Origin of the sequence: Xanthobacter autotrophicus (assembly GCF_029991245.1) — a bacterium.
In the GTDB taxonomy this organism is placed as follows: Bacteria; Pseudomonadota; Alphaproteobacteria; order Rhizobiales; family Xanthobacteraceae; genus Xanthobacter; species Xanthobacter autotrophicus_C.
Genome location: NZ_JAIVFO010000007.1, coordinates 1 through 57671, shown reverse-complemented (window position 1 = coordinate 57671; position 57671 = coordinate 1). Strand labels below are relative to the sequence as shown.

Sequence of the window (57671 nt, the reverse complement as noted above, 5' to 3'; positions counted from 1 at the left end):
ATGCCGGCATCCGCCTCGGCCACACCTATCCGCGCCCCCTGGTGGACCATGGCGCCGCGCGGGAGCGGGCGCTGCGCGCCTTCGAATCCACACGGAAATGATGGGACTTGTCATGTTGATACGGCGGGGCACGTTGAGTAACCTGCCACCACATTCATTGAAGGCTTTGCTCCGCACATGATCCGTAACGGCCTTGTGGACTCCATCGGCAACACTCCCCTCATCCGTCTGAAGCGCGCTTCCGAAGAGACCGGCTGCGAGATTCTCGGCAAGGCCGAGTTCCTCAATCCCGGCCAGTCGGTGAAGGACCGCGCGGCGCTGGGCATCATCAAGGACGCGGTGGCGCGCGGGGCGCTCAAACCCGGCGGCGTCATCGTGGAAGGCACCGCCGGCAATACCGGCATCGGCCTCGCGCTGGTGGCCGCCCCGCTCGGCTTCCGCACCGTCATCGTCATTCCCGAGACCCAGTCCCAGGAAAAGAAGGACATGCTGAAGCTCGCCGGCGCCACTTTGGTGGAGGTGCCCGCGGTGGCCTATGCCAATCCCAACAATTACGTGAAGGTCTCCGGCCGCCTCGCCGAGGCGCTGGCCAAGACCGAGCCCAACGGCGCCATCTGGGCCAACCAGTTCGACAACGTGGCCAACCGCCAGGCCCATCTGGAGACCACCGGCCCCGAGATCTGGGAGCAGACCGGCGGCAAGGTGGACGGCTTCATCTGCGCGGTGGGCACGGGCGGCACGCTGGCCGGCATCGCCATGGCGCTGAAGGCGCGCAACCCGGCCGTCCGCATCGGCCTCGCCGATCCCATGGGGGCGGCGCTCTATTCCTATTACACGACGGGCGAACTGAAGGCGGAGGGCTCCTCCATCACCGAGGGCATCGGCCAGGGGCGCATCACCGCCAACCTCGTGGACGCGCCCATTGACACCGCCTTTCAGATCCCGGACGAGGAAGCCCTGCCCGTGGTGTTCGACCTGCTGCAGCACGAGGGCCTGTGCCTCGGCGGCTCCTCGGGGGTGAACGTGGCCGGGGCCATCCGCCTCGCGAAGGAGATGGGGCCGGGCCACACCATCGTGACCATCCTGTGCGACTACGGCACCCGCTACCAGTCCAAGCTGTTCAACCCCGAGTTCCTGCGCTCCAAGAACCTGCCGGTGCCGGAATGGCTGGAGCGCAAGAGCGAGGTGCCGAACGTGCTGGTCTGAGCCGGCGCGTTCCGCTAAACGGCCGGGGCGCCGCAGCCCCGGCCCAAAAGCATGCGAGAGACACGACCATGACCGACAGCCCGGCCATCGACACGCCCGCGAGCCCCTTTGTTTCCACCCAATGGCTTGCCGCCAATCTCGATGCGCCGGACCTGGTGGTGGTGGACGCCTCATGGCACATGCCCAATTCCGGCCGCAGCGGGGCCAAGGAACATCTGGAACGGCACATTCCCGGCGCGGTGCATTTCGACATCGACGCCATCGCCGACCACTCCACCCCCCTGCCCCACATGCTGCCCGATGCCCACGCCTTCGCCGTGGCGGTGGGGGGGCTGGGCATCGGCGACGGGCTGCGCATCGTGGTCTATGATTCGGTGGGCCTGTTCTCGGCGCCCCGCGTGTGGTGGACCTTCCGGGCCTTCGGCGCGCATGACGTGAAGATCCTCGACGGCGGCCTGCCCAAATGGCTGGCCGAGGAGCGCCCGGTGGACGACGGGGCGGTGCGCCGGCTGCCGGCCGTCTTCAGCCCACACTTCGACCATTCCCTCGTCGCCGACATGGAGCGGGTGGACGCGGCCCTGAAGAGCGGCAGCGCCCAGGTGCTCGACGCCCGGCAGGACACCCGCTTCCGCGGCGAAGCCCCTGAACCTCGGGAGGGCCTGCCCTCCGGCCACATGCCCGGCAGCTTCAACTTGCCCCACGGCCGCCTGGTGAAGGACGGACGCCTGGTATCGCCGGACGAGATCCGCACGGTGGTGGAGGCCACGGGGCTCGATCTGTCGCGCCCGGTCATCACCTCGTGCGGCTCGGGCGTGTCGGCGGCCATCCTGTGGGTGGCGCTGGAGCTGATCGGCAAGACGCCGCTCGCCCTTTATGACGGCTCGTGGACCGAGTGGGGCGCCAGCGGCAAGGAGATCGCGGTCGGCTGACGGCGCGGCGGAGACGGGCACGTCTCCCCAAGTCATGTACGTCTCCGCCTCCTGAGCCGGTTCGCGATCTCCGGCAACACCGCTCGCCGGGATTTCCAGATGGTTCGAGCTTGAGCTAGGCTTGCGGCAGATCCTTCGCCGGGAGGGTCTGGCCGAGGGGGGCTTGCTTGCGTCGCCGCATCTGGATCGTCGTCCTCTTCGCCTTGGCCGCGGTGCTGCTGGCACGGCTCTTCGTGGTCACCCGCGATCTGCCGGAGACCGTCACGGCCGCCCATTTCGAAACCCTGCGCGCCGACCATCCGCGCATGCGCGCCTTCCTCCACCGCATGCCCAAGGGCGGCGACCTGCACACCCATCTGTCGGGCGCAGTCTATGCCGAGCGGTTTCTGGCCTGGGGGGTGAGCGACCGCCTGTGCTTCCGCCGCGCCGACATGACCCTCCTGCCCCGCCCGGACGCCGCCGCGCCGGACCAGCCGTGCGGGCCGGACCCGGCCGTGGTCCCGCTGGCGGATGCCGTGTCCGGCCCGCAGGGGCAGACCACCTACGATCTCATCCTCAATGCGCTCTCCACCCGCTGGTTCCTGCCGACCCTGGCGGTGCCTTCGGGCCATGACCAGTTCTTCGCCACCTTCAGCAAGTTCAACGCCGCCACCGGCGGGTCGGACTGGGACCAGACCGCCCGCCGCATGGCGGAGATGGTGGTGGACCAGCTGAAGCAGTACGACGCCTCGAAGGTCCAGTATGTGGAGTTCATGGTCACCTTCTTCGAGGGCGCCGACCGCGAGCGCATGACCCAGGCCATCGGCGAGGCGGGGGAGCCCGCGGCCATGCTGGCGGCGCTCCAGCGCAGCGGCCTTGACGCAGCGGTGGCCGCCAAGGCGCGGCAGGTGGCCGCCATCGTCGCGCACATCGAGGCCCTGCGCGCCTGCGCGGGCGATGCCACCCGTCCCGGCTGCGGTGTCACCTTCCGCTTCATCGCGCAGGTGAACCGCAACAGCGCGCCGGCGGCGGTCTTCGCCCAGACGGCGCTGGCGGCGGGCCTTGTGCGGGCAGCGCCCGGCATGGTGGTGGGCCTGAATTATGTGGGGCCGGAAGACTATCGGGTGTCCCTGCGCGATTATCGCACCCACATGAAATGGATCGGCTTCCTGGCCGGCGCGGACGTGCCGGTGGCGCTCCATGCCGGCGAGCTGTGGCTGGGGCTGGTGCCGCCGGCCGACCTCGACTTCCACATCCGGGAAGCGGTGGAGGTCGCCGGCGCCCGCCGCATCGGCCACGGCACGGCGGTGGGCTTCGAGCGCGACATGGACGGCCTGCTGGCGCAGATGCGCCGGCGCGGCGTCACCATCGAGATCGCCCTCACCTCCAGCGACGTGATTCTCGGCGTGCGCGGCAAGGAACACCCCATCGTCACCTACCTCAACGCCGGCGTGCCGGTGACGCTCGCCACCGACGACGCGGGCGTGTCGCGCATCGACCTCACCAACGAGTATTTCCGCGCCGCGCGCGACCACGGGCTGGACTACGCCCGGTTGAAGGCCATCGCCCACACCGCCCTCGCCCATTCCTTCCTCACCGAAGCGGAGAAGGACCGCGAGCGCGCCCGCCTCGACCGGGCGTTCGCCGATTTCGAACAGGGCGTGAGGGAGGAGCAGCCGGCTTTGGCGCAGTTCGCGGCGGTGCTGCGGGGCCTGATCCCCCTGCCCTTTCCCCTGCCGCGCTGACGCCCACAGATCAGGTGCGGTAGCCTTCCTCCGCCAGCACCTGCCTCACCACCGGCCGCGCCCGCACCCGCTGGTAGTGGGCGGAAACGCGCGGCGGCAGCGGAATGCCGGTCTTCTCCGCCCAGAACTCGTTGTAGAACAATGCCGCATCGGCAATGGAGAAGTTTGGGCCAACGGCATAGCCCTCGTCCGGCAGGCGCTTGTCCAAAATGCCGAACGCCTGCTCGACGATCTCCCGGCCGTGGGAGGTCACGTCGTCCTTCAGCTGCTGTCCGGGCTTCGCTCCGCCCGACGAAATGTAGCGTTCGGACGTGAAGATGCGCGTGAAGCCTTCGCCATGCAGCTGGATCAGCGCGAATTCCAGCAGATCGACGGCCTGCGCCGCCAGCGCGGGATCATCAGGCAGAAGCTTGGCGCGCGGGTAGGTTTGCGCCAGCCATAGCGCGATGGACTTGAAATCGGTCAGCGCGCTGCCATCGTCGAGCACCAGCGTGGGGATCGTGCCCCTGGGATTGATCTTCAGATATTCTGGCCGCAGGTGATCCCCCGCCGGGATGTTGACGACCCAGACCTCGAACGGCAGTTCCAGCGTTTCGAGCAGGATGTGGATGCCGGTCGAACACGAACCCGGCGTCATGTAGAATTTCAGTGCCATGGCGCGCGCCAAGCAAGAATGCCGCCATGAATGCTTCCCGACACCGTGCCGGATCAATCGAGGGCCGGAACCGGCCCGCGTGGTGACCGGAATCGCTATTTGGCCGTTGATTTCGGTCAAGGCTCATCAGCCGGCTAAGCTACAGAATTGAAAAAAGGCATCCGTTTCCGGCGCAAAGGCCTGACACGCCGTTGCAGCACGACCTTGGGGGAGAGAAAAGGCATGGCAATCAACGATGAACTCACCCTCAAGGCCATCGACGACGAAGGCGCGTCTGCGCTGATCCCCCCCGCCGTTGAATCGAGCCTCGCCGACGAACGACGCGAAGCAGCACAGGAAGCGGAATTGTCGGCCGTGGCGGCCATCGCCAGCGCGAGCCCCGAAGGCGGCGGACTGAACGCCGGGATCGAGGCCATTATTGCCGGTGCAGCACCCGACGACGCCCTGCGCCTGCGCAAATCGCTGGGATTGCCGAAGCCCGCCGGGCACACCCGGGTGACCAGCGACGAACTGGCCGATGACTGGCGCCTGGGCGGCTACCCGTTCAAGTACAAGATGCTGCGGAGCGACTACGAACGCGACAAATTCATTCTCCAGACCGAGCTTTTGAAGCTCCAGTCCTGGGTGAAGGACGCCCAGCAGCGCGTCATCATCCTGTTCGAGGGGCGCGATGCCGCCGGCAAGGGCGGGGCGATCAAGCGCTTCATGGAGCATCTCAATCCCCGCGGCGCGCGGGTGGTCGCCCTGGAGAAGCCGAGCGATGTCGAGCGCGGTCAATGGTATTTCCAGCGCTATGTGGAGCACCTGCCCACGCGAGGCGAGATCGTGCTGTTTGACCGCAGCTGGTACAATCGCGCGGGTGTCGAGCGTGTCATGGGCTTCTGCTCGGACGATGAATACCGTGAATTCCTGCGCCAGGCGCCGGATTTCGAGCGCAACCTGGTGCGCAGCGGCATTCACCTGATCAAGTTCTGGTTCTCCGTGAGCCGCGATGAACAGAGGCGCCGCTTCAAGGAACGCAAGGTTCACCCGCTCAAGCAGTGGAAGCTCTCCCCGGTGGATCTGGCCTCCCTCGACAAATGGGAGGACTACACCCGCGCCAAGGAAGCCATGTTCTTTCACACCGACACGGCGGATTCGCCCTGGACGGTCATCAAGTCCGATGACAAGAAGCGCGCGCGCCTCAACGCCATGCGCTACGTGCTGCATTCGCTGCCCTACAAGGACAAGGCCCCGGCGCGGATCGGCATCGTCGACAATTTGCTGGTGGGACGCGCCAACACCATCCATGAGCGCGGCGAATTCAACTATACCTAGTCCCGGCAGCTTGGCCGGAGGCAGACCTCACATTGGCCCATGGTCTTCGACCGAGGCCCAGAAGGCACGCTCAAGCGCCGCGCGGGCTTGGCCAAAGGCCCCTGAGCCCGGCTCAGGGTTCAATGGTATCAGCTCCTGCGCCCGCGAAGCGCCCGGCCGACCTTCTGCCCCACCTCGCGCAGTTCGGTGATGCCGAGCGCCCACGCCGCCACGGCATAGACCCCGATGCCGGCAAGGCACAGCACCGCCCCGCGGACCAGAATGGCGATCACGCCGTTGCCCGGCAGGATCGCCACAAGGCCCGTGCGCAGCACAAGGCCAATGCCGATCGCGACCACGGTCGCGAGGCTGAGCCGCCAGACCCCGGAGAGCATGCCGGGCGCGGTCGAAAGCGACCCGCCCCGCGCCGCCGCCTCCGTCTCGAAGCGCCGGCGCTGCAGCCAGCCGAGCAGGAAGACATAGGCGAGGATCGCGGTGGAACTGGCCGCCGCCAGTCCTTCCGCGCCGAAGCGCTCGCGCAGCACCACGTAAAGCGGGATCATGGCGAAGGTCACTGCCGTGCCCACCAGGGTCGGCAGCCATGTGGAGCCGAGCGCATAGAAGCCACGGCTGATCACGCTCTGCGCGGCCCAGCCGCCGATGCCGATGGTGAGCAACGCAAGGATCCGCGATGTCTCCAAAGCATCCGCCGCAGTGAAGCGCGATCCGAACATCCCCCAGATCAGATAGACCGCCTCATAGCCCGCAACGATCAGGCACACGCCCGCCGCCAGGATGGCCACCAGCATCAGCCGGATGGCGCGCGACAGCACGCCATAGGCCTCCACCACGTCCCCCGCCGCGACCAGGCGGCTGATGGTGGGATAGGAAGCCACGCCCAGCGCCATGCCGAAGATGCCGATGGGCACCTTCATGAGCGTGCGGCCGTATTGCAGCTGCGCCAGGGCGCCGGCGGCGAGGAAGGAGGCCTGGTTCTTGATGATCCATTCGTCCACCACGACGATGGAGAAGCCGATCATGATCGGCAGCGACAAAAGCAGGTAGCGGTGCAGGTCGGCGCTGCGCAGCGACAGCGCCACATGCCAGCGCATATGCGTTCTGAGGCAGCCGAACAGGGGCAGGGCGAAGGGCCCGAGGATCGAGCCGGCGAGGACGCCCCAGGCGAACCCTTCCGCACCCAGATCCGGATAATAGGCGCCGACGAGGCCGCCCAGGATGATGCAGGCCGAATAGATAAGCGGCGCCAGCGCCGGCAGGGCATGGCGGTCCTGCGCCATCAGCGCGGCCGAGAGCAGGCCGCCCAGGATGTGGAAGAACTGCGCCGGCAAAATGATGCGCATGAGGCGCACCAGCTCGTCGATCTCCGCCGCCTCGGTGAAGCCCGGCGCCACGAGGGTGGCGAGCGGCCGGGCGAAGACCATCATCAGCGCGATGCCCAGCGAGCCGACCACGACAATGAAATTGGCGATGACGCTGAAGGCTTCCCAGCCGCGCTTCGTATCGCCCGCCTCAAGATATTTGACGAAGATCGGGATGAAGACGATGGACAGCGCGCCGGCGGCCAGGAGGTAGTTGAGAAAGTCCGGCAGGGTGAAGGACGCGAAATAGAGGTCCGCCTGCCGGCTCGCCCCCAGCGTGCGGCCGATGATCTGCTCCCGCACCAGACCGAGGATGCGGCTGAGGAAGATCGAGGCACCCCAGATCGCCGATGCGATGCCGATGGTGCGCGCCTGGCTCGATCGCTTGCTCGGTTCCTTGCTCGATCCGTTGGGCGGCATCTCGCTCCCGTTCAAGTCCTGCTCCTTCTGCGTCGCGACGGACGAACACGCCCTTCTCCCCATCCTTGGGCGGCTTCGCAAGCCCCGCCGCGGATAACGCGCTCCCTTTCTTTGCGTCCAGCGCGATTGACGCGAACCGATGCGATCGGAACGCGCTTCAGGCGCGATGCAACCATCAGGTGATATGCGCGCGGGATGGGGCGGCCGGATGGCCCGCAGCTGTGCGGCGCGCTGTTGCAGAATGGCAACCGGCCGCGGCGTTCGACGCGCTCCCGAATGAACCGCGCGGATTTGGCGCGCATTATGCGTGGGGCGGCTCCGACCCGGAATTTTGGTCGGGTTTCCAACGTCGAACCCTACAAGGAGCTACTCTTGCCCTCATTGCAGGAAACCCGAACCGTCGTGACATTGGCGCCCGCGAAGCCTGTCGGATTGGCCGATCTCGGCATGCCATTGGTCGACAGCACCGTGGTCAAGAAGGGGCGCGTGCATGAGTATCTGCAACTTCTGACGGACGGCAAGATCGGCCGTCGCTTCCAGGACATTCGCGTCGTCGCACTCAAGACGGTCGAGGCCGAGGTCCCTTCCGCCAAAGTGTTCGTCCAGTTCGAGGTCTTCGGCGACAACACGGCGGCGCCGACAAACGGGGTCGGTTTCGAAGCCGTTCTCCTTGCGGGCGAGCAGCAACTGGCCACCCTGTCATCGAGCAGCCTGTTCCTGCCCTACGCCAATTTCTGGTATCCGAACCGCTTCGTGTTCGAGGTGTCGATCGCGGACTTCGATCAGGCCGACCGGCTGGACTTCATCGCGAAGCCCGAGGAGGTTCGCGCTCTCTAGATCACGCGCTGATCAGCTTGCATGGCAAGCTGATCAGCCACCGCGTTCTCTTTCTTGGCGTTCAAAGGGCGTTTCTCCGGAAAGCAGGCGACGGTGAACCCGGCTGTCACCGGTCCGAAGGGACGGACGGATACCCGGCACGCACGTCTGCAGGATCTTGAAGCCTTCGGCGCGCCGGGTCTTGCGCCCGCCATGGTCTCGTAGAGATCTGGCGCTTGAAAGCGGCAGGCTGGCCAGAGCCAATAGCGAGCGAAGTCATATGAGCTATCCCCTCGTCAAACGCGTGCCGCATCGGATGCTCGGCGAAATGCTGCGGATGATGTTGAGCGAGCAGGTGTATTTCGACCTGACCCTGGAAGAGGGCCGGACACTCTCGCGCGCCTTCACCGCCGTGGCCCATGACTGGCGGCGCACCGATTTCATTTATCTGAGCCCGGTCGGAAGCGATGTTGAATTCTCGGCCGCAGTCACGCAGGACGGCCTTGATGTGGAAGCGGCGGATGGACGCCGCCATCTGAATTGGGACGATGTGACGGAACTGGCCGAGCGGTTGGCCGTGGAGTGAGACCGCGACCTGATATTTCCCCTGCCGCCTGGAAGACGCACGGACAAGACGGCGCGCAGAACAGAAGACGTTAAGATAAGAAGACGTGCAGACAAGCTTCAAAGGCGCAGTGCTTTGGCCTGTACTATCGAGACACGCAGGCTGCGACACAATACCAGCGGCCCCGGTCTCCGACCGATGCCAAGTGGGCGACGCTCAAAGTAGGTGACGCTCAAACGCCGCGCAGGCCGGACCAAAGGCCCATGAGTCCAGCTCATGAGCCTTTGGTCCGATGGTAAATGCGATTTCAGGGGATGCCGCCGTACCCTACCGCGCCCTCGTCCTGATCCCCTCCCCCGTCCGAGCCCGTGACGCTCCTGGTGACGCTCCTGGTGGCGCCGGATGACCTACGAGCCGACTAAGCATTGCAAGCCTGTGGTGCAAATATTCGCGTTCGGCGTCATCTCAACACGCGCGCACAGATCCATGAATCCCATGGTCATCTGAGATCATCGGCCTGTGGCAGGCGTTAGAAAGCACAGACCCCACCGACAGACCAGAGGTAACAATGTACATCACAGTCTTGAATTGCATCCTGACGCTGCATCAAAGTCGCGTGCTCCTCTGAGGCGAAGGACGCTTCGGCTAAAATTCAAAAATGAGCGCTTGCCTCCCCTGAAACTTTCTGCAACATTATATTTCAATTAAAACAATAACATAATATCAAGAATATAAAACACAGCATCTGATCAGATTCAATGTAGCGGCTGACTTACTTGTTCCGCTGATCGATTATGTTGTGTTTTCGGTGCGCCATGAACGAAATTTCCGCCTATGAACAATGGATTGCGGAAGGCGGACCCGGCCGGGCCGGACTTGCGCCGGACTTGTTCGCGAAATTCTCGGCCCTTCTGGCCATCCTGAAGAACGAACTCTACATATTGCGGGCCGCGCTTCTTCCCACTGCTCTCCAGCCATGGAAGCACGTCGACACGACGCCTCCCCCGGGGGGCAATCTGATGCATGTGCTGCTTGTCGATCTCGCACATAAGTTGAGCGTCGCGCGCGATACGACCAATAGATGTCTGACGGTCTCTTTGCAGGCGTCCGTTGAAGCGACAGACTTGGGCGGGAGGGTTCAGCGCGCCATCGAGGACGATCTGCGCAGCGTTGAAAAAGCAAACCAGCAGATTGAACTGCTGGGCGCACTGCGGATCGGACACGAGGCCGTACTCCGCGCAGCAAGGCAACAGCTGCAAGGCAGCGAAGGCTTCAAGAACGGGTTTCTGACGGCTCTTTCCCTCGGCATCCACAACCCGGTCAAGGCCAATATGGACGCCGCAAACCTGGCGATCGCGCGGATCAATACGGAAGCCGCCATCGCCAACGCCACCGCAATGGCGGCGCGCGCGCATCAGTCGGAAGTGGTCGCGTCGCACCAGATTCTGCAGCGCATCAACGCCCTCCATAGCTTTCTCGTCGACCGCCACAATGATCTCCACGAGGGCGTCGACTTGATCGAAAGCGCGTTACCCCAGATTGCCCGGGCCGACGAAACCACCCGGGAAGCCGTTCGCCAGATCTATTGCACACGGGCGCGACCTGCCATGCAGCGCCTTGAGCTATGGGCCAAAAATCCGCAATGAGGCGACAGACACCGAAAGGCTGAAGGCGATGCCCGACCCATCCGAGGACGTGCCGGCGGACGGCAACGACGGCCATGCCGAACTGGAGGCCCTGGTTTCGCCGAAGGTCGACGAGAAGGGAAACCCGGTGCTCAGCCCGCTGAAACAGGGTTGGCACTATCTGCAAGTCTATCTGAACTATGGCGTGCGGTTGCCGACAGATGATGCCGAACTGCGCATCGTATTGGCAAACGCCAGTCTCGCTGAGATGCCTTATTACGCCAGCATGAAATCCGGTCTGTCCCTGATCAAGACGGCCTGCAAGGAATTCATGACCGATGGCCTGCCGGACATGCTGGGCGTGGGCAACGACCTGAAGCGCTTCGCGGAGAATGCGGTCAAGGGCGAAGGCGACCTCATGGGTGTCGTCGAGCAACTGGTGAAGGACGGCGACCTGGATTCCGCCGCCGAGCTGATCAAGGCCATGCGCGATGATGCCCAAGCGGCCGTCGCCCGCACCCTGCGCGTGGAGAAGAGCCTCGGCAAATTCTCCGGCGACCTCGGCGACGCGGCGGGCAAGCTCGAGGTGGCCCAGGGGGAGATCGAGAGCGACCACAGTCTGCAGTCCGCGACCATCGCCGCCCTTCAGGGCGACGAGAAAACGGCTGGCTCGCTGGCCCAGCTGCAAAAGGCCAAAGCGGAACTCGAGGATCAATACGACCACGAGGTGGCTGTGGCCGCGACGACGCCCACTTATGCCTGGGTCGGTCCGCCCATCGGCCTGATCGCCGCGGTTGTCGTGGCCGGCGTCTATGGCGACCGCGCCACCAAGACCCTTCGGGAAGTCGAGCAGCGCAGGAAGGACATCGCCGATAAGAGCTTGGAGCTCGACAAGGCGCTGCGTGTGCGCGACGTAAGCCGCCTCGCCGAACGCACCGTCGCCAATGCCTCCCGCTACACGGCGCTGGCCATCAGCCATGTGCAGGTGGTCAAGACCGCCTGGAACGGGCTCGGATCCGACCTCCAGTCGATTGCCGGCTTTCTCAAGGCATCGGTGCGCACCGGCGCGGCTGCAAACAACAGTCCCTTGATTTCCGATCGGGCCCTGACGGTTCTCCTGAACAATGTCGAGAAGAAATGGGCGGAGCTCTACCCCAATCTGGTCATTCTTACCCAGGCGCCCTATATCAAGATCGACCCGAACCCCTCGACCATGGCTGACCAGGCCAAGGCCATGGACGCAGCAATGACCAAGAAAATCTAGGCGAGGGGAAGACGGTCATGGCCGAGCAGACGGACGAGCGAACAGACGCGCAGACCTGGACACGCACGGCACGTCCCTGGTCCACGCTCTATGCGGACGCCGCCCTCAAGCGGCTCGGTCTGCCGGCGTTTACGGTGGTGGAGCCCGGTGCCGGCATCTACCGGCACCCGCTGCTGGTCTGGAGCGCGGTTCGCAAGGCCGCCCGAAAGGCCGCGGACGCCCCCTACCTGATGGTCTGCTGCGACGTGCTTGTCCTCGACGAGGACATGATCGTGGACCGGCCCGCCTTCATCATCGCCCGCCGGATCGAAACCGGTCCGCGCGCCGGTGTGATCATCGACAGGATCGCGCAGCCCGATCCCAGTCTCCTCCTCATGACCCAGCAGATCGTCGAGGCGGCAAGCGGCAAGGCATCGGCCCTTTCGATCACCCTCGTCGTCACGAATGCCGAGGGCACGCCCCTCGAGATCGGCTATGATCTCACGCCCGCCGCGAACGCGGAATTCTGCAAGGCCATCGTGCTGGAACCCGGCGAATCCGTGTTCAGGGGCCTGCATCCGGGGGATGCGGGCCTTGGCATCATCGGGCTGGGCGAACAGCCGGCGCTGCTGCTGGAAACCCAGTTCCAGCTCGCGAGCCTGCGCTTCGCCGAGGATCCCGAGCATGCGCGCCAGCTGCTATTCTGGATCGTCGAACTCCTGTCCGGCAACCCAAGTCTGGCCGAACTCGCACTGCAGGCCCGCGCGCTCTACGACACGGTGTCACTTCTTTCCGGTGAGGCAAAGAACGGCGTGCTGGTTCCGGCGCTCGACCACGCCGTCTATGCGGACCAGGCGGACCAGTGCCTCAAGCTGCTGACGGGTCGCGACCAGCGCCTTGCCGACATGAGACAGGCGACCCGATCGGACCGGCAGTGGCTCGACGACGCGCGGGCGATGCTTGCCGACCGCACCAACGAACTCGATCTCAACGACAGGCTCGTGGCACAGGCCCGCCGCACCCGTGATCAGGCCGAGGAAGCCCGCTCCGATGTTTTGGGCCAGTTGCTCGATACACGCCTGACGCTGGAGCAGGCAAAGACGACCTTCGACATGGAGATCGAACGCTGGAAGCGGGCGCAGATGCAGGCGGCGGCCGTCGATCTCGTGACCAATTCGCTGTCCCTTCTCTCCAAGGTACCGGCGATCGTGGTCGGTGCCGGCGATGTGAGTGCGATCGGCCAGGTGTTCGTCGGCGACGTCACGCAGATCGCCGGGCAGGCCGGAAAGATGCTCGGTGCCGACCAGAGCGTAACCAAGCTGGTGAAGGGCCAGACGTTCTCGTCCTGGGCGGGCAAGATCGAATCGGCCCGCGGTCCGTTTGCCAGACTTTCGAAGTCGAACAAGATTGACCAGAACGCCAAGCAGCTCTCCTCCTGGGCGCAAGGCAAGGCCGACTCTTTCCTGCCCAAGGGCAAGCCGCTGCCGGCGAGGAACCAGGCCGCTGCCAATCCGCAACCTGCCGCTGCGCCCGACCGCGACAAGGCCGATGGCATGCGTGACAAGGTCGAAAGCGCGGCCGGCGATGCCAAGGGCATCTTCGACGCCGCCATGCGCCTGAAGGAAGTCGGCGAGGCCGCGGAGGCCATGGAGCAGAGCAGCGCCGAACTCCTCGGCCTCGCCGAAGGCTCCATCGGCGACAGCCTCTCGACCGTCGAGCCTGCCGGCATCGACATGGCGACCGGGGGAGCGCAGCTGTGGCAGAACCTCGCCATCGACGTCGAGAACATGTTCGAGAATCTGGCCGGCGGTGACGTGAAGTCGATTCCCGGCGCGACCGAGTACCGCCTGGCCTTCCGCAAGCTGTTCGTCGCCGGACAGGCCATGAGCGTGGCGCGGCTGGCCCTCGCCAAAGCCAACACCGACCTTGCGGTGGCGCTCCTGCGCAAGCGCTCGGCCGCCAAAGCGCTCGACACCATGGAGCAGAGGGTCGGAAAGCTCGGCGCGCAGGTGGCCGAGGACGAAACCGTTCAGAACACGCTGTTCGAGCGCGTCGTCGAAGCCAAGCGGGGCGTGTTCCTGGCGATGGAGGCCTATCGCCGGGCCTTCTGCTATTTCTCGCTCGTTCCGCTGGAGTCCTTGCCGGCCCTGCCGAGAATTACCGATACCGTCGACGAGTTCAGCAACAAGGTGCGCCAGATCGCCGGCCGGGCCTTTGAACTTGAGGCGGTCGAGCAGATGACCGGAATGCCATCGACGACCACCAATATCGAGATCGTCGTCTCCGATCCTGTTGAACTGACGGGCGTTGTCGGCAAGCGCAAGGTCGAGGTCACGGTGCCGGACGATTCCCCGGCATTCAGATCTTTCGCGCGGGTGCGCGTCTCGCGTATCCGGGTCTATGCCGAGGGCGTCACATCGCCCGTTCCGATCCTCGTCCGCATCTCGTCGAACGGCATCTACCGCGACCGCGTGCGCAGCGGCCCCGGTTCCCCGCCCCGCTGGGTCGACTTCTCCGGAAAGAAGTTCAGCCGAGTCTTCGTCTACAAGGACCAGATTTCACCGCCGCTGGTGGAAGCCGACACGGTCGAGCGTTTCCGCAATGATGTCTTTCGCCCGACGCCCTTCACAACCTGGACCCTTGTTTTCGAGCGCCAGGACGGCGCGGCGATCGACCTCACCGGCCTGTCCGCGATCCGCATGCAGTTTTCGGGCGAATGCTCGGCCTTGTGAAGAGGTTTTCAATGAACGACGCGACCGTCAAGACACCCGTGGACACGCGGGGCACAGAGGTCGAAAAAGCCAAGGACGAGCCTGGCAAAACCTCGCAGTGGCGCAGCTTGATGCAGGCGACATCCTCGCCGATCAAGCTGTTCGCCCTGATCGTTCTGGTCTGCAACACCGTGTTCGGAGCTGCCGCTGCAATCACGTCTCCCGCCAACTTCATGTATACGCTGCATGCCTTTCTGGCGGTGGTCGCGTCATTCGTATTGATGGCCATCTGGAGCCCGCGATCCTTCTATTCCCCCGCAGAGCTGAAAACGCTGCTTGAAGTCGAGCAGCAGGTGGGCCGGCCCGTCTTCCCGGAAAGCAAGCCATGGATGATGACGCTCTCGTTCTTCGTCGGCTTGCTCGTCTATGCGATCTATCAGTTCGCCACCCGATGATCCGAACAGGGATCTCATCCAGAACACCGTGATCGGCCTTGCCTCCAAGACCGATGCGGAGCGCGAAATGTGCGCTCGGCGCATGGCGGCCGACGGACACGTCTTCAGGCTTCACTGCACCTCGGCCCGAGGCTGCCGCATCCGCATCGGATCTTTCGGTGCAGACTGGAGCGATTTCCGCTCGCCCTGGCTCACGGCAATCGCTCAAGAGTCTTGTGTTGACGCGTTTTCTTCACGCGAACCGGTATCCACTTCGCGCGAAAACGCTCGAGAACGATTTCCGCTCGCCCTGGCTTACGGCAATCGCTCAAGAGTCTTGTGTTGACGCATTTTCTTCACGCGAACCGGTATCCACTTCGCTCAAAAACGCTCTAATTGCTGAGGAAGGTCCCCATGATGTCGCGCAGGGATCTGTCGTCCTGGATGCGGGGACAGGTCGTGGTGGCGGAATAAGCGCGTCCGTCGGCGGTCCCGTCGCCAAATCCGTCGCTGCGGGCCAGCGCGTCGGCACCGGCCCCTGCCTTGGAGGCATCCGAGGCGAAGGCCACGTTGAACCCCAGGCGGGCTTTCTGCGCATCGGTCAGGAGGCTCTCCTGGCTGCAGGCGTCGGTGATGCTCTTCACCAGCCCGGAGAGATAGCCGAAGGCATAGGCCTTCCGGTCCGCAAAAACCTGCGCACGGTACTGCCCGGCGGCAAGGCCGGCGATGAAGACCGGCTGCTTGTAGATCGAGGGCGGCTCGGCCGGCGCGGCGGTCGCCGGTGCGGGCGATGGAGCAGGTGCGGGAGAGGGAGAGGGAGAGGAGGGAACGGGCGTGCGCGATGGCGTGTTGCCCGGGCGATCCTGGGCCGGGAACCCGACAGCCCGGCTCACGTTGCCGTCCGCTTCGAACGTGATGGTGTGCGTCGCTTCCCCGCTGGTCTCCGTCACGGAACTGTTGAAGGCGGCGAGCCGGGCACCACTAAACGCGGTGGTGGCATTGTAATAATTGAAGGAGCCGGCGTTCTTCGGCACCGCGAACTTCTCGCCCTGACCCCAGGTGCTCTGCGCCCGCTTCCGGTTCGGGCCCGTGAACCAGTCGGTCTCTGCACGGTAGTAAAATTGTGGCACGCGCAGCGCGCTGTCGAACAGCCCGCATGATCCGGTCTGGACCCTCAGCCAGCCGCGCGACAGCCACCCCTTGCTGCTCTGTTGGTAGGCGATGGCGACGAACACCGTCTGCGGATACTTGTTGCAGAATACGATATCCGCACGGGCCGCCCCCAAGGGCACTAGGATGGGCAGCAGGGTGCAGAGCGCGGCGGCACCGAGGGATCGCCGAAGAAGGCCGGGGTTCATGGCATGCTCATCGCGGTGGGCGGACGTCGAGGGGCATGCTGGCCTTCGGAATGCGCTTGTAGACGGCGGCCCAGCGGGTCTTGGCGTCCGCATTCCCCAGGTCCGCCGCGCGCCGGTAATATTCCATGGCCTTCAGGAGATCGGGAGGGCCGGCCTGGCCGTCTTCGAGGAGTTTGCCCGCGGCAACCAGGGCCGGCGCATAGCCCTCCTCGGCGGCCTTTTCGTACCATTCAAGCGCAACTTTCAGGTCTTTCGCCGTGCCGATCCCTCTCTCGGCCATGGCGCCCATGGTATACTGAGCACTTGAACTGCCCTGCTTCGCCGCCAGGGCGATCAGACGCGCGCCCTCTGCGATATTCTTGTCCGTGTAATAGCCATTCAGGTAATAATACCCGAGCTCGGCCTGCGCAGCCCGGTTTCCGATGGCAGCCAGCCTGGCCAGATTGGCGATGCCCTTTTTCGCATCCTTGTCGCGGGCCAGACCCATCGCAACCAATTTGCCGCATTCGTATTGGGCCGGGTCCGCCGTCATGGCGCAGTAGATGTCGGCGGCGGCGACTGTGTCCTTCGGCACGCCCCATCCGTCACGCAGGGCGCCGGCCAGTTGGTACTGGGATTCCGGGTCGCCCATCGCCGCGCCGGTGCGGAACAGGCCCACCGCCGCCACGGGATCGGGCGTTGCCACCTTGTCGCTGCGGATCAGCCGCCCAAGGTGGGCATAGGCGGTAGGATAGCCAGCGTCCGCAGCCTTCTTGAGCCACATCCGGGCATCCTCGGCATTTCCCATGGAGCCCATGCCGAACGCCAGAAGGAAGCCCAGTTCGCACTGGGCGGCCACATTGCCCTGCTCGGCGGCTTTGCGGAGCCACTGGACGGCCTCGAAATTGTCCTTCGCCACCCCGGTGCCATCGCGCAGCATGCTGCCGACGAGATATTGCGCCACCTCGTCGTTCTGGTCCGCCAGCGGCCTGGCGAGCGCCCAGGCGGCCTTGTAGTCCTTACGCATATAGGCGCCCGCCATGTCTTCCCGCGGGCTCGCCCATGCCGGGGCGATCAGCAAGGCCAGCACCGCGCCGATGATCGCGCCTCGCATCCCGGGCTCCTGCCTGCCATCCGGCATCGACGATGCCGCGCTCTGGCTCACGCGCGCATGAAATCACAGAACACCCGCACTTCGCCACCCCGGGCGCCACGCCCGCGCACCGGAACAACACCCGACCTGCGAACGAGCGGACCTCTGATTTCGAATCTCCGCCGCTGCTGCCGGCAGGCTCCCGCGCCCTCCCCCGCCCCAACCGGCTGTTGTCGAGTTCGGCTCCCGCGTGGATCGACCGGAACGGATGAAACATCACGTTCAAGCCGGGACCATCACCTGAACGAGGGATGATGCCAAACGTCCGCCCGTGCTCCTGCACGGCCAGGAATGTTACAACCTTGGCCATGACGCAGGCGCCGGCGTGGCCTAGAGTTACCGTGGTGGTCGATCGGCCAAGCCATGTCCCGCAGGTGCCCTTATGAAACCTGGTTCCGAGGCCGCGTCGCGTCCCCCATCCTACCCGCGCGCCCTGTTGGTGGCGCTCGGCATAGCCATGGTGGTGATCGCCATCGCGTCGGTCACGCTCCCCTTCGGCTCCGGGCCGGCGGCGCTGTTGCTGGACCACCAGCCCTACAGCGTCTTCCCCTATCCCCTCACGATCCAGAACCTGACCTACCTGATCCTCGCGGCAGGCCTGGCGGACCTTTACGTGCGCTGGCAGGTGGCGCGCCGCGAGCAGGCCTTCCTGCGGGCCAAATTCCTGCCGGAAGACGCCACCAGCGTGCTGCAACTGCATGAACTCGGCGCCATCCGCCGCAAGGTCACCGACCTGTATGACGGCGACCATGGCTTCCTGCCCTATCTGATCGACATCACCATCATCCAGCTTCAGACCAGCCGGTCGGTAGACCAGGCGGTGGCGATCCTCACCAACAGCCTGGAGCTGATGTCGCACCGGGTCGACATGCGGTACCAGATGGTGCGCTACACCGCCTGGCTGATCCCGACCATCGGCTTCATCGGCACCATCATCGGCATCGCGGTGGCGCTGGAATTCATCAATCCGCAGAAGATCGACCTGGCCAAGGTCACGGGCGGCCTTTCGGTCTCGTTCTACACCACGCTGGTGGCGCTCCTGGTGAGCGTCATCCTGGTGTTCATCCAGCACATCGTGCAGAAGCAGGAAGAAATCGCCCTCAACGAGGCCGGGCAATACTGCCTCAAGAACCTCATCAACCGCATCTATATCCCCCATAAGGAGGACGCCGCGTCATGATGCGGCGCCGGCACGAGAACGGCGGCGGCGAAGTCGCCATGATGGCAGTGATCACGAAGGCCATGGGCGCCTTCCTGATCCTGATGATCATGCTGCTCCCCTATTATACCGGCGACACCCGCAGCCAGCAGACCGTCGAAGACACCAAGCAACGCATCGACGATGCCAAAACCAGCCTCGACAGGGCCGTCGACCGGCTCAAGAAGGGCCGCCTGACCGACGAGGAGATCGACGACCTTCTCAAGCGCCTGACACAGGTGCGTGACGAACTGGCGGAGGCCCAGGCGCTCATCAGCCAGCTCAAGATGCAGGTGGACCAGGCCGCGTCGCAGATCAACCGGCTGGAACAGCAGAATGCCCAGCTCCAGAGCCAGCTCGCCGCCCTTCAGGCCGAGGTGGAGGAGCTGCGCAAGGAGATCGCACGGCTGAGGGCCATCGATACTGCCGCCCTTCAGGCCCGCATCCGCGAACTGGAGAACCAGGTGGCGCACCTGAGCGCCGAGCTGGACGCTCTCAAGACGACGCTCAATACGGCGCTGAACCGCCTCGCGGCCGCGGAGGCCGAGAACAAGACGCTGCGGGAGGAGATCGCACGGCTGCGCGCCATCGATACCGCGGCTCTTCAGGCGCGCATCCGGGAGCTTGAGAACAGTATCGCGCAGCTGCGCGCCGAGGCCGTTGCCCTCAAGAAGGCGCTGAATGACGCTTTGAGCACTTTGGCCACAGCGGAGGCCGAGAACAAGGCGCTGCGCCAGATCGCGAGGCGCAGCCAGGCGATCTTTGCCGTATCGCGTTGCGATGTGCCGGCCGAGATGGAGGTGGATATCCCCTCGATCAACCCGGAGGCCGTGGTCCGGGGCAGCATCGCGCAGGTCGTCGACAGTGCCCTGCCGTGGAAGCAGCCCCCGAGGCGCCCGGGAGAGCCGGGGCCTCCGCTGTTTCCCGGCGACATTTCAAATACCGCCCTGACCGGCCTGAACCTGCCCTACAATCCCAACGACGATCTGGTTTTCGATGTCTTCGTCACCCTGAGGATCTCGGATCGATTGTTGCAGTCCATCCTGGCATCGAGCCCCAAGGACAATGGGATCGTGACGTCGAGCAAGGGCCAGCCGACCTGCGCCGTAACGGTCTTTTCCGCGCTCCAGGGCGCGATCACCCGCCTTGGAACCTATAAACTGGGCGCGGCCGAACCGGTCGTGTTTGTCCAGAGGGTCTATTACAAGCCGAACGGCATGCTCACTGCGTCCACCGAGCAGAGGCCGGGCATCCAGCAAGCCATTGCCGAGGCCGTGTGCACGCACAGCCCGCCCTTCTGCCAGCTCGCCAGGCGCCATGCGGCCTGGCGGGTCAAGGGCAGCGATCCCTGGTGGAACGAGGACAGGGACCCGGAGGCGCGGCCATCACCGCCGCCGCCGTCGCCGGTGCAGGACCGCACCATCAATCCAAAATAGGGGACCCCAAATGCCCCGGTGCGTCATCGAGTGGTACGATACCCAAGGTCCCATGCCGGCGCGCGCGGCATGGTCAGGTTGAGACAAGGACGTCCCTCGCGCGGCAGGCCGCCGCATTGGCGGCTTCGGGACGCAGGGCCAGCCGACAGACCGGAGCAATGTGTCACCGATGACCTCCCGATTCATTCGCTGCATCAACGGGCATGTGTTCGACGCCAATGCGCACGGAGCCTGCCCGACCTGCGGCTGGAGCGAGAAAGAAGCCGCGCCGGCATCATCTCCCGAGGAGGAGTCCGGCCGCGGGAAGCAGGCGACGCCCCTGCCTCCGGAGCCGAACCCAACCCGTCGCCTGCTGGTCCTGGCAGCGGCCAGTGCCGGCGTGGCGTTGGCTGGGGCGGGGACCTATGCCGTCCTGAGCCGGTGCGGCGGCCCGCTGGGAACGGCCTGCCCGACGCCGGACCTCCCGGAGCCCAAGCCGGAGCCCAGGCAGCAGGCGACCGCCGGTCTTGAACCCGGATCGGAACCCAAGGGGGAACCAAAGTCGGAACCGAAGTCCGAAGCCCAGCCGGACCCAAAATCCGAACCGAAGGCGGAGACCGGCCCGCCTCGCTTCGCGGACCTGGAGCCACTTGAGCAGAGCGAGCAACTGGCCGTCGCCCGGGCGCTGGGACTGTCGCCGTTCCTCACCCAGATGGTGCTGGTGGTGCGGGCCATCCACCTGTCCCGGGCCAACCCCAGGGATCTCGCCGCCAAGCGCTACCTGGTGCCGTTCGTGAAGGCCAACCAGCCCTTGGCCCTGAGCGAGGCGGGCTCGGCCGTGCACTATGGCAACGCGGTGCGACAGGACGATGCGGCGGCGAGGGATTACCTGAAGCGCGCCGCGGATTTCGGCGTGGTCAGCGCGCGCGTCGAACTGGCGGAAATGCTCCTGGCCGGACAGGGCGGCCCGCGCGACGAGAAGGCGGCCGGCGACTTGCTCGTGCTGGCGGCGCGCGCCGGGTCCGAACACGCCCTGAACCTGCTGTCGACCATCGGCCGCGGCAGGGGAACCGAGCCGACGGCAACCGACCTGGAGGGCCCGGTGAATCAGAGGAACTGGTCGCAGGTCAAGCCGATCGCCACCAATCTGGCGGACGCGCAGATCGCCCAAGGATACAACGCCATGGGATTGTGGAGCAGATTCGGCCCGAACCGGAGCGCGGCAGAGGAGACTCAGTGGTACCGCAAGGCAGTCGCGCTGGGCCTTTCCATTTCCATGCGGAACATGGCCTGGGACGAGACCCATCCCAGCTCCGGCGCGGCCAATTTCGTCGAAGCCATCGCCTGGCGGCAACTCGAGCGGCTGTACGTGGTGCCGCGCGGAAGCGCCAACGCCATCGGCCTCGCCATCTGGGAGCAGAGCGGCTTCCTCGACCGGACCCAATGGTCGAAGCTCCGGACGCTCTTCGCCGGCATCGACATCGCAGGTCCCAGGGGGGCGTGATCGCCCGTCGCAGACGCCTCCCGCCGGTGTGAGCCCCACCATCCGGTTGAACCCGCCTGATCGATGAAAGCGGCACGTCCCGCATCAGACCGCTTCGTTCAAGCACGCAGCTTTCGAAACCGGGGAAACCCAGACGCCTGACAGACGAGGCCCATCCACGGATGGATGAACTCTAGAGATTTGATTTTTAAAGGAAAAATGGTGCCCAGGGACGGAGTCGAACCGCCGACACTGCGATTTTCAGAAAGCCTTGAATAAAGCTCCGACCGCTTCAGTTCGCCCCGACCTGTTTCGCTAACCGGCTAGCACTGTTGGTATATTGGTTCCAGACCCTTTCACGCCTCGCCATCGCGCTTCGGCCAAGCAACCTCGTTCTCACACCCATGGCGCACCCCGCGCATCCCAATTCGGACGGGAATGGTAGTGCGATAGTCCGTAATGACAGTGTCATTGCCTCGCTGTATATGCGGGATGTTGGAGATCCCACCATGATAGCCCTGTCCGTGCGACGCACATGCTTCATGCCGGCGGCGATCGAAATGCACAATCACCACCGCAAGTGGAGAGAGACCGTCGATCACTTTCGAAGAGCAGCGGCGGCTTGATAGGCAGAGAATGGCGCCAAACTGGTGGGTTGAAGCAGAACATGGTGATTATCGAAGCCTTGATGTCGCGGCTCGCCAGCCGGCGTCCCATCTTTCATTCTGAAGCGGACTTCCAGCACGAGCTGGCGATCAAACTTAAAACCACAGATCCCGATATTCTGGTCCGTCTCGAATATCCCTTCGGATATACCGCTCGCGCCAGTCTCGACGTACTCCTCCGCAAGAGCAGCGCTTTGTTCGGACTCGAACTATCTCTGTCGCTCAACCGACACGACCGTGGATGGCGAGCGGTTCCAGCTCCGCAACCAGAGTGCCCACGACATCCGCCGCTACGACGTCTGCAAAGATGTTGTCCGCATCGAGAGTTTCTGCCAGCGGTTCGGCGCGACTGGGGGTGTCCTCATTCTCACTAATGACCCCGCCTATTGGTCGAGCCGTCGGCGCGCCGACACTTTCGATACCGCCTTTGATCTCGCCGATCTCCGCATTCTGAACGGCACACTTGCCTGGGCGGAGGGCGCCGGAACGTGGACTACAAAGGGGCGCGAGACCCCGCTCGTCATAACCGGCCACTACCCCCTTCAATGGCGCGACTATGCCGACATCGGGTGCGTCAGCGGCCGCTTGCGTTATCTCTATATCCCGGTCGGATCGGTCGACACACCAATGGTCGAAAACCCACTCCGCACATCCAAATAGGGCGTCAGCGTGTAATGACATTGTCATTGCATCGTGATATGTGCAGGGCACTGGAGATATCACCATGACGGCCACCGCCCGCGACACGCTCAATATGCGCATCAAGCCAGAGGACCGCAGCCTATTCGATTGGGCCGCCAAGGCACAGGGCAAGACGCGCACGGATTTCATTCTCGAAGCCGCTCGCCGCGCAGCCGAAGATGTGTTGCTGGATCGGACGGTGGTCCATGTCGGGGAAGAAGCCTATGCCGACTTCCTGGCACGTCTGGATGCACCGCCCGCCCCTAACGAGCGCCTGAAGCGGACCATGCGGACGAAGGCTCCGTGGGAATGACGCTGGCCGCGCCGGAACCGATCCAGCCCCATCACGATGTTGCATCCTTTTCCTGCGGCCATCCGAGCCTCGACGAGTGGCTGAAGCGCCGTTCGCTGACCAACCAGAAAGCCGGGGCGTCGCGCACATATGTGGTGACCACCGACAACCGTGTTGTCGCCTACTACGCCCTTGCATCCGGTGCTTTGGCCTGCACGGTCGCGACAGGCAAGCTGAGGCGCAACATGCCCGATCCGATCCCCATGGCGATCCTCGGCCGCCTTGCGATCGACGTGCAGTTCCAGGCACAAGGCCTCGGGCGTGCGCTGTTCCGCGATGCGGCCCTGCGTATCCTATCTGCCGCCGATGCCATCGGCATTCGAGGGCTCATGGTGCATGCGATTTCAGAGGACGCTGCTGCATGCTACCGCGCCCTTGGGCTTGCGCCTTCTCCATCGGAACCCGCAACGCTCATGGTCACGCTGGATGAGTTGCGGGCGGCCATCTGAAGGCTGGTCCTGCGCAGCGATAGCATTGCGCCGCCAGCTCACTCAGGCAAGCTGATATCCGTGCCGCGCGCCACCGGGTCACCTTTCAACACCTCCAGTACCGGATGGGGTACTGGTCATGCCGCAGTTCCGGCTGCACGATGCGTTTTCCGAAGGCCCCGACATAGCGCTCCCGAATCTCGGGAGGAGCTACCCGGCCCCGGAAGCCCCGGCGGTGCGCCTCCGAACCATCGGCGTAGCCGATCTCGGGGAAGTTTTCCCGCGTTGCCGGAAGCCATTGGTCAGCGACATACGCGCCGAGAACGACACCGCGCAAAACGGCGAGCACATAATCCGCCTTTTCGGCCCGCACCTTGTTGATCCGCCAGCAGTAGCGAACAAGCTGGAAAATAGCCTTCTCGTCATCGCGATTGTCGAGCTTCCTGATGTTGATCAGGACCAACCTGTCAGGCGGATCTGTTTCAAGCTCAGGCAGGCCGTATTTGATGACAATCTCTTTGGCTGTCATCAATCCGGTATCGCCGGAGCCGTGGCCGCTGACGGCATTCGTAAGCTTGGGATAGGCATCGATCAGCGCCGCCTCAACCAGGAAGGCCTGATCATCGTTCAATCCATGGCGGTGAATGACATGATGAACCTGAAGGCCTTCCGCTTTGATGGCTCGGATGATGTCCAGCTTTGGCGGCAGCAGCGCATCGGGCTCAGGGACGATATCGCCCCGCGCGTGTTCGAAGACGCGATTTCCAGTTCCTTTGCCGACGTAAAACGTCTCGCCAGACCGCGGGTCGATCAAGCGATAAACGTATTTTCCAATCCGATTCTGGACATTTTCGTCGAAAGTGATCGGCTCTTCTATAGGCGTCAAACTATTCATCGTTTATTTCGTCCCTTCTATCGTCCGCATTTTTAATTCATCTGAAAGCGCTATCCCCCTTTCAGATGTCTCCAAACCGTACCCTGACAGAGCCGCCCCTTGGGTGTCATCGTGCGCGTCATGCGCAAGAAACTCACACCCAAGCTTCTCGATAGCCTCCAGGCCGCGACCACGAAACGGTACGAAGTGCGTGATGATGTTGTCGTGGGCCTCATGATCCGCGTATCGGCGACGGGCGCCAAAGTCTGGTATCTCGCCACGACCGTGAAAGATCGCGCGCGTCGGATCAAGCTCGGCACCTATCCCATCCTCAGCCTTGCCGACGCCCGCGACAAAGCCCGCGAGGTGCTGCGCCAGATCCAGCTCGGCACCTTCGACGAGGAACCAGCGGTCCGGCTCACCCTTGGCAAGGTTATCCCCCAGTTTATCGAACTCTATGCCAAGCCGCGCAACCGTAGCTGGAAATCCACGCAGAGGGTCCTCGACAAGTTCGCGGCTCTGCACAGCACCCCCATTGATGGGATCAAGCGTGCCGACGTTGTGAACGTGCTCGACGGGCTCACGACCTCCGGCCTGGGCACTGGAGCGAACCGGGCGCTGGCTGCGATCAAAAAGCTATTCGCCTGGTGCCTGGACCGTGGCTCGATCGAAGTGAACCCGGTGGCTGCCCTGAAGGCGCCAGCGAAGGAAGTCGCACGCGACCGCGTCCTGACCGACGACGAAATTGTCGCTTGCTGGCGCGCAGCCGAGGGCGAAGGCTTCCCATTCGAGCCCTTCGCCAAGATGGTCATCCTCACCGGCCAGCGCCGGGGAGAGGTTGCCGGGATGCGCTGGTCCGAACTTGACCTCGACAAGGGCACATGGACCCTCCCGGCGAAGCGCACGAAGAATGCCACACAGCACGTTGTGCCCCTGGCTCCCTTGGCCCTCTCGATCTTGAGCGCCCTTCCCCGCTTCGCAGGCTCGGACTTCGTGTTCACCACCACGGGGCGCACGGCGATATCGGGCTTTGGACGACTGAAGGCACGCCTGGAGAAGGCCGCAGGCGCCGACGACTGGCGCATGCACGACATCCGGCGCACCGTCGCCACCAACATGGCCATGATGGGGGTCCAGCCCCATGTCATCGAGGCTGTGCTCAACCATAAGAGCGGCATCGTCTCCGGCGTCGCGGCCGTCTATAATCGCCACGCCTATCGTGACGAAAAGCTGGCGGCGCTTGCAAAATGGGAAACACATCTGGAACAGGCGATAAACAAAAGGCTGCAGCGAAGGCCACAAAAGACCGCTTCGAGCACGTCTGGCGCCAAATCAAAGAGTGGAGCGCCGAACAGTGGCGTATTGATCTAACCATCGCAGCGAATCTCACGGGATTTTGCCTGTTTCCGGTTGGCTGGTCTTGGACCGAAGTCCCAATCAAAAAGGCATCTGCCCGCTTTCCCCTCCATGAGAAGGCCAAGACAACGGGGCGTTTGGGAATTCAATCTAACGAACCAAGCACACCCGAAGGCATTCATGCTGCTGGGCAAGGTGAGAAATTCCGCCGGGCGGAAGTCAGTCGTAGATTGTTACGAATGATCGGGCGGCAGGAAATTCCCGCATTCCTCCGGAACGCTGACGATGAATTTCTTCCTATTACAGACCAGATTAGACTATTTTACGATATTAATATTGATGTTCGTAAAAGCATGATCGGGATGCATGACCTCAAAAACGCGCCAAGCTGGCCTGCCGAAACGGATGCAAAAGATCTTGTCGACGCGCTAGATCAAAGGCGTGCCTGGGATACGAATGAAAGCATAAACGACTGGTTTGCATTTGAACGAATAAGCCGCTCAGAAATAGAGCGCTGCGGTTTGCCGCGTACAAAGAAAATATTGCTCGAAAAGACTCTTGACAATTTAGATGAATGGAACCCCGAAGCCCATAGCCCGAGCCGCACCGAGGCCCTACAGCTCATCTCCCGCATTTTTGACGAGTACCGGGAATCCGACAATTAAATCGCCCCAATCTCGGACGACCTGCACCCGCCCATCTGCTTCCATTGCCGGCATTGATCACGCCAGCACTGGAGAAGGCAAATGCGAGACCCCTTTGGCCCCATTCCCGACCGTGAGGTCTCCCACGCCTGCCTTCTGAGAGGCGGTACGGCGACGGACGGCAATGCCCTGTCCCCTGCCCGGCACATTTCTGCCGAGCAGATCCTCCTCTCGCGCGCCGAAGTGAGGGCGCTCGGAATCCCCGGTAGCAACGTAACCTGGCTGCGCAACGAGGCGCGGGGGCGGTTTCCCCGCCGCATTCGCATCGGCGGCACCAGAGTCTGCTGGGACCGCACCGAAATTCTAAACTGGATTGAAGAGCGGCGTGCCGAGCGTGCCCAGCACGTTTACGCAGATTACGCCTGATGGCGCCATAGCGCCTCCCGAAATCCTCCAAATCAAAGGCCCCAACATGCCCACCAGCATGAACGATTGCGCACGCCTTCGCCGGCGGGTCGCACGAGCTGATGCCACAACACCTTTTGTCCAAGGATCCTGATCATGCGAAAGCCGTTTCGACTGATGGAGTCTATGCGTTCGCCTGACAGGAAGGCCGCTGCGCTGGCATATGCAGAAGCAGGCCACCCCGTCCTCGCGCTCTACGGCGTGAGCGACGGCGTATGCGACTGCGGAGACCCGGCTTGCTCCCATCCCGGCAAGCACCCGATGACACGCCTTTTCCCGCATGGCTTCAAGGACGCCACGACCGATCCCGATAAGCTTAATCAGATCTTTACCAAGTATCCCAACGCGAATCTTGGCTTGGTACCGACCGACGATGTATTGATCGTAGACATAGACGGCCCGAAAGGCGAAGCCTCAGTTAAGGGGCTCAATCTGCCTGAAACGCTTTCTCAACGGACAGGTAGGGGGCGCCATTGCTTCTTTACTTGCCACGGGCTCGGCGCCTGGAAAGCGCCGAAGCTTGTCGGAGTCGACTTCCGGTACAATGGCAACGGCTATGTTGTGGTCGCGCCCTCGATGCACGTTTCCGGGAAGCGCTATCGATGGCGGCATGCTCCCGACCTCACGGCGGAGCTCAACCTACAGGTATTCAAGCCTCGCCGCTCGGTCCAGGTGGATTTCAGCATGTCGAGGAAGAAAGTTGGCGAAGGTGGCCGGAACACGCACCTCGCCAGCATCGCCGGCACGCTACGCGCCAAGGGCACCCCAGAGAACGCGATCGCCGAAAGTCTCGCGGCAATCAACGAGGAAATGTGTGACCCGCCCCTCCCCCCTCGCGAGGTAGACAAGATCGCCAAGAGCATCAGCTCCTACCCGCCCCCCTCCGAGAAGGCCTTCGGGGACCTCGCATATGTGAAGGTCGAGGAAGTGCGCTGGCTCTATCGCCCGATCCTGCCGCGCGGCGTGGTGATGGTGCTCGAAGGCGATCCCGGTATCGGGAAGTCCAACTTCACCATGGCCCTCATCGCGGCCCTCACGATGGGGAAGAGCGTTCCCTGGTCTCCCGACGTCCCAAAGGGCGTCGTGGTGATCCTCAGCGCCGAGGACGATCCCGCACGCGTGCTCAAACCACGACTGATCGCCAACGGGGCAGACGTATCGAAGGGCCACATATGGTTCGCGCAGGAGTTGTTCACACTCGACGAGAGTGGTCTCGACCTCCTTCGGCAGAAGATTGCCGAGGCGACACCAGCTCTTGTCGTGATCGATCCGCTCGTCGCCTATATGGGGGCGGGCACGGACGTCCATAAGGCGACCGACATGACCCAGTTCTTTGTCGGGCTTGCTCGTATTGCACGGGACAGCGACTGCGCCATCCTCGTCGTGCGCCACCTGCGCAAGAGCCGGCAGGGTGATGCCCTGATGCAGGGGCATGGTTCGGTCGCCATCATCGGCAGCGTGCGTTCGGCCCTCGTCATGGCTCGGCATCCGCAAGACGCCGAGGTCCGCGCATTGGGACACTCCAAGTCGAACTACGGCCCGCTCGGCCCGACCATCACCTTCACGCTCACATCGCGTTCGCGAGATGGTGTGCCGGTGGTGAAATGGCTCGGCATCGACAAAAATCTGACCTCGGACCAACTCCTGCAGGCGCCGCCGAACCAAGGACCCGGACGCCCCGCCCGCGAAAGCGAGGATGTTCGGGCATTCCTTGAGGCACTGCTCGCTACAGGTGCGCGCGATTCCCGCGCGGTGCGCTTGGCTGCCGATGCTCGCTCCTTCGCTTGGATCACCGTGCGGCGGGTCGCCAAGGAACTCAATGTTCGCATGGTCCGCAAAGGCACCTCGTCCTTCTGGTCCTTGCCTTCCAAGAAAGGGACCTGACCCGAGTGGTGCTCTAAATTCCTATTTCAGGGGTTTTGAGCACGACCTCGGCCCTGTCCGGAAATCCCGGCAAAACCCGCCACAACAAAGCGTAAACCCGTAACCGCGCCCATGTGGCGCAGAAAGATGCTCTCTTGTCTCACACCCTCGACACCCAATATCGCAACCGCATTGAGCATGCCGTTATCGATGCCATCATGAAGACGTCTTACAATCAAAATGTAGGCGGCGCGGCCCTCCACACTGGAGAAATCATAGACGCCCTCGTGAGCGTGATCGCGCTGGCCATTGCTTTGTCATGCCGCGATGATGCTGAACGCATCATCACTCTCGTAGCCCAGCGCATCGTCGACGACCTAAAGGTTCGGGAGAAGAACTTCCGCCGGCTGCTTGAAAGCGGCAGCGAAGTCCCAGCCGCGTAAGACCTTGGTTGATATCCTATGGAGCCGGCGGGACGGTCCCGCCGGCTTTTTCAAATCGCACGCCCTCTGCTAGCGATACCATGTCCAGCGCGAGAAGGAGCGGAACGGCCACCTGGGCAGCTTGGCCTACGCCCAAGGAAGCGGGCTCAGAGCCCCAGAAAAGGCATCTGCAGCATTTCGAACCGGCGCCCAACTCACGATCGCGGCGGGTTGAGCCCTTCAACACGACACTGCGACTCAATATCGACCCGTCGAGGTGGCGGGCCCCACTGATTGCCCTGCGATGCCAATACCTCTCGGCTCGGCCACCTCCCTCCAACGCCGCCTTGGGTGAGCAATAGCCTTCCCACCGTGCCCACAAGGCATCATTTGTCCCGGGAGCGCTCGCTATTCGGACATTTTGTATCCGTCCGCTTGCCGGCTTCAGCTGACGCCCGTGACGTGCCTCCTTCGGCCACCGACTGACATACAAGGTGCTGGGTACGGGCGGCCGAGGTCGGACGCTGCTGGTGCGATTGAATGGTCTTTAACGCTTGGCGGGATACTCCGCGTCCCCAACCTGATAGCACCATCCGCCGCGCCTCGGCGGTGATTGTACCCTCCGGGGATGTGCCCTCAATCGCGTACGGCGCTCACTGACGCCCGAGGTGGCATGCACCGGCGTTGCGGGCACGGCCTGGTGCCCCGGGGCGCCCTACTCGCTGTTGCAACGCGGCAGCCGGCCGTGCCGCTCGACATGCTCCCAAATGAGCCGACGCTCAACGTACTGGATATAAGGATATAGGACGTCGGAGTCGCGGCGGATAATCACGGGCACGTGGACGCTCACCGACATGGGGGCCGGATCGATGGCGCCAAATTTACCGAAGTAAGTCACCCCACCAGCATGCCCCTTCATGCCTGTGGTGGCAGAGCGATGGAAATCCCCGATTCTACCCCTGAGGCCTTCCCCACCCCACGTCTTGCCGACGTAGATCACCTCACCCTCCTTGGCGATCACGTAGACACCCGGCTCGTTCGGAAGCGCGGCGCGATCGGTCCAGGGGAGGGATGGCGCAAGGAGGATGTTCATAAGAGGCAGACCAAACGTCGTGAATCTCAATTATGACTCATAGTCTATGGTCATGAACAAGCTCTAAAGCTCTCCATCCGCGCATGGACGTGCGGGCGCGGGTCGGCCAAAATGTGCAGAAGGTCAGACGCGACAAAGGCCTGTCGCAGGAGGAACTCGCTCACCGCGCCAATATTCATCAAACCTACCTGAGTGGCGTGGAAGGCGGGAAGCGCAATCCGTCAGTGCTGGTCTTGGCTCGAATTGCCAATGCGCTTGAGATTGATATAATCGATCTATTCCGCACCCATGGTAAGGGTCCGTCGCTCTAGTTTAGGGAACCGGCAACTACCTAAGAGGTATTGAATCTATCCGACCTATTTGCCTGCAAAGTCAGAGAGATACTCGGATGCAGGAGTTACGCCGGACAGGAGCAGATGCTCGCGCGCCCGGGTACAGGCAACATAGAGCAATCGACGCTCCGTTTCGTAGATGTCGTCCAGCTCGGCTTCGCCTGCAGAGTCGGTAACACGTTCGTCGAGTGGCAGAACTCCTTCGTCGCATGCCATCACCACGACAGCGCGGAATTCCAACCCCTTGGCTAGGTCCATGGGTGCAGTTAATATTTGCTCGGCACCGTCGAGCCCGGCGATCGCCGCCCGGGCGCGCGCGATAAGCTGGGATGAGCGGACGAAAAGGCCAATCTCATGGGCCGAAATGCCCTCGCCGAGCCAAGTTGCCACCACTGCGCGAACCGCTTCCGCCTCAGCTTCGATGCTGGACAGGCGCTCCGTGCTCGATCGTGTCCCGTGACGTGGTGTATCTGACGTGAGGCCGGGCGCTCGGCCTTGGTCTGGGTCGGTCAGTCGGGCTGCACAGCAGGCAGGCTGACAGTCGGATCATCGCAGACGGGAGCGAGTATTTCCAGAGAGAGATATCGCCCCCGCTGGACCGTCCAATCCTCGGTTTGCTCCATGAGGATGGCGCCCACCAGACGGCGGATGGCGGCCTCGTTGGGGAAGGCGCCGACCACATCGGTGCGCCGCTTGATCTCACCGTTCAGGCGCTCGATCGGGTTGGTGCTGTGCAGCTTCGCCCTGTGCTGGGCCGGGATGGTCATATAGGCGAGCACATCCTCCTCGGCCGTGTCCATGAGCGCGGCGAGCTCGGGCACCTTGGGCCGCATCTGGTCCGCCACGAGGCGCCACTGGGATTTGGCGGCCGCATGGTCGGGCTGGGAGAAGGCTCTGGCGATGAAGGCCGACACTACCCGGCGGCTGGTCTTGCCGGCATCCCGGCACGCCAGCCGCACCGCCCGATCCGGCGCCATCTCCAGCTTGCCCTTGGCATGCAGACCGGCGATGCGGAACGCTTCCGGCACCACGGTGTCGAGTTTCCAGAGATCGGCGATGTCGTAGACGAAGGACAGCGGCTTGCCCGTGTGGAGAAAACCGATCGCCGGCGCGTAGCCCACAGCCAGTACGGCGGCTTCGGTCAGCCCATGCAGGCAGGCGGTCGCAGCGGAAAGGCAGCGGTTCGGCACATCGCTGGCCTCCCAATCGTCCACGTCGTAGCGGCGTCGCTGCCATCGCACCGCGTGGGCCTGGGCGAGCAGTTCGTAGGATTTGCGGACCCGGGCGCCCTCGATGCCGCGCAACTGGTCGATGGAGCGCCGCTCGGGCGCCGCCTCACCAAACCGGATCTCGTACATCTTGCGCACCACTCGCAGCCGTGCCGCAGGATCGAGCGCGATCGCGGCCTGCCAGAGCAGCCGGTCGGCCCGCGCCCCGCCCGGCTGGCCCGCGGAGTAGAGCCGCACCCCCGCCTCACCCACCCAAGTGATGAGCGTGCCCACGCGCGCCGCGAGCGCCACCGCGGCGTGGGATATCCGCGCGCCGGGCTCCAGCATGATGCCGGCCAGGCCTCCAACCGGGATATGCGTTCGCGTGCCGTCCGCATTGACTGCCACAAAGGCCCCGTCCTGCACGTCGAGCTGCGCCTTTTCCACAAAGACCAGCGAGGCCCGGTCCTTGAGCGGGATCGGCTTGGGCGGCGGCAGGCCGGGAATGGACCCTACCATTTCACGCGCGCCGAATTAGCATGAGGCCGCACCCGAAGGCCTTGGCGCGACCAAAGCCCTGGGCCAATGCCGCGAGCAGGAGCGCAGAGTCGCCCACGCGGATCTGGCCGGCCAGATCCATGACGCCGAACTGCGGCTGCCCCCGCCGCGGTCCAATCTGGGCTGGCAAGGGCACGACGGAATAATCGTCTATAATCAAGTGTTCGACGATGAAGCCTGCCTTGGCTCCCAGATGTTCCAGCCAGCGCCGTCCGGCGTCCTCGGCTGCGCTCATGCGTGCATCCCGCCGCTCGTTGCTGGCGCGACCGGAGGGCAGTGCATGGATCGTGTCCATCACCACATCGACGCGCGCGCCCCGCTTCTGCGGATCGGTCGGGTCCTTCCTGGTCCGTGTCGCATTGGCACGCAGGACGAAGGCCAGCCGGTCGCCCTCGCGCAGATCCGGGGCGAACTCCTTGGTCTGCGGGGGGCTGAACAAGCCGGCACCATCGGCGGCAGGCGGCCGATGCGAAAGAACAAGGAATTGCCCCTTGCCTTCCGAGCGCCAGAGGAAATCACGCTCGCGCTCCGGCGTGTCGCCAAACAGCGACCAGATCAGGCGATGGTGGGCATCCATGATGCGTCCTTGCGCGGGATCGCGCAGACCTCCCCGGGCAGGATCGGGCATCCACCCCATCAGTTCAGCATCAAACACTGGCTTGGTGTAAATTAAGCGTCATGATGCCTGCGAGGGAAAGGGGTATGGCGCGTGAAAGCACCGCTCTCGCATTCGTCTCGTGAAAGCGGTTTTTGGATGCAGCCGCCTCCAATTTTGGTATTGGTAATTTAAACCTGATACATTCGCCTTCGACTCCGGAGTTTTTAACTCAGAGAATAGCTTTAATACGCTTGATTGTTATTATATTTTTTGCCTATTCCTTTCGGAAACATCATCCGCCGCGCAGCGCACCTAGTCCAGAGTTTCGATTATACCTTCGCGCGCACCCATATCTCCTCCGCGGGGGCGAAAGGGGGTAGATGGAGACGCTTGACGCCAACCACCGGGCGCCCCGCACTTGGGGCCGTATTTTCCCACGTCGGAGCGCATGGCAAGGTCGGTCAGGGGCGTCTGGCGGGCCCCGGCCTTCCAGCTACTTGAAATGCGTCGTTGGAACCTGCTAAGTTCCCGACCACGAACCGCGGCCGCGCGAGCTTGGCGAGCCTTAGAGCGGGGCGTTCTGGAGCGCGTCATGGCAACCCTCAAAAATGTGCTTCTCCTGTTTTCCGCGGTCATTTTCGTTTTGGTAAGTGCCGCCGAACGAACGTACGCCCAATCTTCGTCCGGGCTAGATTTGCTTGATGAATACAAGGCACAATATACTACATACTTTAATAAATTGAAGCCGGACGTTGTTCCTCTCTACGGACGATCGTCTAATTACCGCGTTGGGGATATCTGGGACAGTTCGATGACGAGGCTTTTAGACGGAGCCGATCGGTGTTTTCCAGGCTTAGCAATCCGGGTGAACGAAGATTCGCTCGGCACGATTACTCTAAAGCGCGATGCCTCACTCGGCTTTCTTCTTCGTGTGCGACGCCTGCTTTCGGCTTCGCCTTCTGGAGAAACCGAATCGACCGTTTCAATTGGATTTACTGATGTCACCGAGGAGAGGCTTCTTGAAGCTGATTTAGCACGCTCCCTCAACCAGGCGGCCTGCCCGCTTGCTATACCTATTGTGCGGCACGAGATCATCAATCAGACTGAAATCATTCCCGTTATTATCGGACGCCTGTATAGGGGAAAGCGCCGTATAACCATAACATATGCTGACAAGGCCTCTGCAGAAGCAAAGCTCTCCGAACTCACGGCGCTGGCGACGACTGGAGTTGCGGCGGACATAGGGATCAAAACCGCGTTCGGACTGGAAAGAAGCATCGTCGTCGTCGACAACCGGACCGTTCCGCTGGCCTTTGCTCCAGCGCTGATACCCGTTCTCGCCGCCAGCGTGCTCCAGGGTGAGGCAAACGTCGATGAGGTGCAATACCAGTGGACACCCTTTGACCCGGCGCAGCAGCCGTCGCAAACAGGCGTGCTTTCCGACCTGAATACAGCGATCGCGGACCGTACATGGAGTTGGGCTGATGAGAAATCAGACCCGTAGCCACTTTGCGGCCGGACTAGTTTTGTGCTTGGCCACGGTAGCCCTTGTTATTCCGCAGTCCGGTGCCTTCGCCGAGCGGGGAAAGCCCGTGCGACCCGTTAGCGGCGACAGCCGCGAGAGGTTGTATTGGGAGGCGATGCGAAAGAATGACAGCAGCACCGCAGCAGCTCTCGCAACGGCCGTCATCGCCAAAATGGACAGACGGACCCGCGATACTCGGTCTTTTGTCTTTTGGCACAACCGAGCGGGCTTAGCCTATCTGGTTTCCAATGAATATATCGAAGCGGACGAACATTATGAAGCGGCCTGCGCCGCTTCCTCAAGGTCGGCCGGGGTTCGGCGCTTGCAATCCGAATGCAAGGCTGCGTTGGCCTATACCGACCTCATCGGACACGAGATCAAGCGCGCAGCCAATCGGGCAGAGCAAGCCCTCGCTCTGGCCGGCCCGCGCGGGCGCCGAGGCATTGCAGGCGCACTGGCAGCCTTGACGCTTGCCAAGCTGGGAGCCGCCGGCAGCGATGAACGCAGCGCAATAAACTGGCTACGCAGTTCTGCGGCCGAGTACATTGCCGACCAGCCACAGGTCCGTGCGCCCTATGCGCTCCTTTTCGCTCAAGACGTCGCGGAACTTGTAGATTCCCTTGGTGACAGACAGGCGCGTGCGGACGCTCTTATGGTGGCTCTAGAAGTCGTAAATGCCGCCTTTCCGGTGGATACGTTCAACGCCATCGATGCTTTGGAACAGCTTTGTTTATCGATTACCGGAAATGAAGAAGAGCTCGGTCGCGACCCCAAAATGAAGATGTTATCGGAATGGATGGCGATCGCCGCTTTCGATCATCCCAACCACGATGGCAGCGGTTCAGTCTTAGACGCCGCCGTCACGCTCCTCTTGCAGGCTGGGTTTATCGACGATGCGGTCGGCTATCAACTGCGCTGGCAAGACTTGGTCGAAAGGCAGTTCGGGCCTCAGTCGGAGCAGGCTTGGGATGCTCGCCTAACGCTGGTTTTGGTATTGCAGAGGAGCGAACGGCACGATGAAGCTGCCAGGCTATTGGCCCAATACGAAGATGACCGCGCGAAGGCGCTGCGCGATGGGGACGCCGGACGTTACGGAATTCATGCCGGCACTATACGGCGTATGGTCGAACAATTTGATCAAATTAAAGACAATGTAGACAATATCGCCAAATGTGGAAAGGCACGGCCAAGCGAGTTCGACTGCAAGTACTACGCCGGAGTGCCGATGTCTGACCTCGAAGATGTCGTCGCCCAAAGCATGAAGGACGCCGATGCCCTTAGCGGTTCGGCTGGAGTCGGTCTGCTTCTCGACAGGAGACATTTGGTCGAGCGCATCCCAATGGACCGCCAGATGAACTTCGTTTTTGCCGACAGTTTCAAGGCGGATAAGGCCCGCAGGGAATCTCAGGCCTCCGCGCTCAATGAGGCCGCTTACCAAATGATTGTTAGGCAAGATCTTTTCAAGGACGGGAATTTTTACTACGTATTAAGCTACAAGACGAGTAACCTCTACTGGAGCGGTCACGTCGCCGAAGCAGTGGCGCTGATTGATGATACGGTAGACCGTATCAAGAGCGTCAAGCTGGATACGCCCGACATCATGGCCCGCGCCGTTCGGCTGTATGCACCGCTCGGCGAGTATTGTTTGAAGCGTTGCGAGCCTGCCCAAACTGCAGAGGCGTTCGATCGTCTCGGTTCACGTTTGATAGATCTTCTTGGTATGGAAAAAGCTGATGGTTTCGTTCCGTCTTCCGTAAGTCAAATCGTACAATCTCTTCTCGATTATGCAAGCCTATTTGCGGCAGGCGATGATGCTGTCTTGGCGGCGAGGGCGATCCGGGAGGCGAAGCGCATTTCGCAGCTTCCGAATGCGGATCTCGCCCCGACAGACCTGGAGCGCATTGATGTGGCGTACAAGACTCATGTCTTGGGTCAGCCGGCTTTGGCGGTGGAGGCGGAGGTAAGGCACCAGAGCATTGCCGTGATGAGCGATACGGATCCCAAAAAGATCGAAGAGCTAAAGTTTGCCGCAAGCCATTTTGCGGCGAAGCCCGGTGGAGAGATCGTGGCCCTCGATTTCATCCGGATGGCAAATAATCTCAATCGAACACTCCTCAAGAACCGCCTCGACAAGCTGACGTTTTCCCGTGCCGACGTGTCGCGGGATTTTTCCCAGCAGATCGATCCCGATATACTTCTTGAGCTCTCATTGCTTACCCAGCCCGCCGTCGTGCAGGTTCTGTCTGCTGAGCCGGCAGCCCAGCGCGCTTTGAATCTCATCCAACTGAGGGATGCCGGCGGGGCGGCGGATGCTCTTGTTCGTTCCGCGGCGAGGGCAGTGCTCGATTCTGAGCTCAGGGACCTTGCGCGAGAGCTCGACGTGTCTGTTGTGCAATGGCGGCAAGCAAGGGACCTGCTGATCAGGAAAAGAGTTTCAGCGGAACAGGACGGGACGAATCTTACAGCTCAGTTGACCGGCATCGGAGATACCACAAGAAAACTAGATCTAATTATGAAGAAAAAGGCGCCTTTGTATACGCGTCTCGTCTATGGAGAACTGATCTCTATCGCCGATCTTCGCGCCCTCATAGCCGAAGATGAAGGTATTGTTTTCCTTGTCTTAAACGTGGATCATGGATTTTTCTCTGTTGTACTGACGCGGAGGTCGGCGCGCGTAGTCGACCTCGGGGAACCCGGCCAAGCGCTCGAACTAGCCAGGCGGCTTAGCAGCTCAATATCGGAACGCCCCGCCGCGTTTGACATGGCAGCCGCGCGAGGGCTGTACAATCTTATTTTCAAACCTCTACGTGGCGACTTGAACGGTTTGGATCGTATCGTCGTTTTCGCCGATCCCAGCACAGTCACGATTCCGTTTGCAGCATTGCTCGAAGATGGTCCTGATCGGGCGGCGCCCGAGCAGGTGGCGCCATGGCTGGTGCGGAGCTACGCCATCAGCCAGGCACTCTCCATTCCGAGTTTTGTCGCCTCACGATCGCCACGCCGGGATGATGGCAGAATCGTCGCTCCGTTTTTGGGATTCGCTGATCCGATCATCCTCCCCGAAGAGTCCGCAGCTTGTCCGCCAGCGACGCTTTATGGAAAGTCACGTCAGCAAGGTGTCTCTCGCGCGATCTTATGCCCACTTCCACAGACGTTGGACCAAGTCGGCGCTCTGGCTGGGGCGTTTGGCAGTCCGTTTTCGTCATCGGTCGTGGCTGGTGCGGCTTTCACCAAATCGGGCCTACGCGAGCGAATAGCCAAACCTGCGAGGGTTATCGCATTCGCGACCCACGGCCTGCTTTCTGATCAGGCTCTCGCCATGGCGGGGGTCGATCAACCGGCGCTCCGGGTTTCGCCGGAAACGAGTTCGTCTGTTGTGGCCGATAGGTGGCTCACCGCCGGTGAGATCGAAGGCCTGACGCTCGATTCCGACCTCGTGGTTCTGTCCGCCTGCAATACGGCCGGGGGAACCTCGTCTAGTGGCGGCCAAGCGCTCTCTGGCTTGGTAAGGGCATTCTTCGAAGCGGGCACGCGCGGCGTTCTGTTTACTAACTGGAGCATCGATGCCCGGCGCACACGAGAACTGCTCGACAAAATCGCCCCTCGCCTGTCGTCGAGCGGCGATGCCGCGGGCGCCCTGCGGGCCGCGATGCTGGGCCAAATGGAGAGCTCGCCGCACCCACGGGATTGGGCGATATTCTCGTATATTGGCAAGTGAGACATCGCGCGGGGGCCGCCAGCGTGCGGCCGCGCGCTTTGGCCGTGGCCTACAGCTATTGGATTGACTCCAACGCTTGGAACCCACGGTTCCTTGCGGCGATGATGTCGTCTGGATTGGCGCGCCAGATGAAGGGCTTCGGGGTCTGGTTGTGCTCGCCGATGAAGCGGTTGATGGCTGCCTGGAGATCGACGACGGACCGGAAGACGCCATTCTTGAGCCGCCTGCGGTCAGGATGGCGAAGAAGCCCTCCACCGCGTTCAGCCAGGATGAGGAGGTCGGCGTGAAGTGGAAGGTCCAGCGCGGATGGCGGTCAAGCCAGGCCCGCACCTTCTCGTGCTTGTGGGCGGCGTAATTGTCGAGAACGACGTGGACCAGCCTGCCGGCCGGGATGTCGCGCTCCAGGGCATTGAGGAAGCGGATGAACTCCTAATGCCGGTGGCGCTGCATGTTCCGTCCGAACACCGCGCCGGTCAGGACATCGAGTGCGGCGAACAGGGTGGTGGTGCCATTCCGTTTGTAATTGTGGGTCAGGGTGGCGCCACGGCCCTTCTTCAGCGGCAGTCCGGGCTTGGTGCGGTCGAGCGCCTGGATCTGTGATTTCTCGTCGAGGCTCAGCACCAAAGCATGGGCCGGCGGGCTGACATAGAGCCCGACGACGTCGTTGAGCTTCTCGGCGAAGGCGGGATCGTTGGAGAGCTTGAACTGGCGCCAGCGATGCGGTGCGAGGCCATGGGCCTTCCAGATTTTCTGCACCGTGGAGACCGCCAGCCCCGCGACCCTGGCCATGGCCCGCGTGGTCCAGTGGGTGGCCTCGTGGGGCGGCGGCTTCAGCGTCAGCGCGACCACGGCCGAGGCCTTGTCTTCCGCCGCGGGCGGACGGCCCGGCGGGCGCGTTTTGTCGCGCAGCAGCCCTTTGACGCCTTCTTCCATGAAGCGGGCCTGCCAGCGCCAGACGGTGGTCTTCGCCGTGCCGGTCTCGGCCATGATGGCATGAGTGCCGACGCCGTCGGCACTCATGAGCACGATCCGGGCGCGCCAGACGTGCTTCTGCGGGGTGTTGCGATCCGCGACCAGGGCGTCAAGCCGCCGCCGGTCCGCTTCGCCGAGAGTGATCCTGATCCCGTTGCGCATGCCCCACACAAGCACAGGCCGGCGCCAAACGGAATCCACAAACGGCCTCTTCCGTCTCGGTCAATCCACTAGGAGCGCAGGAGATGTCGTCGCTGTGGATGAACCCAAAATGCTGCATGCTCAATTGTGGAGGCGCCACGCTGGGACGCCTCCACATTTATTTACTATCACGCAAATTACGATTTAGTTGCCACTGATTATGCTTTTTTGTAGCTCTAGCAACTTAGATTTATCTTGTAGCGCTTCGATTCCATCGATTTTAGAACCTCTCTGCCAGATGTTTTCGCTGGTCGATCTCCAGTCTCTACCTGGATTACTCAAAGAATCACTTTTAAACCTTATCATTTCACTTCCATAATAAGCAGGAATAACATCTCCCTCGCGGCGCTTATTGAGCGTCGCCCTATCGGATGCGGACGCATCTGGCCCGTAAAGTGACAAGCTAAATGAGCGATCCGTTGATGTAATATCTATCTCGAACGGGCCGGCTTTATCCCCATTTTTATTTAAAGCCGCCCTTCGGCTCCGCCACTCGCCATTGATATATTCCATCCAGTCTAAATCTACAGCAACAACCCATCTATCTACTGTAAAATTCTCGTCTATTGGCAGTGTATAATCGTATATATCTCTCAAAAGAGTTCTATACTCCTTTGAAAATGTCTGAGCGGCAATCGGGCCTATTTTCCCGGACTTCTTCCCAATGAGTTGGATATTATAATCCAGCCAACCGCGTCCCTTACATGAACCAATCCAATCTTTCCCGCATCCCTGCACGTGAGCGATTATTTCAACACACGAGTTATTTACTGCTCGGAGCTGCTTAACAATCGATGTATTTCTCGGGCAGTTGGAGCTTATTATAGAATATTTTTGATCAATCAATGACGCTCCGGAAGAAATGCAGTATGTTCGTCGCTGCTCGCCGCTTCCGGTGCAGCCTGCGCCCATCGAATCGGATACCGACTCGTTTGTCGGCTGAAGGAATTTACCAGAAGGCGTTATCGTGACTCTGGCTTTAATAGTTGTCGATGGCTCCAATCCCACATTGCAGGCCTCGCCGGAGCTCAGCTGCACAACTGCCTGTATTTTCGAATGCACGGAAGAACGATGAACCATGTATACAACGACGCCAGGGTAGAGGGTTTGATCCATTATTGAAAGGATATCATCGGGCTTAGGGCCATTTGGATTATTTGATTGTGTCGTCGCAAAAAAATCTTGTGAACTTGTTAAATTTTCGATTAATTCGGCGGCCGCAGTTGCGATTTTATGGGATCTTTTTGAAAACGGTTTCTGAAGGCCATTCTCCAAATCTTCGGGAGATATGTCGTGTTTTGCTGCTATTGATTGTATCAGGTAGGAGTTTGCGCTCCGCTTATCGAGAGAGCCGTTAAATATATTCGCTACTATCACTTTTGGATCGGGCGTAGCAAGGCGCTTAATGTAGGATATTTCCAACATTGCCTCAGTTGGATCAGACGATTCTGTCAACTTACAAGAAAGCCCACCTGCCGCATTTGATTGACTACTTGCCGCGACAATTCTAGATACGCAGTCGTTGTATGCAGAATGAACGGATGGATCAACATAGTTATACCGAATTTTTGATATATTGATGTTTTTTACATCTTCAAAGTTGGATGAACAAAATTTAGTTCGACTTGATGTTTTTACATTTTGATCGTCGGAAAATGCCGCACCAATCGGCACGCCATCATATACAATGTTTAAATCTATGCCTCGTTGTTGGGCTTGCTCTTTTGAGTTGACCTGGTCTGAGCATATCTCATATAGCGCTCTGCGGGTCGATAACCTGTCGACATCTGCGGAATAGCTGGTGGTTGCACGCCAGAAATGGGGCTCGCAGGCGAACCTTGCTTGAGCTCCAACATTTTCTGATTGAGCCATGGCTATTTGTGAGACAAGAAAAGTGCCCGCCGCAAAGAGTCCAGATAATATCTTCATCGCACCCTCCCTCGCCACAATTTGGCAACCTATGAGCGCACAGCCTAGTTAATTTGGCAAGACCGGGTCACGAGAATCGCCAATGTACCGCCACCCGGGTCGATCTGGGTGATTTCGACAGGATTCGCTTATTATATCGGCAGATCGTTTCGCTCTCGATGCTTCGTGGTGGTCCACAATGGCACCTTCGTAGAGGTGCACCCCACACCTCCGTCTTGGCACGGATGCTGTCTATCTTAGAGACCGTTTGAGAATGGGTTGAAGAGGTTTCGCTGCCGTGATTGAAGCTCAGGATGTGGACCCGAGCGAGCCATCGCCGGATGGCAGGATTTGAGCAGCGTGCGAAGCGCCCCGGCCAATATGGCGGCAAGCCATCCCTGGCTGTCGACAACACGCTCGATCGCCGGTTTGACCTGGAGGCGCCTGACAAGGCCTGGGTGACCGACATCACCTACAAGCGCGAACGCATCCGCCGCAAGGTCTACCTCACGCCGGACGAGGTACACCGCGACGTGTTCGATTACATCGAGATGTTCTCCCGCCGAGTTCGAACGGCAGCACAAAGCGAAAGCCGACGGCGTCTAGAAAACTAGGGGCGGTTTACCCTGACAATCCAGAAACCATCGTCTTATTGAACTGATCGTCCAGCGAAGGAGGGACGATCATGTCCACAAAACCGATTGCCGCCACGAAACCGTCAACGAACCCGCCCGAGATGGTGACCTTAAAGGCGATTTGCGCCGAGTTGAAGATTGACCCGCGCCTCGCGCGCGAAAAGCTGCGCATCGCCGCCCGAGAGGCGAAAAAGTTCCCTGAACTCGCCAAGACCCACAAGCCACGATTGGCATGGGAATGGCCGAAGGGCTCGGAGGCGGAGAAGCAGGCGAGGGCTGCGCTCCTCGCGTGACCCGAGCGGTGGTGCTCATAATTCCTACAATAAGGATTTTGACCACCACCACAGGGCGCTACTCATTTGTTGGCGTTCACGATGGCAGGGAAAACGTTGGCACCCTGCCCCTCTGGGTGACACCGCGATTGTTCGTCGCCCTGCATGGGTTGAAATCCGCGTGCCAACAATCGGTCCGGCCCCGCGAACAACATCTTGGGTGCTCAAACTTGCGATCCATGCGCCATGCCCCTCCTTCCGGGAATGGTGGTGGTCATAATTCCTAGATTGACGATTATGATCACGACCACCAACCTGCGGGTCAGTGGCCCCGTATGGTACCTCGCGAGGAGTTTGAGGTGACGAGCTTTCGGCGCCACATCGGGGTCGACTATTCCGGCGCCGAGACGCCCAACGCCAGCCTCAAAGGGTTGCGCGTTTATGCAGGCGAAGCCGATTCGGGACCTGTCGAGGTGCTCCCACCCCCGTCACCGCGAAAATATTGGACCCGGCGCGGGGTCGCCGACTGGTTGGTGGAGCAGCTCTCACGCGACATTCCCACCATCGTCGGCATCGATCACGGGTTCTCTTTCCCACTGCGCTATTTCGAGGTGCACCAGCTTCCGACGGACTGGCCCAGCTTTCTCGATGATTTTCAGCGGCACTGGCCGACCGACGAGGACAACACCTACGTCGATTTTGTGCGCGACGGCTCGGTCGGCAATGGCGCAGCCCGAAAGGGCAATGCGCGTTGGCGGCGGCTGACAGAGATTCGTGCCGGCAGCGCCAAGTCGGTTTTTCATTTCGACGTCCAGGGCACCGTGGCGAAGTCCACGCATGCCGGGATCCCCTGGCTACGCCATATCCGCCAACATATGGGCGAACAAGTGCATTTCTGGCCCTTCGATGGCTGGACCCCGCTTGAAGGCCGATCGGTCATTGCCGAGGTGTACCCGGCCCTCTGGAGCCGAAGTTATGAGCGTGAGGACCGTACCGGCGACCAACACGACGCCTTGAGCATCGCGGCGTGGCTTTCCCGCGCCGATCACAATGGTAGCCTCGAAACATGCCTGAACCCCGAGCTGACACCACCTGACCGTGTGCAGGCACAAGTGGAGGGCTGGATCCTCGGCGTGCCCGGCACGATTCGCATCAGCGCCCCGTAGGCGCGGGCACCCGGACCACGAGAGCAAGGTTAGCGGTGCCCACATCGCTGGGAAGGCGATAACCTCTGCCGCTATAGACGCGCCCTATCGTGGCCGCTGACGCACCAAACCGGCACATTCCGCATCAGCCCGCTTCGTTCAAGCACACCGCTCTCGACACCCCGGGGAAACCCAAGCGTCTGATATACTGGGATCGTCCAAGCGAGACGATCCCTAGAGCTTTGATTTCATTAGGAAATGAGTGGTGCCCAGGGACGGAGTCGAACCGCCGACACTGCGATTTTCAGTCGCATGCTCTACCAACTGAGCTACCTGGGCGTCCAATCGGCGGCAGCGCCGTTTGGAGCCGCGAGTGTATAGTCAGGAACTTGGGACCTGTCCATAGGCGCCGCACCTGGCAGGCTCGCGTCGTAGCCGACTGTGGAAAACCCTCTCGGTCATGCCCTGAAACCTGCTGTCCAGCCTCGCTTTTCGCATCACCCCGTCCGATCCCGCCACCAGGCGGCGCAAGTCCGCAAGCCGGGCCGGCGACCGCCGGGCAAAGGTCCCCTAACGTCAGACGGGCGGCGGATTCGCCGTGTCTTCTCCGCCGGAAGCTGGCACAATGACATTTCAAACACAGGTGGAGTGGTCCGGCATCCCTGGGGGGCCGGGCGGATGAGCGTATGGGGGAGAGCGTGGCCGAAAGGAAGCTGAAAGGGTCCGTGGAGGTCCTGCCACCGCACGTTCAGGAGAGCGAGGATTATGTCACCGGGTCCGGCGCGCCCGCTGCGACGGCGGTCACCCTGGAACAGGCGCTGGGCGTGCAGGTGCGCTCCATCCGGCGTGAACTGGATCTCACCGTGTCCGACCTTGCCGGCGCGGCCAGTATTTCCGTCGGCATGCTCTCCAAGATCGAGAACGGCCAGATCTCGCCCTCCCTCGCCACGCTGCAGGCCATCGCCAAGGCCCTCAACGTGCCCATCACCACATTGTTCTCGGCCTTCGAGGAGCGGCGCGACTGCTCGTTCGTGCGGGCCCACCAGGGCGTCATCATCGAGCGGCGCGGCACCAAGGTCGGCCACCAGTACGAGTTGCTGGGCCATGGGCTCGGCGGCGACATCGTGGTGGAGCCCTACCTCATCACCTTGTCGGAAGAAGCGGCGCCCCACACTGGCTTCCGCCACGCCGGGGTGGAATTCATCTACATGCTCTCGGGCGAGGTGATGTACCGCCACGCCGACCGCACCTACCACCTGCGGGCCGGCGACTCGCTGATGTTCGATTCCGGCGCCGCCCACGGTCCCGAAGACCTGATCCAGCGGCCCATGACCTACCTGTCCATCATCGTCTACGGCCGCGACCGGCACTGAAGCGCGCCAGCGGCGCGAACCCGCAGCCCCGGCTGAACTGCGCAAAAGTTTCCTGAAGCGAAAATTTTATTCGCTGACGTTGACGCCCCAGGTCGTTCGGCGTACTTCTTCGTCTCAAGGTCGCCCGCGCGGCCCGGAATGGAGACAGTGACAGCGCCATGTGCGGCATCGTCGGACTTTTCTTGAAGGACCCCAAGCTCGAAGGCGAGCTGGGGGCCATGCTCGCCTCCATGCTCTGCGTCATGACGGATCGCGGCCCCGACAGCGCGGGCTTCGCCGTTTATGGCAGCGGTGCGAAGGACAAGGTGAAGCTCTCGCTGCGCGCCACGGCGTCCTACGACTTCGAGGCGCTTGCGGCCGGCCTGTCGCTCCCGGCCGCCGGCCTGCCGGGCCTCGCCGTGCGCGGCACCCATGCCATCGTCGAAATTCCCGCGGCGCGGGAAGCGGCGGTGCGCGCCTTCCTCAAGGAGCGCCATCCGGAGGTGGCCATCGTCGGCACCGGCGAGCGCATGGAAATCTTCAAGGAGGTGGGCCTGCCCGCCTTCGTGGCTGAAACCTTCGGCCTGTCCGGCATGCGCGGCACCCACGGCATCGGCCACACCCGCATGGCCACCGAGAGCGCGGTGACCACCGCCGGCGCCCACCCCTTCTCCACCGGCGCCGACCAGTGCCTGGTGCACAACGGCTCGCTCTCCAACCACAATGCCCTGCGCCGCGCCCTGAAGCGCGAGGGCATCGCCATCGAGACCGACAACGACAGCGAGGTGGCCGCCGGCTATCTCACCTGGCGGATGCGGCAGGGCGCATCCCTGGGCCAGGCGCTGGAAGCGGGCCTGAACGACCTCGACGGCTTCTTCACCTTTGTGGTGGGCACCGAGAACGGCTTCGGCGTGCTGCGCGATCCCATCGCCTGCAAGCCCGCCGTAATGGCCGAAACCGACCAGTATGTGGCCTTCGGCTCGGAATATCGTGCCCTGGTGGACCTGCCGGGCATCGCCAAGGCCCGTGTGTTCGAACCTGAACCCGCCACCGTCTATTTCTGGGAGCGCGCCCAGTGAACGCCATCTCCCCCGACCTCACCTTCGACCTCGCCGACACCTCCCTGCGCGAGCTGAACGCGGCGCTCCACGCCGCCACCGGCGAAAGCAACGCCCGGCGCTGGCGGGTGCTGAACCCCAATGGCCGCCACGCGGTGGCGGTGGGCATTGCCGCCCCCCTCACCGTCGAGATCGAGGGCCACGTGGGCTATTACTGCGCCGGCATGAACGCCGAGGCCTCCGTGATCATCCACGGCAATGCCGGCGTGGGCCTCGCCGAGAACATGATGAGCGGCTTCGTCCATGTGCGCGGCGATGCCAGCCAGGCGGCCGGCGCCACCGGCCATGGCGGCCTGCTGGTGATCGACGGCAATGCCTCGGCCCGCTGCGGCATCTCCATGAAGGGCATCGACATCGTGGTGAAGGGCTCCGTGGGCCACATGAGCGCCTTCATGGGCCAGTCCGGCAGCCTCATCGTGCTGGGCGATGCCGGCGAGGCGCTGGGCGACAGCCTCTATGAGGCCAGGCTGTTCGTGCGCGGCTCCGTCAAGTCCCTGGGCGCCGACTGCATCGAGAAGGAGATGCGGGACGAGCACAAGGTGCTTTTGGCCGAAAAGCTGAAGGCGGCGGGCCTCGACGGCAGCGTCGATGTCTCCGCGTTCAAGCGCTACGGCTCGGCCCGGCAGCTCTACAATTTCCACGTCGACAACGCGTCCGCGTACTGAGGGCCGAGACGATGACCGCTCATTCCAACGTGCCCCGCACCCCGCCCCGCTTCTCGGCCACCTTCGATCCCGCGACGCTGGCGGAGATCCGCCGCGCCGCGGCCACCGGCATCTATGACATCCGTGGCGGCGGCACCAAGCGCAAGGTGCCCCATTTCGACGACTTGCTGTTCCTCGGCGCCTCCATGTCGCGCTATCCGCTGGAGGGCTATCGCGAGAAGTGCGGCACCGAGGTGGTGCTCGGCACCCGCTTCGCCAAGAAGCCCATCACCCTGAAGACGCCGGTGACCATTGCCGGCATGAGCTTCGGCGCGCTCTCGGCCCAGGCCAAGGAAGCTTTGGGCCGCGGCGCCACCACGGTGGGCACGAGCACCACCACCGGCGACGGCGGCATGACGCCGGAAGAGCGCGGCCAGTCGCAGACCCTGGTCTACCAGTACCTGCCCTCGCGCTATGGCATGAACCCGGTGGACCTGCGCAAGGCGGATGCCATCGAGATCGTCATCGGCCAGGGCGCCAAGCCCGGCGGCGGCGGCATGCTGTTGGGACAGAAGATCTCCGATCGCGTCGCCGCCATGCGCAACCTGCCCAAGGGCATCGACCAGCGCTCGGCCTGCCGCCATCCCGACTGGACCGGCCCCGATGATCTGGAGATCAAAATCGAGGAGCTGCGCGAGATCACCGACTGGGAAAAGCCCATCTATGTGAAGGTGGGCGCCTCCCGCCCCTATTACGACATCGCCCTGGCGGTGAAGGCGGGGGCGGACGTGGTGGTGCTCGACGGCATGCAGGGCGGCACCGCGGCGACCCAGGACGTGTTCATCGAGAATGTGGGCCTGCCCATCCTTTCCGCCATCCGCCCGGCGGTGCAGGCGCTGCAGGACCTCGGCATGCACCGCAAGGTGCAGCTTATCGTCTCCGGCGGCATCCGCTCCGGCGCGGACGTGGCCAAGGCGCTGGCGCTGGGCGCCGACGCGGTGGCCATCGGCACGGCGGCGCTGGTGGCGCTGGGCGACAACGATCCCCAGTTCGAGGACGAATACCAGGCGCTGGGCACCACCGCCGGGGCCTATGACGACTGGCACGAGGGCCTCGACCCCGCCGGCATCACCACCCAGGACCCGGTGCTCGCCGCCCGGCTCGATCCGGTGAAGGCCGGCCATCGCCTCGCCAATTATCTCTCGGTAATGACGCTGGAGGCGCAGACCATCGCTCGCGCCTGCGGCAAGAGCCACGTGCACAATCTGGAGCCCGAGGACCTCGTCGCCCTCACGGTGGAAGCCGCCGCCATGGCCGGCGTGCCGCTGGCCGGCACCTCATGGATCCCCGGACGCACCGGCGGCTACTGAGCCGCGTTTTCCTGACTTCGGCCGCGCCGCTCGACCGGCGCGGCCTTCATAAAAATCCCGACCATCCAAGACCTTCCTGCCAGGGATCGAACCCATGACCAGCACAACCGAAATCGCTCGGGAGGCGGAAGGGCGCGCCTCCGTCTCCGCCAAGGGCGGCCTGGACCTCGCGAAAATCGCGAACGAGCGCGGCATCAAATACTTCCTCATCTCCTACGTGGACCTGTTCGGCGGCCTGCGGGCCAAGCTCGTGCCCGCTTCCGCCATCGGCCCCATGCAGAAGGAAGGCGCGGGCTTCGCCGGCTTTGCCACCTGGCTCGACATGTCGCCGGCCGACCCGGACCTGTTCGCGGTGCCCGACCCCACCAGCCTCATCCAGCTGCCCTGGAAAGAGGAAATCGGCTGGCTCGCCGCCGACCTCTACATGGGCGGCAAGGAAGTGGAGCAGGCACCCCGCACCGTTCTGAAGCGCCAGCTCGCCGCCGCCGCGGCGCTGGGCTATGAGGTGAAGACCGGCGTGGAGTGCGAGTATTTCCTGATCACGCCGGACGGCAAGGGCATCTCCGATACGTCCGACACGGCGGAAAAGCCCTGCTACGACCAGTCCGCCCTCATGCGCCGCTATGATGTCATCAAGGATATCTGCGATGCCATGCTGAAGCTCGGCTGGGGTGCCTACCAGAACGACCACGAGGACGCCAACGGCCAGTTCGAGATGAACTGGAACTATGACAATGCGTTGCTGACCGCCGACCGACACGTCTTCTTCAAATACATGGTGAAGTCGATCGCGGAACAGCATGGGCTGCGCGCCACCTTCATGCCCAAGCCCTTCATCAACCTCACCGGCTCGGGCTGCCATGCCCACGTCTCCCTGTGGTCGAAGGGCAAGAACGCCTTCTCCGATCCCAAGGGGGAGCTGGGCGTCTCGCAGCTCGGCTATCATTTCATCGGCGGACTGATCCACAATGCGGACGCCTTGTGCGCCCTCACCAATCCCACGGTGAATTCCTACAAGCGCATCAACGCCCCGCGCACCCTTTCGGGGGCCACCTGGGCGCCGAACACGGTGACCTATACCGGCAACAACCGCACCCACATGATCCGCATTCCGGATGCCGGCCGCTTCGAGTTCCGCCTCGCCGACGGCGCGGCCAACCCCTACCTGCTGCAGGCCGGCCTCACGGCGGCGGGCCTCGACGGCATCGAGAACCAGCGCGATCCGGGCAAGCGCCTCGACATCAACATGTACACCGACGGGCACAAGGTGAAGGGCGCCAAGCGTCTGCCGCTGAACATGCTGGACGCCCTGCGCGCGCTGGAAAAATCCCGCGTGCTGGGCGAGCGGCTGGGCCAGCCTTTCGTCTCCGGCTATCTCAAGCTGAAGCATGAGGAATGGAACGCCTATTCCCGCCACCTCACCCAGTGGGAACGGGACAACACCCTGGACATCTGATCTGGACACAGCCCCCTGCGGGCCAAATGGGACGGAGACCGGCCCCTTGCCCGCATCCGGAGACGGCCCTTCCTTCCCGTGATGCGCCTGCGGCGGCACCGCGCCGCCTCGGCCCTCGCCGTTTGACCCGCCGCGTCCGCCGCGGCGCCCGAGCAGATGAACAGGGTTCGCGACACCAACGGGCGATGAGCTTCACTCATTGCCCTTTGGGCCAAGCCCGCGCGGCGCCTGAGCGCAACCCTCTCGGCACCGGTCACAGACCGGGGCCGTTGGTCTAAGCCCCAAGCGAGTGCCCGATGTCCCGCTATTCCGTCTTCAGCCTCATCGCCAATGCGCTCAACGGCCAGACCGGGTGGAAGCCCGCCTGGCGGGATGCCGCGCCGAAGCCTGCCTATGACGTGATCGTCGTGGGCGGAGGCGGGCATGGCCTGGCGACCGCCTATTACCTCGCCAAGGAGCACGGCATCCGCAACGTGGCGGTGCTGGAGAAGGCCCATGTCGGCTCCGGCAATGCCGGGCGCAACACCACCATCATCCGCTCCAACTACCTGCTGCCGGGCAACGAGCCGTTCTACGAGTGGTCCATGAAATTGTGGGAGGGCCTGGAACAGGACCTCAACTACAACGCCATGGTCTCCCAGCGCGGCATCATCAATCTGTTCCACTCCGACGGCCAGCGCGACGCCTATGCAAGGCGCGGCAACGCCATGCGCCTTGCCGGTGCCGACGCCGAGCTGCTGGACCGCGCGCAGGTGCGGGCCTTGTGCCCCTTCCTCGATTTCGACAATTCCCGCTTCCCCATCAAGGGCGGGCTGATGCAGGCCCGCGCCGGCACCGCGCGCCACGATGCCGTGGTGTGGGGCTATGCCCGCGCCGCCGACCGGCTCGGCGTGGACATCGTGCAGAATTGCGAGGTCACAGGCTTCATCCGCGAGGGCGACGCGGTGGTGGGGGTGGAGACCACGCGCGGCGCCATCCGCGCGGCGAAGGTGGGCCTTGCGGTGGCCGGCTCCACCTCCCGCCTCACCCGCCTGCTGGATCTGCGCCTGCCCATCGAGAGCCACGCGCTGCAGGCCTTCGTATCCGAGGGGCTGAAGCCGCTGGTGCCGGGGGTGATCACCTTCGGCATGGGGCATTTCTACGTCAGCCAGTCCGACAAGGGCGGCCTGGTCTTCGGCGGCGACATCGACGGCTACAATTCCTACGCCCAACGCGGCAACCTGCCGGTGGTGGAGGACGTGGCCGAGGGCGGCATGGCGGTGATGCCCCTCATCGGCCGGCTGCGCATGCTGCGCGCCTGGGGCGGGCTCGTGGACATGTCCATGGACGGCTCGCCCATCATCGACGTGGGGCCCCTGCCGGGCCTCTACCTCAACACGGGGTGGAACTACGGGGGCTTCAAGGCGACGCCGGCCTCCGGCTGGTGCTTCGCCCATACCATCGCGCGCGATCAGGCCCACGCCTTCAACGCCGCCTTCCGCCTCGACCGCTTCCGCTCCGGCCACATCATTGATGAGAAGGGGGTCGGCGCCCAGCCGAACCTGCACTGACCTATGCGCATCCCCTGTCCCTATTGTGGCGCGCGCTCGTCCCACGAATTCGCCTATCTGGGCGATGCGGCGCCGACCCGTCCCGATCCCTCGGCCCCCGACGCGGCCGAGGCCTTCCATTCTTACGTCTATGAGCGGGACAATCCGGCCGGCCCCATGGACGAGCTTTGGTACCATTCCGCCGGCTGCCGCCGCTGGCTGAAGCTGACGCGGGACACCCGCACCCACGCCATCACCGCCGTGGTCTTCGCCGGCACCGGGGAGGGCGCGCGATGACCCGCCTCGCCAAGGGCGGCCTCATCGACCGCAGCCGCACCCTGTCCTTTGCGTTCGACGGCAAGACCTTCACAGGCCATCCCGGCGATACGCTGGCCTCGGCGCTGCTTGCCTGTGGCGTGCGGCTCGTGGCCCGCTCATTCAAGTATCACCGCCCGCGCGGGGTGGTGACGGCCGGCTCCGAGGAGCCCAACGCCCTGGTGGAGCTGCGCACCGGCGCCCGGCGCGAGCCCAACACCCGCGCCACCACGGTGGAGCTTTACGACGGCCTCGAAGCCGCCAGCCAGAACCGCTGGCCCTCGCTGGACTTCGATGCGCTGAGCGTCAACCGGCTGGTGTCGCCCTTCCTCGGCGCGGGCTTCTACTACAAGACCTTCATGTGGCCCGCCGCGTTCTGGGAGAAGGTCTATGAGCCGGTGATCCGCCGCGCCGCCGGCCTCGGCCGCGCCGCCGACGCGCCGGACCCGGACCATTACGAGAAGGCCACCGCCTTCTGCGACGTGCTCGTCATCGGCTCCGGCGCGGCTGGCCTTGCGGCGGCGCTGGCGGCCGGGCGCTCCGGCGCGCGGGTGATCCTCGCGGACGAAGATTTCCGCCTCGGCGGCCGGCTGCTCTCCGAGCGCGCGGGTATCGACGGCGGCTCCGCCCTCGACTTCGTGGCGCGGGTTGAGGCCGAGCTTTCAAGCCTGCCGAATGTGCGGCTCATGCCACGCACCACGGTGTTCGGCGCCTATGACGGCAGCGAATATGGCGCCGTGGAGCGGGTAAGCGATCATCTGCCCGCCCCCCTGCCCTTCCAGCCGCGCCAGCGCCTGTGGCGCATCGTGGCCAAACGCTGCGTGCTGGCGGCAGGCGCCTTCGACCGGCCCATCGTGTTCCCCGGCAACGACCGGCCGGGGGTCATGTCGGCGCTGGCGCTGGCCACCTACGCCACCCGCTATGGCGCCGGCGCGGGGGCCAACGCCGCCGTGTTCTCCACCAACGACCATGCGGTGGCCGCAGCCCTCGATGCGGCGGAAGCGGGCCTGAAGCTCGACGCTGTCATCGACGTGCGCCCCGCCTTGCCCGAGGCGCTGGCGGCACGGGCGAAGGCGCTGGGCGTGCGCGTCATCACCGAGGGCGAGGTGGTGGCAACCTCCGGCAAATGCCTGAAATCCATCACCGTGAGCACCCCGCGCGGCAGCGAGACGCTGGCGGTGGAAGCCCTCGGCGTGTCGGGCGGTGCCACGCCCAACCTTAACCTCACCTGCCATCTGGGCGGCAAGCCGGTGTGGCGGGAAGACATCGCCGCCTTCGTCCCCGGCGCGGTGCCGCCCGGCATGGCGGTGGCCGGCGCGGCGGCGGGCACCTTCGCTCTCGCCGACATCCTCGCGGACGGCACCCGCCTCGGCGCATCGGCGGCTTCCGATTCGGGCTTCGACGCTTCCCCGGTGCCGGCCCCGCAGGCGGAGGGCGCGCCCACCGGCTTCAAGGCATTCTTCCATGTGGCCGGCAAGGGGTCGAAGGGCGGTCCCGCCTTCGTGGACCAGCAGAACGACGTGACCGCCAAGGATGTGGCCCTCGCCCACCGCGAAGGCTTCCGCGCAGTGGAATTGCTGAAGCGCTACACCACGCTGGGCATGGCCACCGACCAGGGCAAGACCTCCAACATGGTCGGCCTCGCTTTGATGGCGGAGCTGACCGGCAAGGGCATTCCCTCAACCGGCACCACCGTGTTCCGCCCGCCCTATACGCCGGTGGCGCTGGGCGTGCTGGCGGGCCACCATCGCGGCGTCGACTTCAAGCCGGCCCGTCCCACGCCCACCCATGAGTGGGCGCAGGCGCAGGGCGCCGTCTTCGTGGAAACCGGCCTGTGGATGCGCGCCGCCTATTTCCCCAAGCCCGGCGAGACCGACTGGCTGGAAAGCGTGAACCGCGAGGTGAAGGCGACGCGCGAAGCCGTGGGCGTCATCGACGTGTCCACCTTCGGCAAGATCGACCTTCAGGGACCCGACGTGGGCGTGCTGCTCGATCGCGTCTACATCAACATGTTCTCGACGCTGGCCGTGGGCAAGGCGCGCTACGGCGTGATGCTGCGCGAGGACGGCCTGGTCATGGACGACGGCACCACCGCGCGCCTCGCCGACGACCATTATGTGATGACCACCACCACGGCCAACGCCGCCAAGGTCTACCAGCATCTGGAATTCTGCCTGCAGGTGTTGTGGCCGGATCTGGATGTGTGCCTCGCCTCGGTGTCCGAGCAATGGGCGCAGATCGCGGTGTCCGGGCCGCGCTCCCGCGAGGTGCTGGCGAAGATCGTGGACGGGATCGACGTCACCAACGCCGGCATGCCCTTCATGGGGGTGGCGCAGGGCAGTGTGATGGGCGGCGTTCAGGCGCGTATCTTCCGCCTCTCTTTCTCCGGCGAGCTGGGCTACGAGATCGCGGTGCCGGCCCGCCACGGCGCGGCGCTGATGCAGGCGCTGATGGAAGCGGGCGCGCCCTTCGGCATCACGCCCTATGGGGTGGAGGCGCTGGGCGTGCTGCGCATCGAGAAGGGCCATGTCTCCGGCAGCGAGCTGACCGGCCAGACCTGCGCGCGCGATCTCGGCCTCGGCAAGATGGCGTCCACCAAGAAGGACTATATCGGCCGGGTGATGGCCGGGCGGCCCGCCCTCACCGATCCGGAGCGGCCGACGCTGGTCGGCTTCAAGCCGGTGGACCGCACCGCGCGGCTGCGTGCCGGCGCCCACTTCCTCAAGCCCGGCGCCGCCGCGACCACTGATAACGACGAGGGCTACATGACCTCGACCGCCTTCTCGCCCACCCTCGGCCACTTCATCGGCCTCGGCCTTTTGAAGCGCGGGGCGGAGCGCATGGGCGAGAAGGTGCGCGCCTATGACCCGGTGCGCGGCGGTGACATGGAGGTCGAGGTGTGCTCTCCCGCATTCATTGACCCGCAAGGGGAGAAGCAGCGTGTCTGACCTGCTGGAATACCTCGCCCCCACCCGGCTCGTGCCGGAGGGGCACTATGGCCCGGAGGGCGCCGCGGGTGTCACCGCGCGCGCGGTCGAGACCCTTGCCGCCGCCACGCTGGTGGCCCGCAAGGGCGCGACGGCGCGCCTCATCGTCGCCTGCGCGGCGGCGGGCCTGCCGCTGGCCGACGCGCCGCGCTTCAGCGCCGGGGCGGGGCTGGAGGCGGTGGGAACCGGCCCCGGCCGCTGGCTCGTCCTCGCCGAGGGCGTGAGCGGGACGGACCTTGTCGCCCGCCTCGCCGGCATGGCTTCGGGCCTCGCCGCCATCACCGACCAGAGCGATGCCAATCTCATCGTCGACGTTTCCGGTGAGAAGGCCCGCGCGGCGCTGGCCAAGGGCGTCACCGTGGACCTTGACCCCACCGCCTTCCGGGCGGGAGACGCCGCGACCACCAACGTGTCCCATGTGGGCGTCACCTTCTGGCAGAAGGATGCCGCCACCTTTCGCTTCGCCGTGGGGCGCTCGTTCGCGCCCGCCTTCCTGCGCTGGCTGACCGTGAGCGCCGCCGCGTTCGGCTTCGCCCTCACCGGCACCGGACGAGGTTGACCGCAGCGCGGCGCGCGCGACAAGCCTTCGCACCCAACCATTCCTCACGCGACCGCCGGCGCCCCGGCGCGCGGCGCGCCAGATAAAGACGCATCACCATGACCACGCCGAGCGATCATTTCATCCTCACCCTCTCCTGCCCCAACCGGCCGGGCATCGTGGCGGGGGTATCGACCTTCCTGTTCGAGAAGGGCTGCAACATCCTCGAGGCCCAGCAGTACGACGACACCGAGACCAACCGCTTCTTCATGCGCGTGGTGTTCAACGTGGTGGCGAGCGAGGCGAGCCTGCCCGAGATCCGCGAGGGCTTCGCCGACGTGGCCGCAGGCTTCGACCTCACCTGGACCATGCGGGCGGTGGCGGAGAAGCGCCGCGTGCTGCTACTGGCCTCCAAGTTCGACCATTGCCTCGCCGACCTGCTCTATCGCTGGCGCATCGGCGAGATCGCCATGGACATCACCGGCATCATCTCCAACCACCCCATCGAGACCTATGCCCATCTCGATTTCGACGGCATCCCCTTCCACCATTTGCCGGTGACCAAGGCCACCAAGCTGGAGCAGGAAGCGAAGATCTGGGAGATCTTCCAGTCCTCGCGCTCTGAACTCGCCGTGCTCGCGCGCTACATGCAGGTGCTGTCGGACGACCTTTCCGCCAAGCTCTCGGGCAAGTGCATCAACATCCACCACTCGTTCCTGCCGGGCTTCAAGGGCGCCAAGCCCTACCATCAGGCCCACGCCCGCGGCGTGAAGCTGATGGGCGCCACCTCGCACTATGTGACCTCCGACCTCGACGAGGGGCCGATCATCGAGCAGGACGTGGAGCGCATCTCCCACCAGGATTCCCCCGACGACCTGGTGCGCAAGGGCCGCGACATCGAGCGCCGCGTGCTCGCCCGCGCCATCTCCTGGCACCTGCAGGACCGGGTGCTGCTGAACGGCTCGCGCACCGTGGTGTTCCGCGACTGAGGCAGTCGCCCCCGGCCGGCGGGGAAACAACCGCCGGCCGGGGGCGTTGGGCAGGAGAGATCCATCACCAGGGAGATCCCCATGCCCCGCAATGGCGTCCTTGTCGCCGCAGCCTTCGTTCTCGTCCTCGCCCTGTTCGCGGCGAACGTCTTCTCCAATCGCGGCACGCCCGAGCCCAGCGAAACCGCGCCGGCGAACATCACCGCCCCCACCGGCAACCCGCCGCCCTTGACCACCTCCCCCGATGCCGCGCCCGGGCGAACCCTGTCGCCGGCCGAGGGCGAGCGCTCGGGGGGCGACCCGCCGCGCTGATAATGCCTATTTTATTAGCAAATGATGCTTTGATAGCGGCCCGGAACCCCTCTGAAAGGAGGGATTCCGGGCCTTGTCATTCCAATCAAACAACTGATTTATATTATGAAAGCTATAATTGCATACATCTGGCGCGTTTCCTGCTAAGCCTTGCCCGCCGCGCGGTGCGGCCGAACACGGGTTAGAGCATGCAGACCGTCGCCAGCCTCCTTACCGCCCACAGGTCGGGCTCCCGCGCCGTCGCCGAAACGGTGCGCGCCGTCTATGCCCGCATCGCGGTGCAGGACGATCCGGCCCTGTTCATCACCCTGCGTGCGGAAGCCGACGTGCTGGCCGAGGCCGCCGCGCTGGAGGCGAAGGGCGACACCGCCCTGCCGCTCTATGGCATCCCGGTGGCGGTGAAGGACAATATCGACGTGGCCGGCCTGCCCACCACCTGCGCCTGCCCCGCCTTCGCCTATACGCCCGAGCACGACGCCACCGCCGTGGCGCGGCTGAAGGCGGCGGGCGCGCTCATCATCGGCAAGACCAATCTGGACCAGTTCGCCACCGGCCTCGTGGGCGTGCGCTCGCCCTATGGCATTCCGCGCAACGCCTTCAATCCCGCGCTGGTGCCGGGCGGCTCGTCCTCCGGCTCGGCATCGGCGGTTTCGGCGGGCATCGTGCCGGTCTCGCTGGGCACCGACACCGCCGGTTCCGGCCGGGTGCCGGCCATGCTGCAGAACATCGTGGGGCTGAAGCCCTCCCTCGGCCTTGTGCCCAACACCGGCCTCGTGCCCGCCTGCAAGACGCTGGACTGCATCTCCGTCTTCGCCCTCACCGTGGATGACGCCATGGCGGTGCTGGACGTGATCTCCGGCTTCGACCCGCAGGATGCCTGGTCCCGCGACCTGCCCCTCGGCCCGCTCGCCGCCGCGCCGCCCGCCTTCGTGCTGGGCGTGCTGCCGCAGGCGCAGCGTGAATTCTTCGGCGATGCCCACGCCGCCGCCGCCTATGAGGCGGCGCTTGCGCGCTTCGCAGCCCTCGGCGCGACGCTGAAGGAGATCGATTTTTCCCCCTTCGCCGAAACCGCCCGCCTGCTCTATGAGGGTCCCTGGGTGGCGGAGCGCTGGATCGTGGCGGAAAAGCTGCTCACCACCACGCCCGAGGCGCTGCATCCCGTCACCCGCGCCATCACCGAGCCGGGTGGCACCGCGAGCGCCGCCGATGCCTTCCGCGCCACCTACCGGCTGAAGGAATTGCGGGCGAAGGTGGCCCCGGTGCTCGCCGCCATCGACGGCCTGCTGCTGCCCACCGCGCCCACCGCCTATACGGTGGAGGAGGTGCTGGCCGATCCGGTGCGCCTCAATTCGCGCAATGGCACCTACACTAATTTCGTCAACCTCATGGACCTGTGCGGCATCGCCGTGCCCGCCGCCATCGCACCCACCGGCGTGCCCTATGGCGTCACCCTGCTGGCGCCGGCCGGCAAAGACGCGCAGATGGCGGCGCTGGGCCGGGCGTTCGTGGCGGCCGGCGATTTGCCGCTGGGCGCAAGCCATGCCCCCTGTCTCTTAT

General features: G+C 63.6%; 48 protein-coding genes, 1 tRNA gene and 2 pseudogenes (1 of these 51 running past the window's edge). 39 read left to right on the top strand and 12 right to left on the bottom strand.

What is annotated here, in order from left to right:
• The 4 genes from K9U41_RS02905 to K9U41_RS02890 form a co-directional block, all read left to right on the top strand.
• Positions 1-101: the 3' portion of a cryptochrome/photolyase family protein gene (locus tag K9U41_RS02905; protein ID WP_282639365.1), read on the top strand. 1447 nt of this gene lie to the left of the window's left edge; the window shows 101 of its 1548 coding nt (coding positions 1448-1548); its start codon lies beyond the left edge, outside the window; its stop codon occupies positions 99-101.
• A 76-nt stretch (positions 102-177) separates the two neighbouring features.
• The gene (locus tag K9U41_RS02900; protein WP_282639364.1) at positions 178-1206 is read left to right on the top strand and encodes a cysteine synthase A; all 1029 of its coding nucleotides are present in this window, start codon (positions 178-180) and stop codon (positions 1204-1206) included.
• Between the two features lie 68 nt (positions 1207-1274).
• Positions 1275-2135: a 3-mercaptopyruvate sulfurtransferase gene (sseA, locus tag K9U41_RS02895; RefSeq protein ID WP_282639363.1), complete on the top strand. Its 861-nt coding sequence runs from the start codon at positions 1275-1277 to the stop codon at positions 2133-2135.
• Positions 2136-2302: 167 nt separating this feature from the next.
• Complete coding sequence (locus K9U41_RS02890) at positions 2303-3859, top strand: adenosine deaminase family protein (RefSeq protein ID WP_282639362.1); 1557 nt, start codon at positions 2303-2305, stop codon at positions 3857-3859.
• A 10-nt stretch (positions 3860-3869) separates the two neighbouring features.
• On the opposite strand, the gene K9U41_RS02885 is transcribed toward K9U41_RS02890, so the two are convergent.
• Entirely contained in the window at positions 3870-4514 is a 645-nt protein-coding gene (locus K9U41_RS02885; RefSeq protein WP_282639371.1) for a glutathione S-transferase family protein, read from the bottom strand.
• A gap of 222 nt (positions 4515-4736) precedes the next feature.
• Between K9U41_RS02885 and ppk2 the strand changes: the two genes are divergently transcribed.
• Complete coding sequence (gene ppk2, locus K9U41_RS02880) at positions 4737-5831, top strand: polyphosphate kinase 2 (protein ID WP_282639370.1); 1095 nt, start codon at positions 4737-4739, stop codon at positions 5829-5831.
• Positions 5832-5959: 128 nt separating this feature from the next.
• Here ppk2 and murJ read toward each other — a convergent pair whose 3' ends face one another.
• A complete protein-coding gene (gene murJ, locus K9U41_RS02875; protein ID WP_282639361.1) occupies positions 5960-7624 on the bottom strand; it encodes a murein biosynthesis integral membrane protein MurJ in 1665 nt (554 codons plus the stop codon).
• Between the two features lie 180 nt (positions 7625-7804).
• Between murJ and K9U41_RS02870 the strand changes: the two genes are divergently transcribed.
• From K9U41_RS02870 to K9U41_RS02845, 6 genes are all read left to right on the top strand, one after another.
• Positions 7805-8446: a hypothetical protein gene (locus tag K9U41_RS02870; protein ID WP_282639360.1), complete on the top strand. Its 642-nt coding sequence runs from the start codon at positions 7805-7807 to the stop codon at positions 8444-8446.
• 259 nt (positions 8447-8705) lie between these two features.
• Positions 8706-9011, top strand: a complete 306-nt coding sequence (locus K9U41_RS02865) for a hypothetical protein (RefSeq protein ID WP_282639359.1) — start codon at positions 8706-8708, stop codon at positions 9009-9011.
• A 794-nt stretch (positions 9012-9805) separates the two neighbouring features.
• A complete protein-coding gene (locus tag K9U41_RS02860; protein WP_282639358.1) occupies positions 9806-10636 on the top strand; it encodes a hypothetical protein in 831 nt (276 codons plus the stop codon).
• Positions 10608-11879 carry a hypothetical protein gene (locus tag K9U41_RS02855; RefSeq protein WP_282639357.1) on the top strand — a complete coding sequence of 424 codons (1272 nt, stop codon included), beginning with the start codon at positions 10608-10610 and terminating at the stop codon, positions 11877-11879. The genes K9U41_RS02860 and K9U41_RS02855 overlap by 29 nt, the downstream gene beginning before the upstream one ends.
• Before the next feature lie 17 nt (positions 11880-11896).
• Complete coding sequence (locus tag K9U41_RS02850; RefSeq protein WP_282639356.1) at positions 11897-14590, top strand: hypothetical protein; 2694 nt, start codon at positions 11897-11899, stop codon at positions 14588-14590.
• Positions 14591-14601: 11 nt separating this feature from the next.
• Positions 14602-15024, top strand: a complete 423-nt coding sequence (locus K9U41_RS02845; RefSeq protein ID WP_282639355.1) for a hypothetical protein — start codon at positions 14602-14604, stop codon at positions 15022-15024.
• 371 nt (positions 15025-15395) lie between these two features.
• Here the strand turns inward: K9U41_RS02845 and K9U41_RS02840 are convergent, their stop codons facing one another.
• Entirely contained in the window at positions 15396-16361 is a 966-nt protein-coding gene (locus K9U41_RS02840; RefSeq protein WP_282639354.1) for a DUF1036 domain-containing protein, read from the bottom strand.
• Positions 16362-16368: 7 nt separating this feature from the next.
• Positions 16369-17505, bottom strand: a complete 1137-nt coding sequence (locus K9U41_RS02835; RefSeq protein ID WP_282639353.1) for a tetratricopeptide repeat protein — start codon at positions 17503-17505, stop codon at positions 16369-16371.
• A 370-nt stretch (positions 17506-17875) separates the two neighbouring features.
• Here K9U41_RS02835 and K9U41_RS02830 point away from each other — a divergent pair, with 370 nt between their 5' ends.
• The 6 genes from K9U41_RS02830 (at position 17876) to K9U41_RS02805 (ending at position 23736) form a co-directional block, all read left to right on the top strand.
• Entirely contained in the window at positions 17876-18673 is a 798-nt protein-coding gene (locus tag K9U41_RS02830) for a MotA/TolQ/ExbB proton channel family protein (RefSeq protein WP_282639352.1), read from the top strand.
• On the top strand, positions 18670-20127 hold the full coding sequence (locus K9U41_RS02825; protein WP_282639351.1) for a hypothetical protein: 1458 nt from the start codon (positions 18670-18672) through the stop codon (positions 20125-20127). The genes K9U41_RS02830 and K9U41_RS02825 overlap by 4 nt, the downstream gene beginning before the upstream one ends.
• 169 nt (positions 20128-20296) lie before the next feature.
• On the top strand, positions 20297-21610 hold the full coding sequence (locus K9U41_RS02820; protein WP_282639350.1) for a hypothetical protein: 1314 nt from the start codon (positions 20297-20299) through the stop codon (positions 21608-21610).
• An 881-nt stretch (positions 21611-22491) separates the two neighbouring features.
• Positions 22492-22914, top strand: a complete 423-nt coding sequence (locus K9U41_RS02815) for a hypothetical protein (RefSeq protein WP_282639349.1) — start codon at positions 22492-22494, stop codon at positions 22912-22914.
• A gap of 64 nt (positions 22915-22978) precedes the next feature.
• Positions 22979-23248, top strand: coding sequence for a DUF1778 domain-containing protein (locus K9U41_RS02810; RefSeq protein WP_282639348.1), 270 nt, complete (start codon positions 22979-22981; stop codon positions 23246-23248).
• Entirely contained in the window at positions 23245-23736 is a 492-nt protein-coding gene (locus K9U41_RS02805) for a GNAT family N-acetyltransferase (RefSeq protein WP_282639347.1), read from the top strand. The genes K9U41_RS02810 and K9U41_RS02805 overlap by 4 nt, the downstream gene beginning before the upstream one ends.
• 85 nt (positions 23737-23821) lie before the next feature.
• Here K9U41_RS02805 and K9U41_RS02800 read toward each other — a convergent pair whose 3' ends face one another.
• Complete coding sequence (locus K9U41_RS02800) at positions 23822-24610, bottom strand: LEM-3-like GIY-YIG domain-containing protein (RefSeq protein WP_282639346.1); 789 nt, start codon at positions 24608-24610, stop codon at positions 23822-23824.
• A gap of 99 nt (positions 24611-24709) precedes the next feature.
• On the opposite strand from K9U41_RS02800, the gene K9U41_RS02795 reads away from it, so the two are divergent.
• The 4 genes from K9U41_RS02795 (at position 24710) to K9U41_RS02780 (ending at position 29360) form a co-directional block, all read left to right on the top strand.
• Positions 24710-25960, top strand: coding sequence for a tyrosine-type recombinase/integrase (locus tag K9U41_RS02795; RefSeq protein ID WP_282639345.1), 1251 nt, complete (start codon positions 24710-24712; stop codon positions 25958-25960).
• A 731-nt stretch (positions 25961-26691) separates the two neighbouring features.
• Entirely contained in the window at positions 26692-27015 is a 324-nt protein-coding gene (locus K9U41_RS02790) for a helix-turn-helix transcriptional regulator (RefSeq protein WP_282639344.1), read from the top strand.
• Positions 27016-27150: 135 nt separating this feature from the next.
• Positions 27151-28938: a bifunctional DNA primase/polymerase gene (locus tag K9U41_RS02785; protein ID WP_282639343.1), complete on the top strand. Its 1788-nt coding sequence runs from the start codon at positions 27151-27153 to the stop codon at positions 28936-28938.
• A gap of 134 nt (positions 28939-29072) precedes the next feature.
• Positions 29073-29360 carry a hypothetical protein gene (locus K9U41_RS02780; RefSeq protein ID WP_282639342.1) on the top strand — a complete coding sequence of 96 codons (288 nt, stop codon included), beginning with the start codon at positions 29073-29075 and terminating at the stop codon, positions 29358-29360.
• 694 nt (positions 29361-30054) lie between these two features.
• On the opposite strand, the gene K9U41_RS02775 is transcribed toward K9U41_RS02780, so the two are convergent.
• Positions 30055-30432, bottom strand: a complete 378-nt coding sequence (locus K9U41_RS02775) for a hypothetical protein (RefSeq protein ID WP_138399985.1) — start codon at positions 30430-30432, stop codon at positions 30055-30057.
• An 83-nt stretch (positions 30433-30515) separates the two neighbouring features.
• Between K9U41_RS02775 and K9U41_RS02770 the strand changes: the two genes are divergently transcribed.
• A complete protein-coding gene (locus tag K9U41_RS02770) occupies positions 30516-30743 on the top strand; it encodes a helix-turn-helix domain-containing protein (protein ID WP_138399984.1) in 228 nt (75 codons plus the stop codon).
• A 45-nt stretch (positions 30744-30788) separates the two neighbouring features.
• Here the strand turns inward: K9U41_RS02770 and K9U41_RS02765 are convergent, their stop codons facing one another.
• The 3 genes from K9U41_RS02765 to cas6e all read right to left on the bottom strand — a co-directional run bounded on the left by K9U41_RS02765 (position 30789) and on the right by cas6e (position 33158).
• Positions 30789-31154: a 3'-5' exonuclease gene (locus K9U41_RS02765; protein ID WP_282639341.1), complete on the bottom strand. Its 366-nt coding sequence runs from the start codon at positions 31152-31154 to the stop codon at positions 30789-30791.
• Positions 31155-31273: 119 nt separating this feature from the next.
• Entirely contained in the window at positions 31274-32491 is a 1218-nt protein-coding gene (cas1e, locus tag K9U41_RS02760) for a type I-E CRISPR-associated endonuclease Cas1e (protein ID WP_282639340.1), read from the bottom strand.
• 1 nt (position 32492) lies between these two features.
• Positions 32493-33158: a type I-E CRISPR-associated protein Cas6/Cse3/CasE gene (gene cas6e, locus K9U41_RS02755; RefSeq protein ID WP_282639339.1), complete on the bottom strand. Its 666-nt coding sequence runs from the start codon at positions 33156-33158 to the stop codon at positions 32493-32495.
• 562 nt (positions 33159-33720) lie between these two features.
• Between cas6e and K9U41_RS02750 the strand changes: the two genes are divergently transcribed.
• Together K9U41_RS02750 and K9U41_RS02745 are read left to right on the top strand one after the other, a co-directional pair.
• The gene (locus tag K9U41_RS02750; protein WP_282639338.1) at positions 33721-34632 is read left to right on the top strand and encodes a hypothetical protein; all 912 of its coding nucleotides are present in this window, start codon (positions 33721-33723) and stop codon (positions 34630-34632) included.
• A 136-nt stretch (positions 34633-34768) separates the two neighbouring features.
• A complete protein-coding gene (locus K9U41_RS02745) occupies positions 34769-38371 on the top strand; it encodes a CHAT domain-containing protein (protein ID WP_282639337.1) in 3603 nt (1200 codons plus the stop codon).
• Positions 38372-38426: 55 nt separating this feature from the next.
• Here K9U41_RS02745 and K9U41_RS02740 read toward each other — a convergent pair.
• A pseudogene (locus tag K9U41_RS02740) lies at positions 38427-39505 on the bottom strand (IS630 family transposase).
• A 183-nt stretch (positions 39506-39688) separates the two neighbouring features.
• Positions 39689-41473 carry a hypothetical protein gene (locus K9U41_RS02735; protein ID WP_282639336.1) on the bottom strand — a complete coding sequence of 595 codons (1785 nt, stop codon included), beginning with the start codon at positions 41471-41473 and terminating at the stop codon, positions 39689-39691.
• A 344-nt stretch (positions 41474-41817) separates the two neighbouring features.
• On the opposite strand from K9U41_RS02735, the pseudogene K9U41_RS02730 reads away from it, so the two are divergent.
• From K9U41_RS02730 to K9U41_RS02720, 3 genes and pseudogenes are all read left to right on the top strand, one after another.
• Positions 41818-42066, top strand: a pseudogene (locus K9U41_RS02730) (hypothetical protein); the annotation flags it as partial.
• A gap of 71 nt (positions 42067-42137) precedes the next feature.
• Positions 42138-42380 carry a hypothetical protein gene (locus K9U41_RS02725; RefSeq protein WP_282639335.1) on the top strand — a complete coding sequence of 81 codons (243 nt, stop codon included), beginning with the start codon at positions 42138-42140 and terminating at the stop codon, positions 42378-42380.
• 338 nt (positions 42381-42718) lie between these two features.
• A complete protein-coding gene (locus K9U41_RS02720; RefSeq protein ID WP_282639334.1) occupies positions 42719-43525 on the top strand; it encodes a hypothetical protein in 807 nt (268 codons plus the stop codon).
• Positions 43526-43767: 242 nt separating this feature from the next.
• Here the strand turns inward: K9U41_RS02720 and K9U41_RS02715 are convergent.
• Positions 43768-43843, bottom strand: a tRNA-Phe gene (locus K9U41_RS02715).
• Positions 43844-44190: 347 nt separating this feature from the next.
• On the opposite strand from K9U41_RS02715, the gene K9U41_RS02710 reads away from it, so the two are divergent.
• From K9U41_RS02710 to atzF, 12 genes are all read left to right on the top strand, one after another.
• Positions 44191-44877 (top strand): helix-turn-helix domain-containing protein, encoded by a 687-nt coding sequence (locus K9U41_RS02710; protein ID WP_282639333.1) that lies wholly within the window; start codon positions 44191-44193, stop codon positions 44875-44877.
• Between the two features lie 158 nt (positions 44878-45035).
• Entirely contained in the window at positions 45036-45935 is a 900-nt protein-coding gene (locus tag K9U41_RS02705) for a class II glutamine amidotransferase (protein ID WP_282639332.1), read from the top strand.
• A complete protein-coding gene (locus K9U41_RS02700; protein ID WP_282639331.1) occupies positions 45932-46639 on the top strand; it encodes a protein glxC in 708 nt (235 codons plus the stop codon). The genes K9U41_RS02705 and K9U41_RS02700 overlap by 4 nt, the downstream gene beginning before the upstream one ends.
• An 11-nt stretch (positions 46640-46650) precedes the next feature.
• Entirely contained in the window at positions 46651-47988 is a 1338-nt protein-coding gene (locus K9U41_RS02695) for an FMN-binding glutamate synthase family protein (RefSeq protein ID WP_282639330.1), read from the top strand.
• A gap of 94 nt (positions 47989-48082) precedes the next feature.
• Positions 48083-49444, top strand: a complete 1362-nt coding sequence (glnT, locus tag K9U41_RS02690; RefSeq protein WP_282639329.1) for a type III glutamate--ammonia ligase — start codon at positions 48083-48085, stop codon at positions 49442-49444.
• 296 nt (positions 49445-49740) lie between these two features.
• Positions 49741-50994 (top strand): sarcosine oxidase subunit beta family protein, encoded by a 1254-nt coding sequence (locus tag K9U41_RS02685; RefSeq protein ID WP_282639328.1) that lies wholly within the window; start codon positions 49741-49743, stop codon positions 50992-50994.
• A gap of 3 nt (positions 50995-50997) precedes the next feature.
• A complete protein-coding gene (locus K9U41_RS02680) occupies positions 50998-51270 on the top strand; it encodes a sarcosine oxidase subunit delta (RefSeq protein WP_282639327.1) in 273 nt (90 codons plus the stop codon).
• Positions 51267-54236 carry a sarcosine oxidase subunit alpha family protein gene (locus K9U41_RS02675; protein ID WP_282639326.1) on the top strand — a complete coding sequence of 990 codons (2970 nt, stop codon included), beginning with the start codon at positions 51267-51269 and terminating at the stop codon, positions 54234-54236. The genes K9U41_RS02680 and K9U41_RS02675 overlap by 4 nt, the downstream gene beginning before the upstream one ends.
• Complete coding sequence (locus K9U41_RS02670; protein ID WP_282639325.1) at positions 54229-54834, top strand: sarcosine oxidase subunit gamma; 606 nt, start codon at positions 54229-54231, stop codon at positions 54832-54834. The genes K9U41_RS02675 and K9U41_RS02670 overlap by 8 nt, the downstream gene beginning before the upstream one ends.
• A 98-nt stretch (positions 54835-54932) precedes the next feature.
• Positions 54933-55802 (top strand): formyltetrahydrofolate deformylase, encoded by an 870-nt coding sequence (gene purU / locus K9U41_RS02665; RefSeq protein WP_282639324.1) that lies wholly within the window; start codon positions 54933-54935, stop codon positions 55800-55802.
• A gap of 81 nt (positions 55803-55883) precedes the next feature.
• A complete protein-coding gene (locus K9U41_RS02660) occupies positions 55884-56114 on the top strand; it encodes a hypothetical protein (protein ID WP_282639323.1) in 231 nt (76 codons plus the stop codon).
• 188 nt (positions 56115-56302) lie between these two features.
• Positions 56303-57671, top strand: a 1369-nt coding sequence (atzF, locus tag K9U41_RS02655; RefSeq protein WP_282639322.1) for an allophanate hydrolase, incomplete at its 3' end; no start/stop codon positions are given.

Bases quoted from the DNA above. Each gene is read 5' to 3' on its own strand.
- K9U41_RS02900 (WP_282639364.1), top strand. From the start codon at position 178: ATGATCCGTAACGGCCTTGTGGACTCCATCGGCAACACTCCCCTCATC.
- sseA (WP_282639363.1), top strand. From the start codon at position 1,275: ATGACCGACAGCCCGGCCATCGACACGCCCGCGAGCCCCTTTGTTTCC.
- K9U41_RS02885 (WP_282639371.1), bottom strand. From the start codon at position 4,514: ATGGCACTGAAATTCTACATGACGCCGGGTTCGTGTTCGACCGGCATC.
- ppk2 (WP_282639370.1), top strand. From the start codon at position 4,737: ATGGCAATCAACGATGAACTCACCCTCAAGGCCATCGACGACGAAGGC.
- K9U41_RS02870 (WP_282639360.1), top strand. From the start codon at position 7,805: ATGGGGCGGCCGGATGGCCCGCAGCTGTGCGGCGCGCTGTTGCAGAAT.
- K9U41_RS02865 (WP_282639359.1), top strand. From the start codon at position 8,706: ATGAGCTATCCCCTCGTCAAACGCGTGCCGCATCGGATGCTCGGCGAA.
- K9U41_RS02860 (WP_282639358.1), top strand. From the start codon at position 9,806: ATGAACGAAATTTCCGCCTATGAACAATGGATTGCGGAAGGCGGACCC.
- K9U41_RS02850 (WP_282639356.1), top strand. From the start codon at position 11,897: ATGGCCGAGCAGACGGACGAGCGAACAGACGCGCAGACCTGGACACGC.
- K9U41_RS02845 (WP_282639355.1), top strand. From the start codon at position 14,602: ATGAACGACGCGACCGTCAAGACACCCGTGGACACGCGGGGCACAGAG.
- K9U41_RS02840 (WP_282639354.1), bottom strand. From the start codon at position 16,361: ATGAACCCCGGCCTTCTTCGGCGATCCCTCGGTGCCGCCGCGCTCTGC.
- K9U41_RS02830 (WP_282639352.1), top strand. From the start codon at position 17,876: ATGAAACCTGGTTCCGAGGCCGCGTCGCGTCCCCCATCCTACCCGCGC.
- K9U41_RS02825 (WP_282639351.1), top strand. From the start codon at position 18,670: ATGATGCGGCGCCGGCACGAGAACGGCGGCGGCGAAGTCGCCATGATG.
- K9U41_RS02820 (WP_282639350.1), top strand. From the start codon at position 20,297: ATGACCTCCCGATTCATTCGCTGCATCAACGGGCATGTGTTCGACGCC.
- K9U41_RS02810 (WP_282639348.1), top strand. From the start codon at position 22,979: ATGACGGCCACCGCCCGCGACACGCTCAATATGCGCATCAAGCCAGAG.
- K9U41_RS02805 (WP_282639347.1), top strand. From the start codon at position 23,245: ATGACGCTGGCCGCGCCGGAACCGATCCAGCCCCATCACGATGTTGCA.
- K9U41_RS02800 (WP_282639346.1), bottom strand. From the start codon at position 24,610: ATGAATAGTTTGACGCCTATAGAAGAGCCGATCACTTTCGACGAAAAT.
- K9U41_RS02790 (WP_282639344.1), top strand. From the start codon at position 26,692: ATGCGAGACCCCTTTGGCCCCATTCCCGACCGTGAGGTCTCCCACGCC.
- K9U41_RS02785 (WP_282639343.1), top strand. From the start codon at position 27,151: ATGCGAAAGCCGTTTCGACTGATGGAGTCTATGCGTTCGCCTGACAGG.
- K9U41_RS02775 (WP_138399985.1), bottom strand. From the start codon at position 30,432: ATGAACATCCTCCTTGCGCCATCCCTCCCCTGGACCGATCGCGCCGCG.
- K9U41_RS02770 (WP_138399984.1), top strand. From the start codon at position 30,516: ATGGACGTGCGGGCGCGGGTCGGCCAAAATGTGCAGAAGGTCAGACGC.
- cas1e (WP_282639340.1), bottom strand. From the start codon at position 32,491: ATGGTAGGGTCCATTCCCGGCCTGCCGCCGCCCAAGCCGATCCCGCTC.
- cas6e (WP_282639339.1), bottom strand. From the start codon at position 33,158: ATGCCCGATCCTGCCCGGGGAGGTCTGCGCGATCCCGCGCAAGGACGC.
- K9U41_RS02750 (WP_282639338.1), top strand. From the start codon at position 33,721: ATGGCAACCCTCAAAAATGTGCTTCTCCTGTTTTCCGCGGTCATTTTC.
- K9U41_RS02745 (WP_282639337.1), top strand. From the start codon at position 34,769: ATGCGAAAGAATGACAGCAGCACCGCAGCAGCTCTCGCAACGGCCGTC.
- K9U41_RS02735 (WP_282639336.1), bottom strand. From the start codon at position 41,473: ATGAAGATATTATCTGGACTCTTTGCGGCGGGCACTTTTCTTGTCTCA.
- K9U41_RS02725 (WP_282639335.1), top strand. From the start codon at position 42,138: ATGTCCACAAAACCGATTGCCGCCACGAAACCGTCAACGAACCCGCCC.
- K9U41_RS02710 (WP_282639333.1), top strand. From the start codon at position 44,191: ATGGGGGAGAGCGTGGCCGAAAGGAAGCTGAAAGGGTCCGTGGAGGTC.
- K9U41_RS02705 (WP_282639332.1), top strand. From the start codon at position 45,036: ATGTGCGGCATCGTCGGACTTTTCTTGAAGGACCCCAAGCTCGAAGGC.
- K9U41_RS02695 (WP_282639330.1), top strand. From the start codon at position 46,651: ATGACCGCTCATTCCAACGTGCCCCGCACCCCGCCCCGCTTCTCGGCC.
- glnT (WP_282639329.1), top strand. From the start codon at position 48,083: ATGACCAGCACAACCGAAATCGCTCGGGAGGCGGAAGGGCGCGCCTCC.
- K9U41_RS02685 (WP_282639328.1), top strand. From the start codon at position 49,741: ATGTCCCGCTATTCCGTCTTCAGCCTCATCGCCAATGCGCTCAACGGC.
- K9U41_RS02680 (WP_282639327.1), top strand. From the start codon at position 50,998: ATGCGCATCCCCTGTCCCTATTGTGGCGCGCGCTCGTCCCACGAATTC.
- K9U41_RS02675 (WP_282639326.1), top strand. From the start codon at position 51,267: ATGACCCGCCTCGCCAAGGGCGGCCTCATCGACCGCAGCCGCACCCTG.
- purU (WP_282639324.1), top strand. From the start codon at position 54,933: ATGACCACGCCGAGCGATCATTTCATCCTCACCCTCTCCTGCCCCAAC.
- K9U41_RS02660 (WP_282639323.1), top strand. From the start codon at position 55,884: ATGCCCCGCAATGGCGTCCTTGTCGCCGCAGCCTTCGTTCTCGTCCTC.